General features: G+C 69.1%; 49 protein-coding genes and 1 tRNA gene (1 of these 50 running past the window's edge). 29 read left to right on the forward strand and 21 right to left on the reverse strand.

Translation table 11 applies throughout. From position 1 onward, the window contains the following. Nucleotides 1-417: 417 nt before the first annotated feature. The 4 genes from rocD to Pth03_RS17865 form a co-directional block, all read right to left on the reverse strand. Nucleotides 418-1,647 (reverse strand): ornithine--oxo-acid transaminase, encoded by a 1,230-nt coding sequence (rocD, locus tag Pth03_RS17850; protein WP_203945431.1) that lies wholly within the window; start codon nt 1,645-1,647, stop codon nt 418-420. Then, on the reverse strand, nt 1,644-2,480 hold the full coding sequence (gene ddaH / locus Pth03_RS17855) for a dimethylargininase (RefSeq protein WP_239119124.1): 837 nt from the start codon (nt 2,478-2,480) through the stop codon (nt 1,644-1,646). Before ddaH ends, rocD begins: the two co-directional genes overlap by 4 nt. A 107-nt stretch (nt 2,481-2,587) precedes the next feature. Next, nucleotides 2,588-3,037: an Lrp/AsnC family transcriptional regulator gene (locus tag Pth03_RS17860; RefSeq protein WP_203945432.1), complete on the reverse strand. Its 450-nt coding sequence runs from the start codon at nt 3,035-3,037 to the stop codon at nt 2,588-2,590. 36 nt (nt 3,038-3,073) lie between these two features. Beyond that, the gene (locus tag Pth03_RS17865) at nt 3,074-3,766 is read right to left on the reverse strand and encodes a TetR/AcrR family transcriptional regulator (protein ID WP_203945433.1); all 693 of its coding nucleotides are present in this window, start codon (nt 3,764-3,766) and stop codon (nt 3,074-3,076) included. 65 nt (nt 3,767-3,831) lie between these two features. On the opposite strand from Pth03_RS17865, the gene Pth03_RS17870 reads away from it, so the two are divergent. From Pth03_RS17870 to Pth03_RS17885, 4 genes are all read left to right on the forward strand, one after another. After that, the gene (locus Pth03_RS17870) at nt 3,832-4,575 is read left to right on the forward strand and encodes an ABC transporter ATP-binding protein (protein ID WP_203945434.1); all 744 of its coding nucleotides are present in this window, start codon (nt 3,832-3,834) and stop codon (nt 4,573-4,575) included. Beyond that, on the forward strand, nt 4,572-5,300 hold the full coding sequence (locus Pth03_RS17875) for an ABC transporter permease (protein WP_203945435.1): 729 nt from the start codon (nt 4,572-4,574) through the stop codon (nt 5,298-5,300). The genes Pth03_RS17870 and Pth03_RS17875 overlap by 4 nt, the downstream gene beginning before the upstream one ends. A 79-nt stretch (nt 5,301-5,379) precedes the next feature. After that, a complete protein-coding gene (locus Pth03_RS17880) occupies nt 5,380-6,321 on the forward strand; it encodes a LysR family transcriptional regulator (RefSeq protein ID WP_239119125.1) in 942 nt (313 codons plus the stop codon). Between the two features lie 170 nt (nt 6,322-6,491). Next, the gene (locus Pth03_RS17885; RefSeq protein ID WP_203945437.1) at nt 6,492-6,977 is read left to right on the forward strand and encodes an ATP-binding protein; all 486 of its coding nucleotides are present in this window, start codon (nt 6,492-6,494) and stop codon (nt 6,975-6,977) included. Between the two features lie 258 nt (nt 6,978-7,235). Here the strand turns inward: Pth03_RS17885 and Pth03_RS42130 are convergent, their stop codons facing one another. Together Pth03_RS42130 and Pth03_RS42135 are read right to left on the reverse strand one after the other, a co-directional pair. After that, on the reverse strand, nt 7,236-7,946 hold the full coding sequence (locus tag Pth03_RS42130; protein ID WP_203945438.1) for a DUF5941 domain-containing protein: 711 nt from the start codon (nt 7,944-7,946) through the stop codon (nt 7,236-7,238). Beyond that, on the reverse strand, nt 7,943-9,577 hold the full coding sequence (locus tag Pth03_RS42135; RefSeq protein WP_203945439.1) for a CDP-alcohol phosphatidyltransferase family protein: 1,635 nt from the start codon (nt 9,575-9,577) through the stop codon (nt 7,943-7,945). The genes Pth03_RS42130 and Pth03_RS42135 overlap by 4 nt, the downstream gene beginning before the upstream one ends. A gap of 261 nt (nt 9,578-9,838) precedes the next feature. On the opposite strand from Pth03_RS42135, the gene recO reads away from it, so the two are divergent. Together recO and Pth03_RS17905 are read left to right on the forward strand one after the other, a co-directional pair. Continuing rightward, a complete protein-coding gene (recO, locus tag Pth03_RS17900; RefSeq protein ID WP_203945440.1) occupies nt 9,839-10,612 on the forward strand; it encodes a DNA repair protein RecO in 774 nt (257 codons plus the stop codon). Between the two features lie 35 nt (nt 10,613-10,647). Further along, nucleotides 10,648-11,418 carry an isoprenyl transferase gene (locus Pth03_RS17905; protein ID WP_203945441.1) on the forward strand — a complete coding sequence of 257 codons (771 nt, stop codon included), beginning with the start codon at nt 10,648-10,650 and terminating at the stop codon, nt 11,416-11,418. A gap of 16 nt (nt 11,419-11,434) precedes the next feature. On the opposite strand, the gene Pth03_RS17910 is transcribed toward Pth03_RS17905, so the two are convergent. The 3 genes from Pth03_RS17910 to Pth03_RS17920 form a co-directional block, all read right to left on the reverse strand. After that, nucleotides 11,435-11,983, reverse strand: a complete 549-nt coding sequence (locus Pth03_RS17910) for a CGNR zinc finger domain-containing protein (RefSeq protein ID WP_239119126.1) — start codon at nt 11,981-11,983, stop codon at nt 11,435-11,437. A gap of 85 nt (nt 11,984-12,068) precedes the next feature. Continuing rightward, nucleotides 12,069-12,458 carry a Fur family transcriptional regulator gene (locus tag Pth03_RS17915; RefSeq protein ID WP_203945442.1) on the reverse strand — a complete coding sequence of 130 codons (390 nt, stop codon included), beginning with the start codon at nt 12,456-12,458 and terminating at the stop codon, nt 12,069-12,071. Nucleotides 12,459-12,549: 91 nt separating this feature from the next. After that, entirely contained in the window at nt 12,550-12,984 is a 435-nt protein-coding gene (locus tag Pth03_RS17920) for a DUF6703 family protein (RefSeq protein ID WP_239119127.1), read from the reverse strand. A gap of 45 nt (nt 12,985-13,029) precedes the next feature. On the opposite strand from Pth03_RS17920, the gene Pth03_RS17925 reads away from it, so the two are divergent. From Pth03_RS17925 to Pth03_RS17935, 3 genes are all read left to right on the forward strand, one after another. Beyond that, nucleotides 13,030-13,317 (forward strand): antibiotic biosynthesis monooxygenase family protein, encoded by a 288-nt coding sequence (locus Pth03_RS17925; protein ID WP_203945443.1) that lies wholly within the window; start codon nt 13,030-13,032, stop codon nt 13,315-13,317. Between the two features lie 173 nt (nt 13,318-13,490). Then, entirely contained in the window at nt 13,491-14,873 is a 1,383-nt protein-coding gene (locus Pth03_RS17930; protein ID WP_203945444.1) for a glycine--tRNA ligase, read from the forward strand. A gap of 221 nt (nt 14,874-15,094) precedes the next feature. Then, nucleotides 15,095-15,676 carry an ATP-dependent Clp protease proteolytic subunit gene (locus tag Pth03_RS17935; protein WP_203945445.1) on the forward strand — a complete coding sequence of 194 codons (582 nt, stop codon included), beginning with the start codon at nt 15,095-15,097 and terminating at the stop codon, nt 15,674-15,676. A 27-nt stretch (nt 15,677-15,703) separates the two neighbouring features. Here Pth03_RS17935 and Pth03_RS17940 read toward each other — a convergent pair whose 3' ends face one another. Then, complete coding sequence (locus Pth03_RS17940; RefSeq protein ID WP_203945446.1) at nt 15,704-17,179, reverse strand: alpha/beta hydrolase; 1,476 nt, start codon at nt 17,177-17,179, stop codon at nt 15,704-15,706. Between the two features lie 363 nt (nt 17,180-17,542). On the opposite strand from Pth03_RS17940, the gene ppdK reads away from it, so the two are divergent. Then, entirely contained in the window at nt 17,543-20,179 is a 2,637-nt protein-coding gene (gene ppdK, locus Pth03_RS17945) for a pyruvate, phosphate dikinase (RefSeq protein ID WP_203945447.1), read from the forward strand. 211 nt (nt 20,180-20,390) lie between these two features. Continuing rightward, nucleotides 20,391-22,184, forward strand: coding sequence for a M14 family metallopeptidase (locus tag Pth03_RS17950; RefSeq protein WP_239119128.1), 1,794 nt, complete (start codon nt 20,391-20,393; stop codon nt 22,182-22,184). A gap of 60 nt (nt 22,185-22,244) precedes the next feature. Here Pth03_RS17950 and Pth03_RS17955 read toward each other — a convergent pair whose 3' ends face one another. Next, nucleotides 22,245-23,099 (reverse strand): hypothetical protein, encoded by an 855-nt coding sequence (locus Pth03_RS17955; protein WP_203945449.1) that lies wholly within the window; start codon nt 23,097-23,099, stop codon nt 22,245-22,247. Between the two features lie 33 nt (nt 23,100-23,132). Continuing rightward, on the reverse strand, nt 23,133-23,738 hold the full coding sequence (locus Pth03_RS17960; protein WP_275413132.1) for a S8 family serine peptidase: 606 nt from the start codon (nt 23,736-23,738) through the stop codon (nt 23,133-23,135). A gap of 316 nt (nt 23,739-24,054) precedes the next feature. Between Pth03_RS17960 and Pth03_RS17965 the strand changes: the two genes are divergently transcribed. Both Pth03_RS17965 and Pth03_RS17970 read left to right on the forward strand, forming a co-directional pair. Next, nucleotides 24,055-25,329: a deoxyguanosinetriphosphate triphosphohydrolase gene (locus tag Pth03_RS17965; RefSeq protein WP_203945451.1), complete on the forward strand. Its 1,275-nt coding sequence runs from the start codon at nt 24,055-24,057 to the stop codon at nt 25,327-25,329. A 77-nt stretch (nt 25,330-25,406) separates the two neighbouring features. Continuing rightward, the gene (locus tag Pth03_RS17970) at nt 25,407-26,642 is read left to right on the forward strand and encodes an NAD(P)/FAD-dependent oxidoreductase (protein WP_203945452.1); all 1,236 of its coding nucleotides are present in this window, start codon (nt 25,407-25,409) and stop codon (nt 26,640-26,642) included. 3 nt (nt 26,643-26,645) lie between these two features. On the opposite strand, the gene Pth03_RS17975 is transcribed toward Pth03_RS17970, so the two are convergent. Continuing rightward, entirely contained in the window at nt 26,646-27,428 is a 783-nt protein-coding gene (locus tag Pth03_RS17975) for a M23 family metallopeptidase (protein WP_239119163.1), read from the reverse strand. 144 nt (nt 27,429-27,572) lie between these two features. Between Pth03_RS17975 and dnaG the strand changes: the two genes are divergently transcribed. The 3 genes from dnaG to Pth03_RS17990 all read left to right on the forward strand — a co-directional run bounded on the left by dnaG (nt 27,573) and on the right by Pth03_RS17990 (nt 31,391). After that, nucleotides 27,573-29,441 carry a DNA primase gene (gene dnaG / locus Pth03_RS17980; protein WP_203945454.1) on the forward strand — a complete coding sequence of 623 codons (1,869 nt, stop codon included), beginning with the start codon at nt 27,573-27,575 and terminating at the stop codon, nt 29,439-29,441. A 175-nt stretch (nt 29,442-29,616) separates the two neighbouring features. Further along, nucleotides 29,617-30,723 (forward strand): RNA polymerase sigma factor RpoD, encoded by a 1,107-nt coding sequence (rpoD, locus tag Pth03_RS17985; RefSeq protein WP_239119129.1) that lies wholly within the window; start codon nt 29,617-29,619, stop codon nt 30,721-30,723. Between the two features lie 149 nt (nt 30,724-30,872). Beyond that, on the forward strand, nt 30,873-31,391 hold the full coding sequence (locus Pth03_RS17990; protein ID WP_239119130.1) for a hypothetical protein: 519 nt from the start codon (nt 30,873-30,875) through the stop codon (nt 31,389-31,391). An 84-nt stretch (nt 31,392-31,475) separates the two neighbouring features. Here Pth03_RS17990 and Pth03_RS41555 read toward each other — a convergent pair whose 3' ends face one another. Further along, nucleotides 31,476-31,769, reverse strand: a complete 294-nt coding sequence (locus Pth03_RS41555; RefSeq protein ID WP_239119131.1) for a YtxH domain-containing protein — start codon at nt 31,767-31,769, stop codon at nt 31,476-31,478. A 155-nt stretch (nt 31,770-31,924) separates the two neighbouring features. Here Pth03_RS41555 and Pth03_RS18000 point away from each other — a divergent pair. The 3 genes from Pth03_RS18000 (at nt 31,925) to Pth03_RS18010 (ending at nt 34,259) form a co-directional block, all read left to right on the forward strand. After that, nucleotides 31,925-31,997: transfer RNA gene (locus Pth03_RS18000), tRNA-Asn, on the forward strand. 335 nt (nt 31,998-32,332) lie between these two features. Beyond that, a complete protein-coding gene (locus Pth03_RS18005) occupies nt 32,333-33,439 on the forward strand; it encodes a nitric oxide synthase oxygenase (RefSeq protein ID WP_203945455.1) in 1,107 nt (368 codons plus the stop codon). A 49-nt stretch (nt 33,440-33,488) separates the two neighbouring features. Further along, nucleotides 33,489-34,259, forward strand: a complete 771-nt coding sequence (locus Pth03_RS18010) for an enoyl-CoA hydratase-related protein (RefSeq protein WP_203945456.1) — start codon at nt 33,489-33,491, stop codon at nt 34,257-34,259. A gap of 10 nt (nt 34,260-34,269) precedes the next feature. Here Pth03_RS18010 and galK read toward each other — a convergent pair whose 3' ends face one another. From galK to Pth03_RS18030, 4 genes are all read right to left on the reverse strand, one after another. Beyond that, nucleotides 34,270-35,391, reverse strand: a complete 1,122-nt coding sequence (gene galK / locus Pth03_RS18015; RefSeq protein WP_203945457.1) for a galactokinase — start codon at nt 35,389-35,391, stop codon at nt 34,270-34,272. Between the two features lie 80 nt (nt 35,392-35,471). Further along, entirely contained in the window at nt 35,472-35,681 is a 210-nt protein-coding gene (locus tag Pth03_RS18020) for a hypothetical protein (RefSeq protein ID WP_203945458.1), read from the reverse strand. Nucleotides 35,682-35,968: 287 nt separating this feature from the next. Continuing rightward, nucleotides 35,969-37,762, reverse strand: coding sequence for an alpha/beta hydrolase (locus Pth03_RS18025; protein ID WP_203945459.1), 1,794 nt, complete (start codon nt 37,760-37,762; stop codon nt 35,969-35,971). Nucleotides 37,763-37,840: 78 nt separating this feature from the next. Beyond that, complete coding sequence (locus tag Pth03_RS18030) at nt 37,841-38,728, reverse strand: helix-turn-helix transcriptional regulator (RefSeq protein ID WP_203945460.1); 888 nt, start codon at nt 38,726-38,728, stop codon at nt 37,841-37,843. A gap of 467 nt (nt 38,729-39,195) precedes the next feature. Here Pth03_RS18030 and Pth03_RS18035 point away from each other — a divergent pair, with 467 nt between their 5' ends. After that, a complete protein-coding gene (locus Pth03_RS18035) occupies nt 39,196-40,386 on the forward strand; it encodes a bifunctional glycosyltransferase family 2/GtrA family protein (protein WP_239119164.1) in 1,191 nt (396 codons plus the stop codon). A 42-nt stretch (nt 40,387-40,428) separates the two neighbouring features. Further along, nucleotides 40,429-42,123, forward strand: coding sequence for a hypothetical protein (locus Pth03_RS18040; protein WP_203945462.1), 1,695 nt, complete (start codon nt 40,429-40,431; stop codon nt 42,121-42,123). A 5-nt stretch (nt 42,124-42,128) separates the two neighbouring features. Here Pth03_RS18040 and Pth03_RS18045 read toward each other — a convergent pair whose 3' ends face one another. Beyond that, nucleotides 42,129-42,602, reverse strand: a complete 474-nt coding sequence (locus Pth03_RS18045; protein WP_203945463.1) for a GNAT family N-acetyltransferase — start codon at nt 42,600-42,602, stop codon at nt 42,129-42,131. A gap of 225 nt (nt 42,603-42,827) precedes the next feature. Between Pth03_RS18045 and Pth03_RS18050 the strand changes: the two genes are divergently transcribed. The 8 genes from Pth03_RS18050 (at nt 42,828) to Pth03_RS18085 (ending at nt 55,485) form a co-directional block, all read left to right on the forward strand. Beyond that, nucleotides 42,828-43,559, forward strand: a complete 732-nt coding sequence (locus Pth03_RS18050) for a DUF7873 family protein (protein ID WP_203945464.1) — start codon at nt 42,828-42,830, stop codon at nt 43,557-43,559. A 438-nt stretch (nt 43,560-43,997) separates the two neighbouring features. Beyond that, nucleotides 43,998-44,579 (forward strand): MFS transporter, encoded by a 582-nt coding sequence (locus Pth03_RS18055; protein ID WP_203945465.1) that lies wholly within the window; start codon nt 43,998-44,000, stop codon nt 44,577-44,579. Between the two features lie 84 nt (nt 44,580-44,663). Then, nucleotides 44,664-45,245 (forward strand): copper resistance CopC family protein, encoded by a 582-nt coding sequence (locus Pth03_RS18060; protein WP_203945466.1) that lies wholly within the window; start codon nt 44,664-44,666, stop codon nt 45,243-45,245. A 549-nt stretch (nt 45,246-45,794) separates the two neighbouring features. Next, complete coding sequence (locus tag Pth03_RS18065) at nt 45,795-47,912, forward strand: ThuA domain-containing protein (RefSeq protein ID WP_203945467.1); 2,118 nt, start codon at nt 45,795-45,797, stop codon at nt 47,910-47,912. A gap of 107 nt (nt 47,913-48,019) precedes the next feature. After that, nucleotides 48,020-51,292 carry a galactose-binding domain-containing protein gene (locus Pth03_RS18070; RefSeq protein ID WP_203945468.1) on the forward strand — a complete coding sequence of 1,091 codons (3,273 nt, stop codon included), beginning with the start codon at nt 48,020-48,022 and terminating at the stop codon, nt 51,290-51,292. 643 nt (nt 51,293-51,935) lie between these two features. After that, nucleotides 51,936-52,979, forward strand: a complete 1,044-nt coding sequence (locus tag Pth03_RS18075; RefSeq protein ID WP_203945469.1) for a sugar ABC transporter substrate-binding protein — start codon at nt 51,936-51,938, stop codon at nt 52,977-52,979. After that, nucleotides 52,979-54,475, forward strand: coding sequence for a sugar ABC transporter ATP-binding protein (locus tag Pth03_RS18080; RefSeq protein WP_203945470.1), 1,497 nt, complete (start codon nt 52,979-52,981; stop codon nt 54,473-54,475). The genes Pth03_RS18075 and Pth03_RS18080 overlap by 1 nt, the downstream gene beginning before the upstream one ends. Beyond that, on the forward strand, nt 54,472-55,485 hold the full coding sequence (locus tag Pth03_RS18085) for an ABC transporter permease (protein WP_203945471.1): 1,014 nt from the start codon (nt 54,472-54,474) through the stop codon (nt 55,483-55,485). Before Pth03_RS18080 ends, Pth03_RS18085 begins: the two co-directional genes overlap by 4 nt. 90 nt (nt 55,486-55,575) lie before the next feature. Here Pth03_RS18085 and Pth03_RS18090 read toward each other — a convergent pair whose 3' ends face one another. Together Pth03_RS18090 and Pth03_RS18095 are read right to left on the reverse strand one after the other, a co-directional pair. Further along, a complete protein-coding gene (locus Pth03_RS18090) occupies nt 55,576-57,399 on the reverse strand; it encodes a discoidin domain-containing protein (RefSeq protein WP_203945472.1) in 1,824 nt (607 codons plus the stop codon). 118 nt (nt 57,400-57,517) lie between these two features. Then, on the reverse strand, nt 57,518-57,671 hold the 3' end of the coding sequence (locus tag Pth03_RS18095; RefSeq protein ID WP_203945473.1) for a substrate-binding domain-containing protein. Its footprint extends 824 nt past the window's final position; only the last 154 of its 978 coding nucleotides appear in the window; its start codon lies beyond the right edge, outside the window; its stop codon occupies nt 57,518-57,520.

Consider the following 57,671-nt stretch of genomic DNA (forward strand, 5'->3'; position numbering starts at 1 on the left):
CTACGTACGCCGCCGGGAAGGCAAAGATCGCTGGGCCTTCGCCTACACCGGCCCCCGCTACCGAACCCGACCCCGCCGAACGACGCCGACGGCGCCACCCCGGACCACGGCCTCGGCGGCGAGCGGAGACCCACCGTGAGGAAGGGGCTTTCTCTGACGCAGGCCGAAGGGTTGAAGACGGCACCCGTGCGGCCGGGAACATCGGGAGTTGGTCGAGGAGCTGGTGTGTCGTGCCGTCATTCGTCCTCAGATGGGGTTCCGGCCCGTCAGGGGCACACCTGACGGGCCGGAACGTGTGTGGGGGCACCTGCCGCGGGCTCGCGGACGGTTCACGGTCCGCGTGAAGATCCCCGCAAACCACGACGGTCCGGGCCGGTCCGCACGTACGGCGCGGCGCCGAGGCCGGCCGATGATCGGCTAACGGGCCGCCAGGTCGGCCAGGGCGGCGGAAAGCTGGTCGACGGCCCAGTTCAGGTCGGCCTCGGAGACGACGATGGGCGGCGCGAGCCTGATCGTCGAACCGTGGGTGTCCTTGGCGAGCACTCCCCGGCGCATGAGCGCCTCGCTGACCTCGCGTCCGGTGGCGATGGACGGGTCGATGTCGACTCCGGCCCACAGGCCGCGGCCGCGTACGGCGATCACGGGGGAGCGTCCGTCGGCGCCGGGCGCGATCAGCTCGCGCAGCCGGGTGTGCAGGAGCGTGCCGAGCTCGCGCGCCCTGGCCTGATATTCGCCGGTGTTCAGCAGCGAGATGACGGCGTTGCCGACGGCGCACGCGAGGGGGTTGCCGCCGAACGTCGACCCGTGCTGGCCGGGCTTGAGCACGCCGAGGATGTCGGCGTCGGCCGCCACGGCGGAGACGGGGACGACGCCGCCGCCCAGGGCCTTGCCCAGGACGTACATGTCCGGGACGACGCCTTCGTGGTCGCAGGCGAAGGTGTTCCCGGTGCGGCCGAGGCCCGACTGGATCTCGTCGGCGATGAACAGCACGTTGTTGTCCGTGCAGATCTCCCTGACCGCGGTCAGATAGCCGTCCGGGGGCACGAGCACGCCCGCCTCGCCCTGGATCGGCTCGACGAGCACGGCCACGGTGTTCTCGTCGACGGCGTCCCTGATCGCGTCGGCCGAGCCGTACTTCACGATCCGGAACCCGGGGGTGAACGGGCCGAAGCCGCCGCGCGCGTCGGGGTCGGTGGAGAAGCCGACGATCGTCGTCGTACGGCCGTGGAAGTTGTCCTCCATGACGATGATGTTGGCCTGGTCGGCGGGCACGCCCTTGACCTCGTAGCCCCACTTGCGGGCGACCTTGATCGCGGTCTCGACGGCTTCGGCGCCGGTGTTCATCGGCAGGACCATGTCCTTGCCGCACAGGTCGGCCAGGCCCGCGACGAAGGTGGCGAACTGGTCGTGGAGGAAGGCCCGGCTGGTCAGCGTCAGGCGGTCGAGCTGCTCGCGGGCGGCGGCGATGATCGTCGGATTGCCGTGGCCGAAGTTCAGCGAGGAGTACCCGGCCAGGCAGTCGAGGTAGCGCTTGCCTTCGACGTCGGTCACCCAGGCGCCCTCGGCCGACCGGATGACGACGGGCAGCGGGTGGTAGTTGTGCGCGCTGCGGCTCTCACCGAGCCGGATGAGGTCGTCGGTGTTCATGCGCGGATCTCCAGGGTGCAGCACTTCGGGCCGCCGCCGGCCTTGCGCAGCTCGCTGAGGTCGACGGGGACGACGTCGTAACCGCGGCGCTCGAGCTCGAGCGTCAGGCCGGTCGCCTCGGCGTTGACGACGACGTGCCGTCCGTCGCTGACCGCGTTGAGGCCGAGCACCTCGGCGTCGGCGGCGGTGGCGACGACCGCGTCGGGGAACAGCCGCTGGAGCACGCGCAGGCTGCCCGGGGAGAACGCCTCGGGGTAGTAGGCCACGTTGGTCCCGCCGAGAGGGAACAGGGCCGTGTCGAGGTGGTAGAACCTCGGGTCGACCAGGCGGAGCGTGACCACGGGGCGGCCGAGGAACTCCTGGGCCTCCATGTGGGCGGCCACGTCGGTCCGGAAGCCGGTTCCGGCGAGGATCATCTCGTCGAGCGTGAGGTAGTCGCCCTCGCCCTCGTTGACGAAGGTGGGCTCCAAGGTCTCGAATCCGCGGTCGGCGAACCATTTCAGGTAGGCGGGGCCTTCGGCGGTCCGCTCCGCGTGGGTGAACCTGGCGCCGTAGACGCGGCCGTCGACCACCAGCGCCCCGTTGGCCGCGAACACCATGTCGGGCAGCCCCTCGACCGGGTCGATCAGGCTCACCGTGTGGCCGAGGCTCTCGTAGGCCTCCCGGAGGGCCTCCCACTGCCGTACGGCCGTCGCCGTGTCGGCGCCCTTCGCCGGGTCCATCCAGGGGTTGATGGCGTACGAGACCGCGAAGAACTCGGGCCGGCACATCAGGTAGTGGCGTGCCGTACCGGTCGTTTCGCCGCTCGTGGTCACGACCAAGGGTGTGGTCATTCAGGACTCCATGTCGGAAAACCGGTTATCGGTTCTTCAGCGTAGGAATCCGACTAGCCCTGGCCAATCAGGCCGCGTTGCGCCTTGGTGTGGATCGGTTGCGTCGTTCAGCCCGTTTGTGGCGATCCGTTAACAAGCCGGGAGAGCACGATGGAGCTCTTGGTCCGCACGACGAACGGCTCGGCGGCGATGCGCTCGATGATGCGTTCCACATCGCGCACGTCGGTCGCCCGGATGTGCAGCAGGGCGTCCGCCTCTCCGGTCACCGTGCAGGCCGAGACGACCTCCGGATGCCGGGCGACGGCCGCGCCGATCTCCGCGGGGGAGGTCTTCCCCCGGCAGAACAGCTCGACGTACGCCTCCGTGGTCCAGCCGAGCGCCGACGGCTCCACCCGGGCGCTGAAGCCGGTGATCGCGCCGGTGGCGACGAGCCGGTCGACCCGTCGTTTGACCGCCGGAGCGGACAACCCAACTTGATTGCCTATTTCGGCATATGTCGCACGGGCGTCCTCAACGAGGGCCCGGATGATGGCGCGATCCAGCTCGTCCAACTTCACGTGGACCTGTATACCGGGCGCGCCCCGCCGGCACGCTCAGGCCCGCGTGCGTCTTGGCGAGGCGACGCCTTCGCCGCGTTCCTCGCCGGTTTCGGCCGGTAGCCGAGCGTAGTCGCCCACGCCGTTCTCCAGCAGGTCGAAGGCCAGTTCGGCGTCCAGGCGGAGGTCCTCCACGATCCTGCGAGGTTCCTCTCCGGCCATCAGCCGCATCAGGAAGCGCCTGGTCAAGGTTCGGAGGACGGCGTTGACCTCGGCCGCGACCAGCCATGGGGTGAGGTCGTCGGGATCGGCGTCGGTCGCCTCGGCCAGCGCCTGGGCGAACCGCTCCTCCCTGTGGGCGTCCAGCACCGTCACGCGCGCCACCAGGGCCTGGCTCTCCCGTACCCGGAGCGCGAACTCGGCGGCCCCCTCGTGGATGCCGTACCGCCAGTCACCGGTGTCGAGGGAGTCGAAGAAGTCTCGCCGCAGCGCCTGAACCGCCGTCTCGCCGGGGCGGCGCCCCTTGATGACGGTCCCCGGCAGGCTCTCGACCTCCTCGCTCCGGTCGAGGAACAGGTCTTCCTTGGTCGGGAAGTAGTTGAAGACCGTGTTGACGGACACGTCGGCCGTGCGCGCCACCTCGGCGACGGTGACGTTGTCGAATCCGCGTTGCAGGAACAACCCCATCGCGACGTCGGCGATCCGCTGGCGGGTCTCCCGCTTCTTCCGCTCCCGCAGTCCCTCTTCCATGGCTCAGATTCTAGTATGCGTTCCAAATTTTAAGTGACTCCAAAATTGGTGTTACTCTATCGAGCATGATTCACGTCAGAGGGCTCACCCGCTCCTTCGGGGCCGTGGAGGCCGTCCGCGGGGTCGACGTCGACGTCTCCGAAGGGGAGATCGTCGGATTCGTCGGCCCCAACGGGGCGGGCAAGACGACCACCCTTCGCATGCTCACGACCTTGCTGCGTCCCACGGCCGGCACCGCCGTCGTCGCCGGCCACGATTTGTTCACCGACCCCGCCGGAGTGCGGCGGCGCATCGGCTACGTGTCCCAGAACGGCACCGTCGGCCCGTTCTCCGAGGTGGGGGAGGAGCTCAGGCTCCAAGCCCGCATGTACGGCATGAGCCGGGCCGAGGCCCGGGAGCGGGTGTCGCGCCTGCTGTCCGAGCTCGACCTGGAGGAGGCCGGCACGAAGCTCTACGCCCACTTGTCGGGCGGCCAGAAACGGCGGGTGGACATCGCGATGGGCCTGCTCCACAGCCCGGCCCTGCTCTTCCTCGACGAGCCGACCACGGGGCTCGACCCGCAGAGCCGCGCCAACCTCTGGGACCACGTCCGGCGGCTGCGGGAGGAGGCGGGGATGACGGTCTTCCTGACGACGCACTACCTGGAGGAGGCCGACGCGCTGTGCGACCGCGTCCTCATCATCGACCACGGCCGGATCGTCGGCTCGGGCACACCGGCCGAGCTCAAGGCCGCCCACGGAGCGAGCACGCTGGACGAGGTCTTCCTCACGGTGACGGGCCGGGAGCTCCGCGAGGGGGCGGCCGCATGACCGCCCTGGCCGCCCTCACGGGCTACTACCTGCGCTCCGCCTTCAAGAGCAAGTTCGCCGTCGTCTTCGGCGCGGTCCAGCCGCTCTTCTACCTCGTCCTGTTCGGACCGCTGCTGGCCCGCAGCGGGGTCGGCTCCTGGGACACCTTCGTTCCCGGCGTGCTGGTCCAGCTCGGGCTGATGAGCTCGGGCCTGGTCGGCTTCGGCATCGTCTTCGACCAGCGGTTCGGCGTGCTCGAACGGCTCAGGGTCACGCCGGTGGCGCGGTTCACGCTGCTGCTCGGCCGGGTGCTCAAGGATGCCGTCATGCTGCTCGTCCAGGCGGGCGCGGTCGTCGTGATCGGCTATGGATTCGGGCTGCGCGCGCCACTGGCAGGCGTCCTGCTCGGCCTCCTGCTGATCACCGTGCTGTCGGTCGGCCTGGCGTCGTTGTCGTATGCGGCGGCGCTGACGATCAAGCCGGAGCTGTTCCCCGCCCTCGTCTCGACGGCCGTGATCCCGCTGATGCTGCTGTCGGGCGCGCTGCTGCCGATGTCGCTCGCGCCCACGTGGCTCGACGTGGTGTCCCGGTTCACTCCGTTCCGGTATGCCGTCGAGGCGCTCCGCTCGCTGTTCGCCGGGTCCTATGCCTCGTCCGTGGTGCTGTGGGGAAGCCTGGTGACGCTGGGGTTCGTCGCCGTGGGCTGCGTCGTCGGCACCCGTGTCTTCCAGCGGGAAAACACCTGATCAAAGGCCGGGAGGGTTCCGGCAATCTCGCCCGGGCGACCTGGGGGTTCGGGAGTCGTAAAGGACTCGGGCGGTCACAATGGGTTGCGTGGCGGACGTCAATTTCACCCTCGTCCAGCTGCGTTACTTCGTAACGGCGGCCGAGCTCGGCAGCATGACCGCTGCCAGCAGGGAGCTCATGGTGGCGCAGTCGGCGATCTCGGCCGCCATCGCCCAGGTGGAGCGGGAGCTCGGGGTGCAGCTCCTGATCCGCCACCACGCCAGAGGGCTGTCCCTGACCCGCTCGGGGGAGCGGTTCCTCGTCGAGGCCCGCGAGTTCCTCTCCCACGCCGCGTCCTTGGCCGCCTCCGCCCGGGGGCTGGCGGGTTCGCTGACCGGCGAACTCGCCATCGGCTGCGTCTCGACCCTCGCCCCCTTCTACCTGTCACGGCTGCTGCGGGAGTTCGCGCGGCGGCATCCCGGCGTGCGGGTCACGGTGGCGGAGGGCGAAATCGCCACCTTGGAGAGCGCCCTGCTGGACGGCCGGTGCGAGGTGGCCCTCGTCTACGCCATCGATCTGGCCCTCGACCTCGACATCCGGCCGCTCGCCCAGGCCAAGCCGTACGTGCTGCTCCCGGAGGGCCATCCGCTCGCACGAACCGAGGCGGTCTCGCTGGCCGACCTCGCGTCCGAGCCCTTGATCCTTTTCGACCTGCCGCGCAGCCGCGACTACTTCCGGGCGCTGCACACGGCCGAGCCCCGGGTGCGGTTCCGCACCTCCAGCTACGAGACCGCGCGCTCGCTGGTGGCGGGCGGCCATGGATATTCGATACTCAACCAGCGGGCGCTGACCGACAGGACCTACGACGGCGGCACGGTCGTCAGCGTCCCGATCAGTGACGACGTGCCGTCACTCGACGTCGTCCTGGCCTCGGTGCGAGGGGTGCGCCCGACCGCGCGGGCGAGCGCGTTCGCCGACACGTGCGAGGCGTTCTTCGCCGAGTTGCCGGAGACGCGAAATGACGCAGAAAACGATGTGTGAAACCGCCGCCCCTGGGCAGCACACAGCCTTTTTCGCGAGCTGAGACGAAAAATCGCCGAGAGGCGACATTTGCACGTGCACGCGCGCTTGCATGCGCAAGGTACAGGGCAAGATACACCGCGACAGGGTTAATCACATGATGTAGCGGGTGACGACCTGAGGGACTGGCGATGACCGCAGATCTGGCAGGCCCTGGAGCCGCTACGGCGCCTCCATGGCTGACCTCGATGTTCGGACGGGACGACGTCGCCGGCCTGCCCGCCCCGGAGTCGGCCACGTGCGCGCTCCACGGGCGGATGACCTCGGCCTCGGCGGCCCGTGAATTCACCGCCAAGACACTGGACGGGTGGGGCTTGCCCTGCCTGATCGACGATGCCGAGCTCGTGGTCTCTGAGCTGGTCACCAATGCCCTTCGCCACGCGGACGCCGGCGGAGGCGCGGCGCCCATCAGGCTCCAGCTGGTCAACCACCGCTTCCACGTCGGCTGTGCCGTACGGGATCCGAGCGGGAACGTTCCCGCCCCGTCCGCGGTGGGCGACCTGTCGGAGACCGGGCGGGGACTCCGCCTGGTGGAGGCGCTGACCGCCACCTGGGGGTGGATCCTGGTCGGCGAAGGCAAGGTCGTCTGGGCGTTGTTCGAGACGCCGGCTTGCTGACGGATAACTCTCAGGAAAGATTTGGCGGCCGTTCAGATAAACGCCTGTGGATAATCGCCGCGGCTCAAGGGAAGACGTCCGGTGAATCGGCGAAACGATCGGAAAAATCCATCCGGTTTCTTTCCCACACCCGCGCTCCCCATCTGTGCGCGATTTCGGCCGCGCGGATGAAATGCCCGGCCGCCTGCGGCGGCACCGCTGGTCTGGTGGATCACCGGCCGTCGCAGGTATGCCGCGCGGGTCCGTCGGGTCCGGCGGTCAGTTGCCGTCGGCGTCGCCGGTCGTCTGCTCGGCCGCGTCCTCGGGAGACTGCTCGAGGTCCTGGTCGGACTGCGCCTGGGCCGACGCCTTGTCCAGGCTGACCCAGCTGTGGATGCTCTCCACCGCGAACAGCACCAGCAGGTACGCCGTGAGGACGGCGACCACCGGGGTCAGCATGCCCGCGGCCGCGCCGACGCCGAGGATCAGCAGGCGGACCTCCCAGCCCAGGCCGGCGAGGAACAGCCACGCCGGGGGCCAGATGCCCTGCCGGGTCCGGTAGACCGTGTCGTAGGTGTGGTAGCCGATCACGTAGAGCAGCACGAAGAGCAGCCACTTGGGCGTGCCCTCGGCCAGGCCGAGGACGATGATCGTGAGGAACTCGGCCCCGCGCAGCAGCGGAGGGGTCAGCCAGTCGAGCCGGCCCAGATGGTCGCGTCCCGCGGTGGGCACCACCAGGGCGACGAGCACCAGCACGGGCACCAGGAGGATCGGGCCGTCGTCGAGGGTCCCGATCACCGTCAGGGCGAGGACGGCCAGCAGGGCCACGAGGGTCGCGGGCACGGGCGGCAGGCCGCGGCCGAGGCGGCCCTTCAGTGTGGCGGCGAGAGGGCCGTCGTCCCGGTAGGCGAGCAGTCTCTCGGTCTGAACGCGGCGCCGCTCCTCGTCGGGATCGGTGACGGCGGCGGGGACACGCGGCTGGGTGATCATGCGATTGACCTCAGGATACGTCCGGTGAGGGTGTAGGTGGCCGCGACGCCGCCCCAGATCACCAGCGTGATGAAGGTGACGCGCGGGTCGAAGAACGCGGCGGTGATCGCGATGGCTGCGAAGCGCTCGCCGATGGGGAACACGATCATCTTGCGGGCCCAGTACACGGGACGGAACCTCCCGGCGTTGGTCCAGAACTTGAGCAGCCCGTGCACGCTGGACTTCTTCGTCGACTTGCGCCGGTCGAGCGCCTCGCGCAGCTCGGAGTCGCCGGAGACCGTCAGAGCCAGGGTCGGCAGCGGGGCGGGAGGCTTGCGCCGGTTCGCCGCGCCGAAGGAGAAGTCGAGCAGGTGCTTGACCGACTGGAGGGAGATGGCGACCAGCGCCAGCGTCCACACGCCCTCGCCGTCGCCGAACTTGCCGGACACCGTCGCACCGACGGCCAGGCCGACGAAGACGGCGTATTCCTTGAACCGGTCGAAGGTGGCGTCCAGCCAGGCACCGAGGACGCCGAACTTGCGCGCGTACCGGGCGACCTGCCCGTCCACGCAGTCGAAGACGAACGCGAAGTAGATCAGTACGGCGCCCGCGATCGCACCCCAGCGGTCGCCCGTGGCGAACGCCCCCGCCGACAGCAGGCCGAGGAAGATGGAGATCAGGGTCACCTGGTTGGGCGTCAACCCCCGCCGGGCCGCCCAGCGGGCGATGAACCGGGAGTAGGTGCTGACGAAGAACGTGGTGAAGAAGCCGTCGGCGCCCTTCACGGCGTTGTTGAGCCGCGCGCGGTCCTCGTCGTATCCGCCCATCTCCGCCTGGGCCTCCGCGGCCTCCTGCTGCGTGCGGATGCGGCGGAAGAACAGGTCGCGGCGGCCGCGCACGCCCACGGACACGCCCCGCCGTACGAGGCCGAGGGCGATCAGCTCGGTCACGTCGTCTTCGGGGCCGAACAGGTGCGCCATGTCGGCGAGCTCGCGCGCGACCTCGGCGAGGACCTCGGCGTGCCGCTGGTGGAGGTGGATCGGACCGAGCAGGGCGGCGTTGGGCCGGGTGACCGCGTGATAGGCGGTGCCCACTGAGATGATCCGGCCGTACCCCGCGCGGGTGCGCTGCGGCAGGCCCTCGATGACCTGCGTGCCGATCTCGGGCCTGGCCTCCTCGATCGGCGGTGGCACCGGCGCGCCCTCGGGGCGCACCTCCCGCGCGATCAGCGCGATGGCAGCCCGCTTGGCCTTGGTCAGCTGGTAGATCAGCTCGTCGTGCACCAGCGAGTCGGCGGGCATGATGAGGATGTTGTCGGTGGCGCCGGCGACCGCGTCGGCCAGTGCCCGGAGGTCCCCGGCCAGGTCCTCACTCTCCACGACGTGCCCGGAGTGCTGTCCGAGGTGTAGCCGGTAGGCGGGGGCGTCGGCGGGTCTGGCGATCGTCGTCGGCCGCGGGTCCAGGGAACCCAGCTGGCTCACCAGCCTGCCGTACACCGTGGGGGCGCCGGCGGTTTCCGACCCGGGGGCCGAGCCACGGGGAGATGCGGGTAGCGACGCCAGCGTGATGTCCGTGGGAAGGACGGGCTGGCCGCCTGACAGGGGAGAACCGATCGGGCCGGGCGGGGAGCCCAGCAGGACCACGCGGGTCATAGCACCCTTTCACATGGCGGGGGGATCAGGCGTGAGGCGGCTCGACCGGCGCGGGCGACCGCCGAAGGCCACAGCTTAGTGACCTTTCGGTTAAGCCGTAGCGTCCCAGGTTTACCGCATGTACACCTGATGTCCAGCTCGGCGCGGCAATGGCGGAAAGGATCGTCGCCGGATCATTACTGAAATTTCACTATTTGTGACTATGTGGGGGGCCGTGTCCGGGGGCGCCGGGCGGTGCGGAGCCGGGCCTACGATTGCCGTGTGAGCCTCTACCGGGACGAGGGCGTCGTCTTGCGCACCCAGAAGCTGGGTGAGGCCGATCGCATCATCACGGTCCTCACCAAGCGGACCGGCAAGGTCCGCGGCGTTGCCAAGGGCGTGCGCAAGACCATGTCCAGGTTCGGCGCGCGGCTGGAGCCGTTCACCCACGTCGACCTCCAGCTCCATGAGGGCAGGTCGCTCGACGTGATCACCCAGGTCGAGACCCTCCGCCCGTACGGCGAGGCGCTGGTGAGCGATTATCCCCGCTACACCGCGGGGACGGCGATGCTGGAGACGGCCGACCGGCTGACCGTGGGGGAGAAGGAGCCGGCCCTGCGTCAGTTCCTGCTGCTCGTCGGAGGGCTGCGCACGCTCGCCGAGGGCACGCACGAGGCCCGGCTGGTGCTCGACGCCTACTTCCTGCGGTCCCTGGCGGTCGCGGGCTACGCCCCGGCGCTGGCGGAATGCGCCCGATGCGGGGCCGAGGCCGTACGGGCCTTCTCCATCGTGTCGGGCGGGGTGGTGTGCGGCGCGTGCCGGCCCGCGGGCGCCGCCGTCCCCGCGGCGGAGACGATCGCGCTGATGATCGCCCTGCTGCGCGGCGACTGGGAGGCGGCCGACGCGTCGGAGCCGCGAAACCGCACCGAGTGCAGCGGGCTCGTCGCGGCCTACCTCCAGTGGCACCTCGAGCACGGCATCAGATCGCTGCGCCATGTCGAACGAGAGGTCGAGCGCGAGACCGAACGAGAGGCAGGCGCCGCCCGGCACCCGTGACCGGCCGGGTTGGATGACGCAATACGCTCAAGGGCATGGTCCGTCCTCCTTCTCCGCACCCCTCAGGTGCCGTACCGCCCGCCATTCCCCGCGATCTGGTACCCCGCCACGTCGCCATCGTCATGGACGGCAACGGCCGCTGGGCCAAAGCCCGCGGCCTGCCCAGGACCGAGGGCCACAAGATGGGCGAGGCGTCGCTCTTCGACGTGATCGAGGGTGCGATCGAACTCGGCATCCCCTACCTGTCGACGTACGCGTTCTCCACGGAGAACTGGAAGCGGTCGCCGGACGAGGTTCGCTTCCTCATGGGCTTCAACCGCGACGTCATCCGCCGCCGCCGCGACCAGCTCGACGAGATGGGCGTCCGGGTGCGCTGGGCCGGCCGCCCCGGCCGCCTCTGGAAGAGCGTGATCAAGGAGCTCGAGGACGCCGAGCGCAGGACCGTGAACAACTCCACGCTCACCCTGCAGTTCTGCGTCAACTACGGCGGCCGGGCCGAGATCGTCGACGCGGCCCTCAAGCTCGCGCAGGACATCGCCGCGGGCAAGGTCAAGCCCTCCAAGGTGTCGGAGAAGACGTTCGCCCGCTACCTCGACGAGCCGGAGATCCCCGAGGTCGACATGTTCCTGCGCTCGTCGGGGGAGCAGCGCACGTCCAACTTCATGTTGTGGCAGTCGGCCTACGCCGAGATGGTCTTCCTCAACCAGCTGTGGCCCGACTTCGACCGGCGCGACCTGTGGCAGGCGTGCGAGATCTACGCCAAGCGCGACCGGCGGTACGGCGGGGCCGTGCCCAACCAGGTCTGAGACCGGACGTGATCGCCTAGGCCTTCCTGCGCGCCCGGTAGGCCGCCACATGGATGCGGTTGCCGCAGGTACGGCTGTCGCAGTAGACACGGGAGCGGTTGCGGGACTCGTCGACGAACACGTTGTCGCAGTCGGGCGCCGCACAGGTGCGCAGCCGCTCCCACTCGCCCTCGACCAGCACGTGGGCCAGCGCCACCCCGCAGTCGGCGGCCAGGTGCTCGGCGAGCGACGCGCCCGGCGCGAAGTAGTGCACGTGCAGCGGAAAGCCGTCGTGCCCGGTCAGGTTCGGGGTGATCCTCGTACGACCGAGCAGCGTGTTGAGCCGGGAGACCGCCTCGTCCCGGCCGGAGGCGGTGAAGACCGCGTGGAACGACCCGCGCAGCTCCCGCACCGCGGAGAGGTCGTGCGGGGTCAGGGCGGCGACGCCGCTGACCTGGCGGCGCCGTACGAAGGCGTTGAGGGCCTCCAGGTCGGCCAGGTCGTCCGGGCCGCCGGTCTCCGGCGAGGTGTTGATCAGGTCGACCACGGTCGCCAGTGAGAAGACCATGTCATGGCTGAACGGCACGGCACCTCCCTTTTGCCACGGGGGCGGCAGCGTATCCCGCGCGAAGGCCACACGGGGTGACCATGACGGTACATCCGTGTAACGGTCAGTTCGCCGGCGCGCCGGTGGAGCAGGACTGGCAGGTGCCGAACACCTCGACGGTGTGGGTGATCTCGGTGAACCCGTGCTCGGCCCCCACCACCTCCGCCCAGCGCTCGACGTCGGGTCCCGCGACCTCGACGGTGCGGCCGCAGCGGCGGCAGACGAGATGGTGGTGGTGCCCCTGGCTCGCGCACGCCCGGTAGACCGACTCCCCTTCGTCGTTGCGCAGGACGTCGACACGTCCGTCGTCGGACAACGACTGGAGCGCGCGGTAGACCGTGGTCAGGCCGATCTTGGCGCCGTCGGCGCGCATCTTCGTGAACACGTCCTGGGCGCTCCGGAACCCCGTGCTCTGACGGAGGATCTCGTGAACGGCGTCGCGGCTCTTACTCATCAGGAACTCCTGTGTATGGCATGCACTTCGAATCTACCGACCCTGCGGCCGGGCGTGCACCACATGATCCAAGCCGTGGCGGGAGTCCCGTTCAGATGAGGCCGAAGCGTTCGGCGGCGAAGAGTACCAGGAAGATCAGGGCCACGACGCGGAGGAGCCGGCCGCGGATCGCCAGCGACGGCCAGGACATGTAGGCCAGCCAGCTCACGAAGGCCAGGACGGGAAGGATGGCGACGCCGCCCGGCCAGCCCTGCACGACCAGGCCGGTCAGCATCAGAGCGACCAGGACCACGGGCATGAGCCAGCGCGGCAGCTGGAAGAGGAACACCAGCGGCGCGCCGCTCCTGCGCTCGACGGCCCGCCGCAGGCCGGTCGCCCCCGGCGTGAAGAAATGCTCCCCGGCGGGCAGCGGGCGCTTCACCGGGCGGGCGGCCCCGGCGCCCTGAGCGGACCGGCGCGCCAGGGGATGAGCCGGCACCTTGCGGCCCGGACCGCGGCCCGGAGTCGGATCGTTTTCGCTTCCCACGAGCCGAGCCTAACCATCCGGAGGCGGGGTGGCATCCTTGGCGGCATGCTCGCCCTGATCCGCTATTCGGTCCCCGACTCCCAGACCGAGGAGTTCACCGCGCACGCCCGCGAGATCCTCGACGTACTGGCCGCCCAGCCCGGCTACGTCAGCGGGCGGCTCGGCAGGGCGGCCGACGAACCCGCCCTGTGGGCGCTGGTCAGCGAATGGGAGGGCGCCGGCTTCTACCGCCGGGCCCTGTCGGCCGCCCGCATGGCCATGTATCCGCTCATGACCCTCATGATCAACGAGCCCAGCGCCTTCGAGGTCGTGCAGGAGACGACCCGCCCATGAGCGACTGTCCGTAACGGCTGAGCGAGGCGCCGGGAGGTTCCCCTAAGCTTGATGGCGGATCAGGGCAGGTGCCGGGCTCTCCGGCGGCCTCCGGTGCGCACGCGCGGCCGGTGCGCCCGATCCGTCCCGAACCCGATCTCAGGGCCGACACCCAGCCGGATGGAGCTCCACTGATGGCACGTCGCACCGACGTCTTGGAAACGATCGTCAGCCTCGCCAAACGGCGTGGGCTGGTCTTCCCGTCGAGCGAGATCTACGGGGGTCTGAAGGCGTCGTGGGACTACGGTCCCCTGGGTGTCGAGCTCAAGAACAACGTCAAGCGCGAATGGTGGAAGTCCGTCGTGCAGGGCCGCGACGACGTCGTCGGCCTCGACTCCTCGGTGATCCTCGCCCGCGAGGTGTGGGAGGCCAGCGGCCACGTCAAGGAGTTCACCGACCCGCTGACCGAGTGCCAGTCCTGCCACAAGCGTTACCGCGCCGACCACCTGATCGAGGCGTACCAGGAAAAGCACGGCGGCAAGGAGCCGGAGAACGGCCTGGCCGACATCACCTGCGCCAACTGCGGCACCAAGGGCGCCTTCACCGAGCCCCGGCAGTTCAGCGGCCTCCTGAAGACCTACCTCGGCGCGGTCGAGGACGAGTCGGGCCTGGCCTACCTGCGGCCGGAGACCGCGCAGGGCATCTTCATCAACTACCTCAACGTGCAGCAGTCGGCGCGCAAGAAGATCCCGTTCGGCATCGGCCAGATCGGCAAGTCGTTCCGCAACGAGATCACGCCGGGCAACTTCATCTTCCGCACCCGCGAGTTCGAGCAGATGGAGATGGAGTTCTTCGTCAAGCCGGGCACCGACGAGGAATGGCACCAGTACTGGATCGACGAGCGCCTGCGCTGGTACGTCGACCTCGGCATCAGCAAGGACAACCTCCGCCTCTTCGAGCACACCAAGCTCGCCCACTACTCCAAGCGCACGGTCGACATCGAGTACCGGTTCAACTTCACCGGCACCGAGTGGGGTGAGCTGGAGGGCATCGCCAACCGCACCGACTTCGACCTGTCGACGCACGGCACGGCCTCCGGCACGGACCTGTCCTTCTTCGACCAGGAGTCCGGCGACCGCTACGTGCCGTACGTCATCGAGCCGGCGGCCGGTGTGGACCGGGCCACCCTCACCTTCCTGCTCGACGCCTACACGGTCGACGAGGCGCCGAACGCGAAGGGTGTCATGGAGCAGCGCACGGTCATGCGCCTCGACCACCGGCTCGCCCCGGTCAAGGTCGCGGTGCTGCCGCTGTCGCGCAACGCCGACCTGTCGCCGAAGGCCCGCGACCTGGCCGCGCAGCTGCGCCGCCGCTGGAACGTCGACTTCGACGACGCCGGCGCCATCGGCCGCCGCTACCGCCGCCAGGACGAGATCGGCACGCCGTTCGCGATCACGGTCGACTTCGACACCCTGGAGGACCAGGCCGTGACGATCCGCGAGCGGGACACCATGGCCCAGGAGCGGGTGGCGCTCGACCAGGTGGAGTCGTACCTGCGGCAGCACCTGAACGACTGACGCACGCCGGCACGAGATCGGCGCTGAGAAGGCGCCTTCCCGATTATCGGGAGGGCGCCTTCTCGCATGTTCGGCCGGGTATGAAAAGCGGATTTGCTCACAGCGTATGCGCTCTCAGTGAAATGTGCCCAGGGCGAAATGTCGGAGGGTTTCGCCGGGCCGCGGCGTTACCGTTTTCGGGAAGGAATGCACGATCATTTCCCGGACGTCGAGGAGGCAACATGCAACACGCACGCGCGGGTGAGGGGGGTCCGCAGCGGCACGAGCAGCTGGGGGACCGCCTGCGGAGCAAGCGGATCGTCGTGCTCGGGCAGGAGGTCGACGACGAGATCGCCAACCGCATCTGCTCGGAGCTGCTTCTCCTTTCTGCTGAGGATTCGCAGCGCGACATCAGCCTGTACATCAATTCTCCCGGCGGTTCGGTGTCGGCGGGAATGGCCATCTACGACGTCATGCAATATGTGCCCAACGACGTCGTCACGGTCACCATGGGATTGGCCGCGTCGATGGGCCAGTTCCTGTTGTGCGCCGGAACCCCGGGCAAGCGGTACGCCCTTCCGCACGCCAGGATCGTGATGCACCAGCCGCTCGGCGGCATCGGCGGCACCGCCTCCGACATCCGGATCCAGGCGGAGCAGATGCGTTACACGAAGAAGCTGCTCGCCGAGCGCATCGCCTTCCACACCGGCCAGCCACTGGAGCGGATCGAGGCCGACTCCGACCGTGACCGGTGGTTCACTGCGGAGGAGGCCAAGGAATACGGCTTCGTCGACCACGTCGTGGCCGGCGTCCGCGCGCTCTGATCCCGCTCGCCCGGCCTCGCCTGCCCATCAGCAGGTGAGGCCGTTGGCGGGCACCCTGCCCTCGGTGAAGTAGGAGTTGACGGCGGTGTCGATGCAGGGGCTCTGGCCGTACGCGCCGTGACCCTCGCCGTTCAGGGTGAGCAGCACGGCGGTGCGCAGCTGCCGGGCGAGGCTGGGCGCCCACTGGTACGGCGTGGCCGGGTCGTGGGTGACGCCGACGACCACGATGGGCTGGGACCCCGAGGCGTCGATGTGCCTGTTCGTGTTCTCCCCGGGCGCGTGCCAGACGCTGCACATGCCGGCGCTCGCGGCGGTCGCGGCGAAGATCGGGGTGGTGGGCACCAGCTGGTTGGCCAGCCCCACGGCCTGGGCGACGGTCGGGCGGTCGGTGGTGTCGGCACACAGGATGGCGGGCAGCGACGACTGCAGGGTCGTGTAGGTGCCGTTCGGCTGGCGGCCCGCGTACTGGTCGGCCAGCGCGAGCAGGCCGCTCTCGTCGCCCTTCCTGGCGTCGCTGAGGGCGTCGGTCAGCAGCGGCCAGGTCAGCTTGCTGTACAGCGCCTGCGTGATTCCCGTGCGGGCCACCGTGGAGGTGACCTCCCGGTTGCCGACCTTCGCCGGATGGGCCTGGAGGTCGTTGAGGAGGGTCAGCACGGCGTTCTTGGCCGTCGCGGTGTCGGAGCCCAGGGGGCAACTCGTCTTGGTCTTCGTGCAGTCGGCCAGGTAGTCCTCCCAGGCCCGCTGGAAGCCGAGCGCCTGGGTCTTGGACATGTCGAGCATGCCCACGGACGGGTCCAGCGCCGAGTCGAGCACCATCCGGCCCACTTTTTGGGGATAGAGCGTGGCGTAGACCGCGCCCAGGTGGGTGCCGTAGGAGAAGCCGAAGTAGTTGAACTTGCTCTCACCGAGAGCCGCGCGCAGCGACTCCATGTCGCGCGCCGCGTTGACCGTGCCGATATACGGGAGGATCCAGCCCGACCGCCGCTGGCAGGCGTTGGCGAACTCGATGTCGAGGGCGCTCTCCTTCTCCACGTCAAGGCTGGGCTCCTCGGCGAGCCATTGATCCATCCGCCGGTCGTCCAGGCACCTCACGCCGCTGCTGCGGTCGACGCCGCGCGGGTCGAAGCTGACCAGGTCGTAGCTGCGGCCGAGGACGGCGAATGCGGAGGCCGCGTTGAGCAGCGTGGAGACGCCTGAGCCGCCCGGGCCGCCGAAGTTGAACACCAGCGAGCCGATCCGGTGGGCGGTGTCGCTCGCCTTCCGCCTGATGAGGGCGATGCCGATCTTCCTGCCCTCCGGCTTGGAGTAGTCGAGCGGCACGTTCATGGTGGCGCACTGGAACCCGGTGGAGGCGGAGACTCCTTCGCACGGCCCCCAGGCGATCGTCTCCCGCGGGACGCCCGCCGTGGCGACCTCTCTGGATCCGCACGCGGCCGCGCTCAGCCCGAGCGGGCCGAACCCGACGATCGCCGCCAGCGTGACACGCCAGAGCCTTCGCGACACGTGTACCCTCCGTAATCGGTTGTATCGGGAGGGTTGCTCTTTTATACCGTGCGATTCCGAAGTCGGGTGGCAGGCTCACCGCAATGCGGCACCTTCTTGTGGCTTCGCGGGAAATGGTCTACACCAATTAACACCATCGAAACACGCGATGAATCCGGCGACATGTCGGGAATTGGTTTATACCACCGCCGAGATTCTCGGAAAAACGATCGTTTTTTACCGTGCTATGTAGTGGATTAGACCTATCCATGTGCTCTGATCAGGTCATATGCATTGTTGCCGGGGGTGTGATGTTTCGTCCTCTTGTTCGTCGGTAGAGTCCGGGCATCCGCGCGTTTTGCTTGAAGTCGCAAAGGAGCTCACGTGCCCAAGTACGTTTACGACTTCACCGAGGGCAACAAAGATCTCAAGGGGTTGCTCGGTGGCAAGGGTGCCAATCTGGCGGAAATGACCAATCTCGGGTTGCCTGTACCGCCGGGCTTCACGATCACCACCGAGGCGTGCCGCCACTACCTGAGCCATGGCGACATGCCGGACGGCCTCGGCGAAGAGGTGGCCGCCCATCTCGCGGCCCTGGAGTCGGGGATGGGCAAGCGGCTGGGCGACCCCGACGACCCGCTGCTGGTCAGCGTCAGGTCGGGAGCCAAGTTCTCCATGCCCGGCATGATGGAGACGGTCCTCAACATCGGGATCAACGACCGGTCGGTCCTGGGGCTGGCCAAGCAGTCGGGCAACGAGCGGTTCGCGTGGGACTCCTACCGCCGCCTGATCCAGATGTTCGGCAAGACCGTGCTGGGCGTCGACGGCGAACTGTTCGAGCGGGCCATCGACGAGCTCAAGGGCGAGCGTGAGGACACCGATCTCGACACCCCCGACCTCCAGCGTCTCGTCGAGACGTACAAGGGCATCGTGCGCGAGCGGACCGGCAGGGAGTTCCCCGCGGACCCGCGCGAGCAGATGGACCTGGCCATCAGGGCGGTCTTCGGGTCGTGGAACGCGCCCCGCGCCGTGCTCTACCGGCGCCAGGAGCGCATCCCCGCCGACCTCGGCACCGCCGTCAACGTGGTCGCGATGGTCTTCGGCAATCTCGGCGCCGACTCCGGCACCGGAGTGGCGTTCACCCGCGACCCCGGAACGGGCCAGCGCGGCGTGTACGGCGACTACCTCCAGAACGCCCAGGGCGAGGACGTCGTGGCCGGCATCCGCAACACCGTGCCCCTCCAGGAGCTGGAGGCCGTCGATCCCGTCTCCTACCGCAGGCTCCTGGAGATCATGGCGACTCTGGAGGGCCACTACCGCGACCTGTGCGACATCGAGTTCACGGTCGAGCGCGGCAAACTGTGGATGCTGCAGACCCGGGTCGGCAAGCGGACCGCGGCGGCGGCGTTCCGCATCGCGGTGCAGCTCGTCGACGAGGGCCTGATCGACATGGACGAGGCCGTCACCCGGGTGACCGGCGACCAGCTCGCGCAGCTCATGTTCCCCCGCTTCGCCACGCCGGAGGGCGACGGGAGGCTCACCACCGGCATGAACGCCTCCCCGGGCGCCGCCGTCGGCAAGGCCGTGTTCACGTCCGCCAGGGCCGTCGAGCTCGCCGGCAGGGGAGAGGACGTCATCCTCGTGCGGCGGGAGACCAACCCGGACGACCTGTCCGGCATGATCGCCGCGAAGGGCGTGCTCACCTCGCGCGGAGGCAAGACCTCGCACGCCGCCGTGGTCGCTCGCGGCATGGGCAAGACCTGCGTGTGCGGCGCGGAGGAGCTCGACGTCGACGTCGACGCCCGCCGGTTCACCACGCGGGACGGCACGGTCGTCGAGGAAGGAGACGTGATCTCCATCGACGGCGGAAACGGCGCCGTCTATCTGGGGGAGGTCCCCGTCGTCGCCTCGCCCGTGGTCGAGTACTTCGAGGGCGGGCACCCGGACGACGAGCTGGTCGCCGCCGTCCACCGCGTCATGACCCACGCCGACTCCGTGCGCGTGCTCGGCGTGCGGGCCAACGCCGACACCCCGGAGGACGCCGCACGGGCCCGGAGGTTCGGCGCCCAGGGGGTCGGGCTGTGCCGCACGGAGCACATGTTCCTCGGCGACCGCCGCAAGCTCGTGGAGGACCTCATCCTGGCCACCACCCCGCAGGAGCGGCAGGCCGCGCTCGACGCGCTCGAACCGCTTCAGACGGCCGACTTCACCGGGCTGTTCGCCGCCATGGACGGCCTGCCGGTCACCATCCGGCTGATCGACCCGCCGCTGCACGAGTTCCTGCCCGACATCACCGACCTGTCCGTACGGCTGGCCTTAGCGGCCGACCAGGCGCCGGAGAAGGACCGGCGGCTGCTTGAGGCCGTCAGGCGGCTGCACGAGCAGAACCCGATGCTCGGTCTGCGCGGTGTACGGCTCGGCCTGGCCGTACCGGGCCTGTTCGCCATGCAGGTGCGGGCGATCGCCGCGGCGGCGCGGCGGAGCGCGAACCCGAAGGCGGAGATCATGATTCCGCTGGTCAGCGCGGTGCAGGAGCTCGAGCTCGTCCGCGACGAGGCGGCGAAGATCCTCGCAGAGACGGGCGTGGACGCGCTCATCGGCACGATGATCGAGGTGCCGCGGGCGGCCCTGACCGCGGGGCAGATCGCCGAGGCGGCCGAGTTCTTCTCCTTCGGCACCAACGACCTGACCCAGATGACCTGGGGATTCTCGCGAGACGACGTCGAGAGCGCGTTCTTCGGCAGATATCTCGATCTCGGGATCTTCGGGGTCTCTCCGTTCGAGTCCATCGACCCCGACGGCGTCGGACGGCTGATGCGGATCGCCGCGGAGGAGGGCAGGCGCACCAGGCCCGGGCTCAAGCTCGGCATCTGCGGGGAGCACGGCGGTGACCCGGAGTCGGTGCGGTTCTGCCATGAGATCGGCCTCGACTACGTCTCGTGCTCGCCCTTCCGCGTGCCGGTGGCGCGCCTGGAGGCGGGCAGGGCCGCGCTGGCCTCCACGGGCAGCGACACCCGCTGAATGTGAAGTTCCACAGATCCGCCGGATTCACTGTGGAAGCCGCAGGTCGGGAAAGGAGTCGTTGACGGATTCAGTGCCGTGAATCCGGCGGCTATTGATCGAATAGGCCTCTTTGATCACCCTACGTACCTACCTTCAGGGAGGGCGTGGAGTGAGAAGAGGCCTATTACTACCTTTATTAGGCGTCCTGACGGTTCTCGCGGCCGTCCTGGTGGCCGGCCCCCCGGCGGCATCCCCGGCGTCCTCGGCCGCCGAGCCGCCCGCGTCGAAGCAGTACCAGGTCGACGGCCCGTCCAACGTCGCGCAGCGCAGCGCGGTCGCGCGCACGGGCGCGGCGATCGACGAGGTCCACGGCCGAAACCTGGTGGTCACCGCCAACCTTCAGGAGGTGGCGGCCATCCGCCGGCTCGGCTTCATCGTGACCGAGCTTCCCGCCGACACCGGGGACGACGGGCAGGTCCGCACACTGGACTTCCCGCCGGCCGACTCCGGCTATCACAACTACGCCGAGCTGACGGCCGTGGTGAACCAGCTCGTGGCCGATCACCCGACGATCGCGAGCAAGTTCACCTACGGCACGTCGTACGAGGGAAGGGCCCTCATCGGCGTCAAGATCAGTGACAACGTGGGGACGGACGAGAACGAGCCGGAAGTGCTGTTCACCCACCACCAGCACGCCCGTGAGCATCTCACCGTCGAGATGGCCATCTACCTGATGAACCTGCTCACCGACTCCTACGGCAGCGACAGCCAGATCACCAACCTGGTGAACACCCGGGAGATCTGGATCCTGCCCGACCTCAACCCGGACGGCGGCGAGTACGACGTCGCGACCGGGTCGTACCGGTCCTGGCGGAAGAACCGCCAGCCCAACTCCGGCTCCTCCAGCGTCGGCACCGACCTCAACCGCAACTGGGCCTACAACTGGGGCTGCTGCGGAGGCTCGTCGGGCAGCGCCTCCAGCGAGACCTACCGCGGCTCGGCCGGCGAATCGGCTCCCGAGGTGAGGGCCACCGCGAACTGGGTGCGCAGCCGGGTCGTCGGCGGCGTCCAGCAGATCAAGACCAACATCGACTTCCACACTTACGGCGAGCTCGTGTTGTGGCCGTACGGGTACACGACCGCCGACACCGGGCCGGGCCTGACGGCCGACGATCAGAACGCCTTCGCCACGCTGGGCCGGAGCATGGCGGCGACCAACGGCTACACCCCCGAGCAGGCGAGCGATCTCTACATCACCGACGGCTCCATCGACGACTGGCTGTGGGCCACCCAGAAGATCTTCAGCTACACGTTCGAGATGTATCCCGTCGCGAGCAACCCGGGCTTCTACCCGGGCGACGAGCAGATCGCGACGCAGACCGCGCGGAACAAGGCGGCCGTCCTCATGCTGCTGGAGTACTCGGACTGCGTCTACCGGGTGATCGGCAAGGAGTCGACGTACTGCGGCGGAGGCGGGCCGGCGCCCACGACCGTCTACTCCGACACCTTCGAGACCGCGACCGGTTGGACGGTCAACCCCGCGAGCACCGACACCGCCACCTCCGGAGCGTGGCAGCGTGCCAACCCCGCCGACACCAACTCCAGCGGCCCCAAGCAGCTGGGCACGACGGCGAGCGGCAGCTTCGACCTGGTGACCGGGGCGTCGGCGGGCACGTCCGCGGGCGACTTCGACGTCGACGGCGGGACGACCTCGATCCAGTCGCCCGTCATCACATTGCCGGCGTCGGGCACGCTCACCCTGTCGTTCGCCTGGTACCTCGGCCACGGGTCCAACTCCTCCAGCGCCGACTACCTGCGGGTGCGGGTCGTCGGCAACACGACGAGCACCGTCTTCCAGCAGGCGGGCGCCGCGACCGACCGCGACGCCGCGTGGAGCACGGCCAGTGTCACCATCAGCGGCTTCGCCGGTCAGAACGTGCGGATCCTCATCGACGCCGCGGACGCGTCGGGGGCCAGCCTCGTCGAGGCGGGCGTCGACGACGTGAAGATCACCCAGTCCTAGATCGTCCGGGCCTGATCACCTGACCCCGATCACCTGACCCTGATAACACGGGTCTGGAGGTCAGGCCCACTCCCATCGGATGCCGCGGGCGCCCGGCAGGGCGCCCGCGTCCACCAGATGCACGGTCCCGAACGCGTCGACGTGCAACTCGCCCAGGTCTTGAGAAGCGCTGTCACCAGACGCGCTGTCCCCCGGCACGCTCCACGGGTCGGGGGACCAGGTGTGGAAGCAGCGCACCGGCAGCACCGGGCCCTCGAATTTGACCTGCACGACGTGCTGCTGCACGGGCGCGACCAGGTGGCGGACGTGCCGGTCCGCGTCGTGTGCCGGCCCGGAGAAACCCGTCGAATACTCCACGATCCGGGTCTCCCCGGCGATCAGCGGCCGGTCGAAGATGAGTTCGTCCAGCGTGAAGGCCCCGGTCTCGCCGGGGCTGCTGCGCCCCGGCCGGCAGTAGTCGGTGCGCAGCAGCCGTACACCGGGAGGGTGCGCGACGACGCACCGGTCGGCGCCGGGCGCGACGGCGCGCACCACCAGCCGGGCGCGGGCCAGCCTGCGCCTGCCGTCGGCTCCCACGACCACCTGCTCGTGATGGCTGAGCACCGTCGTCAGCCCCGGTGCCGGGTCCGTACGGCGTCCGCGCGGGCGGGGCGGCCCGAGCAGCCCGATCAGCGAATACGCGGGGAGGGTCAAGATGACCTCCAACTCGCGAAGCGCCACCAGGGACGCGGCCCGTTCCGGCCGGGAGCGCCCCCGCTGCCAGTAGCTCAGGCTCGACAGGCTGATGTGCACGCCGCGCTCGAGCAGCCGGGCGTGGATGCGGTCCAGGCTCAGCCCGCGAGTGCGGATGGCCACCCGCAGGGCGTGCTCGAAGGGCCCGGAGCGGAGCACCTCCGCGAGCTCGCGATCGGCCACAGAAGCCCCTCCTTCGAGGCGTGAGGGATCCGGTCAGGAGCGGATGATGCTCACGTCGTCGACGGCGGCTTCGATGAGGCTGGCGGTGCCCGCGTCGGAGGCGTCGACGACGATGCGCACGGTCTGCCCGGCCAGCCCGGCCACCAGCCGCACCCCCTTGGCGACGCCGTACCTCGCCCCGCCGACGGTGCCGGCGACGTGGGTGCCGTGGCCGTTGCAGTCGGTCGCGTTGGCGTCGTTGTCGACGAAGTCGTAACCGCTGGACGCGCGGCCTCCGAAGTCGCTGTGCGAGGTCAGGATGCCGGTGTCGATGATGTAGGCGCGCACGTTCGACGCCGCGGTCGCGTACGTGTAGGTGGTGCTGAGCGGCAGGGCGCTCTGGTCGATGCGGTCCAGACCCCAGGTCGCGTTCGTCTGGGTGTCGTCGATCCCGATCGTCTGGTCCTGCTCGACGTAGGCCACGTTCGGGTCGGCCGCGAGCCGGCGCGCGTCGGTCTCCTTCATGTTGACGGTGAAGCCCCTGACCACCCGGCTGTAGACGTGCCTGAGCGATCCCTTGTGCCGGGACGACAGGTCCCGGGCCGACGCCGCGGCGATGCCCGCGGATGTCAGCCGCAGAAGCAAAGTCACCGTTTTCATGCGGGGGTTCCTCCAGGCGGGGGTAAACGGTTGGCATTGCAGCTCATGTTGCTTGACGTTGTGAGAGTCATCAATGTCGAAAAACATGTAAATCCATTCGCGTTCATTGATCGCGAATTTCACCCGTTGATTTGGCGGAAGTGAAGGAGGACGGCCCGGTGTCGCGATGTCCGGAGATGTTCCGCCCCGTTTCGGGGGGCGTTGGTCGTGAAGAGGGCCTGTGAGGGTACGGTTCTGTCCCCGCCTCCAGGGCCGGCACGCGCACCGGCGGCCCGTGGGGGAAGGGGAAAGACACGACCGGGGGGCAGGAGGACCGATGGCTCGCTATGACGAGCACGACCAGGCGCGATGGGCGCCGGAGCCGCCGGGGAACCCCGAGCGGGGCGCCTTCGAGCGGGATCGGGCGCGGGTGTTGCACAGCGCGTCGCTGCGGAGGCTGGCGGCCAAGACCCAAGTGGTGACTCCTACCGATTACGCCACAATGCACAGCCCTCGCACGCGTCTCACCCATTCACTGGAATGCGCGCAGATCGGTCGCGAGATGGGAAAGCTGCTCGGCTGCGATCCCGATCTCGTGGAAACGGCATGCCTGGCGCACGATCTCGGCCATCCGCCATTCGGCCATAACGGGGAAATGGCTTTGGACCATTTGGCCGTACGATGCGGAGGCTTCCAGGGCAACGCGCAGAATCTGCGTCTGCTGACCCGCCTCGAGGCCAAGGCCGTGACCGAGGACGGGCGCAGCGCCGGGCTCAACCTGACCCGCGCGGCGCTCGACGCGGTGTGCAAGTATCCCTGGACCAGCTACTCGTCCCAGATCCCCGGCGTGCCGCACGCCCGCGAGGGCAGGCCGTACTGCGTGTATCCGGACGACTTGGCCGTCTTCCAGTGGCTCAGGCAGGGCGCCCCCGACTATTCGCTCGCCTTCGAGGCGCAGATCATGGACTGGGCCGACGATGTCGCCTACTCCGTCCACGACCTGGAGGACGCGCTGACCTCGGGCCACGTCGCCGCCGAGGCGCTGCGCGACCCGGGCGAACGGCTGGCCGTGTGCGACCTGGCCCGCAGGTGGTACGCCCCCGACGCCGACGAGAACGAGCTGGCCGAGATCTTCACCCGGCTGGTCGCCGACCCGCTGTGGCCGGGCAGGTTCGACGCGGGCCTGGCCGACCTCGCCGGGCTCAAGCGCCTCACCAGCGACCTCATCGGGCGTTTCTGCAGGTCCGCGCAGGACGCCACCCGGGAGGCGTACGGCAGCGCCGCGGCGGAATCGGCGGGCAGGCACGGGATGGACCTGGTCGTGCCGCGGGTCACCCGGCTGGAGTGCGCGCTGCTGAAGGGCGTCACGGCCCACTACGTGATGTCGCGGGACGACCACCACGCCACTCAGGCCCGGCAGCGTGACGTCATCGAGGAACTCGGCTCGCTGATCATGCTGGGTGCCCCGGCGACGCTGGAACCGGCGCTGCGCCCAGAGTTCGAGAGCGCGACCGGCGACGCCGGGCGGCTGCGCGCGGTCGTCGACCAGATCGCCTCGCTCACCGACTCCTCCGCGCTGGCCTGGCACCGTCGCCTCTCTGCGCGCGCCTGAGTCGCGTGACGGATGCCTCCCGGGCATGCGATCGCTTGAATGGGTAGACGAACGCATGCGATCGAGGAGGAGGACTCATGCCCACATTCGTGATCATCGGCGGGGGGCTGGCGGGGGGCAAGGCGGCCCAGACGCTCCGCGAGGAGGGCTTCACCGGGGAGGTCGTGCTCATCGCGGCCGAGCGGGAACGGCCCTACGAGCGGCCTCCGCTGTCGAAGGGTTACCTCCTGGGCAAGACCGAGCTCGGTGAGGTCTACGTCCACGACGCCGGGTGGTACGCCGCGCACGACGTCACCCTGCGGACCGGTGTCACCGCCACCGGCGTCGACCTGAAGGAGCGGACCGTCGCCCTGGACACGGGGGAGCGGCAGCCGTACGACAAGCTGCTCGTCGCGACCGGCGCCGCTCCGCGCCCGCTGGACGTGCCGGGCGCCCGCCTCGGCGGCGTCCACTACCTGCGCACGATCGCCGACAGCCAGGCGCTGCGCGAGACCTTCTCCCAAGGGGGGAACGTCGTGGTCGTCGGGGCGGGCTGGATCGGCTTGGAGACCGCCGCGGCCGCCCGCACGGCCGGCTGCGCGGTCACGGTGGTGGCGCCGGGCCCGGCGCCGCTCCACCGGGCGGTCGGCCCCGAGGTCGGGGAGATCTTCGCGGCCCTGCATCGGGCGCACGGCGTCGAGTTCCGCCTGGGCGACTCCGTGCGCGAACTGCGCGGCACGTCACGGGTCTCCGAGGTGGTGACGTCCGGCGGTGAGGCGCTGCCCGCGGACGCCGTCGTGGTGGGCATCGGCGCCGCGCCCAACGTGGAGATCGCCAGGGCCGCCGGGCTGGAGGTGGCCGACGGCATCGTGGTGGACGCCTCGCTGCGCACCTCGGACCCCCACGTGTACGCCGCGGGCGACGTGGCGGAGGCCGCCAATCCCCTCCTCGGCCGCGGGATCAGGGTCGAGCACTGGGCCAACGCGCTGAACGGCGGCCCGGCCGCCGCCCGGGCCATGCTCGGCCAGGACGTCGTCTACGACCGCGTGCCGTACTTCTTCACCGACCAGTACGACCTCGGCATGGAGTTCTCCGGGGACGTCACCGGCCACGACCGGGTCGTCTACCGCGGCGACCCGGCGATCCACGCGGGCGCCGCCCTCGAATTCCTGGCCTTCTGGGTGAAGGACGGCCGCGTGATCGCCGGCATGAACGTCAACGTGTGGGACGTCACCGGCGACATCCAGGCCCTCGTGCGGGCCGGGCACACGGGCCGGGCGGTCGACCTCGACAGGCTCGCCGACCCGAAGGTCCCGCTCACCGAACTCCTGTGACGGTCAGGCGGTCGTGCCCGGCGTGTCGGCGCTCTTGTCGACCGGTTTGGGCACGCACAGCACGGTGCACTTCGGCAGCTTCCCGGCCCGCTGGAGCACGGCGAGGGTGGCCGGCTTGGGCGACAGCGTGCGGTTCCCGTCGTACCACGCGTCGAGGAACGTCCACGGCTCGACCATGCCCCGCCTGATCCACCAGTACTTGGGCGGCGCGGGCCAGGAGATGGCGAAATAGAGGTTGCTCGCGGTGTTGCGCGCGTTGCCTGAGTTGCCGACGGACCCGAGCGGCTGCCCGGCCTTGACGCTGACGCCGGGCTTCAGGCCCGGCATGATCTTGTCGAGGTGGCCGCCCAGGTACACCACGCCGTCCTGACCGGCGATCGTGAGGAAGCGGCCCTCCCGGTCGGGGCCGCGGTCGGTGGCCGGCCTCCACCTGTCCTGCCTGTTGACCTCGCGGATCCTGCCGTCGACGGGCGAGACGAACAGGCATCCCTTGCCCGCCCAGATCGTGCTCTTGGGCAGCCCGGCCAGCAACTTGTGCGCGTACGTCGTCCTGCAGCCCTTGATCGGGAAGACGTAGTCGTACGGCGAGACCCGGGGCGGGAGCATGCGGACGGGACGGCCGCCCGCGGGCTTCGCGGGACGGGGCGGCTTCGCGGCGGGTGTGCCCGACACCGTCGCGGACGTCTCGGGCGCGGGCTTCCCCGCGCTCGTCGCCGACCCCGGCCCGCTGCATGCGACGGCCAGGCATCCGGCCCCCGCGATGACGGCCAATTTCGCCGCGCGCATGATCTCCACCTGGTTGACCTTACTGAACCTCTCCTTTGTAACGGACCGCCGCATTCGTCATGACCAGTTCGGAAAAGTCCGGTCGCTGTACCCGTTGCACCCTGTCCACCCGTCCGGCCTCTGTCAGGGCCTAAACTCGCCAGAGTGGCAGGGCGGATCAGTGACGACGACATCGCACTCGTGCGGGAGCGATCCCCTATCGCGGACGTGGTCGGCGAGCACATCCAGTTGCGCAACGCCGGCGGCGGCAACCTGAAGGGGCTGTGCCCCTTCCACGACGAGAAGTCGCCCTCCTTCAACGTCACGCCCGCCCGGGGCTACTACTACTGCTTCGGATGCGCCGAGGGCGGCGACGTGATCACGTTCGTCCGCAAGATCGACAACCTCACGTTCAGCGAGGCGGTGGAACGGCTCGCGCAGCGGGCGGGCATCCAGCTCCGCTACGAGCAGGGCGGCTACGTGCCCAGCCGGGAACACGGCGAACGGTCCCGGCTCATCGAGGCGCACAAGGCGGCCGCCGAGTTCTACGCCGCCCGCCTCACCGCGCCCGACGCCTCGCCCGGCAGGCGATTCCTGTCCGAGCGCGGGTTCGAGCGCGTGGACGCCGAACGGTTCGGCGTCGGCTACGCCCCCGCCGACTGGGACAGCCTGTCGCGCCACCTGATGGCCCGGGGGTTCACCGCGCAGGAGCTGATCAAGGGCGGCCTGTCGCGCGAGGGGCGCCGGGGGCCGATCGACCAGTTCCGCGGCCGTCTCATATGGCCGATCAGGGACATCACCGGCGACGTCGTCGGGTTCGGGGCGCGCAAACTGCTCGAATCCGACGACGGGCCGAAATACCTGAACACGCGCGACAGCCCGATCTATCACAAGAGCTCCGTGCTGTACGGCATCGACCTGGCCAGGCGAGAGATCTCCAAGCGGTCACAGGCGGTCATCGTCGAGGGATACACCGACGTCATGGCCTGCCACCTCGCGGGCGTGCCCACGGCGGTCGCCACCTGCGGCACGTCGTTCGGCGAGGAGCACATCAAGGTCCTGCGGCGGCTGCTGCTCGACCAGGCCGAGTTCCGCGGCGAAGTGATCTTCACCTTCGACGGCGACTCCGCCGGGCAGAAGGCGGCTCTGCGCGCCTTCCAGGACGAGCAGAAGTTCGTCACCCAGACCTACGTCGCCGTCCAGCCGGACGGCCTCGACCCGTGCGACCTGCGCGTCAAGCAGGGCGACGCCGCCGTGCGCGACCTCGTGGCCAGCCGCGAGCCCCTCTTCGCGTTCGCCATCCGCAGCGTGTTGTCCCGCTACGACCTCAACACCAACGAGGGCCGCCTGAGCGCGCTCGACGCCGCCGCCCCCGTCGTGGCCTCCATCAAGGACCCCGGGCTGCGCAAGACCTACGTCGTCGACCTCGACCGCTGGCTCGGGTTCATGGACGAGGGTTTCGTCATCCAGCGCATCCAGCAGGTCATCGGGCGGCAGCAACAGCAGGCCGCCGCCCCGGCGCACGCCCCCAGGCGTGACCCCGTCGACCCGGCCGTGCGACTGGAGGTCGAGGCGCTCAAGCTGGCCGTGCAGCGGCCCGCCCTGCTCGGTCCCGAGTTCGACGCCCTCGGACCCGACACGTTCACCCAGCCCGAGCACGTCGCCCTCCAGGGCGTCGTCGCAGCCGTCGGCGGCACCGTGACCGGAGGGCCGGGCGGCAGGGAGTGGGTCGACCGGTTGCTCCAGCAGGCCGGCACCGCGGGAGAGGCGAGCGCCGATCTGCGGTCGCTGGTGACCCGTTTCGCCGTCGAGGAGTTGCGCGCCGACACCGCCGTCGAGGAACGCTACGCCGCGCTCGTCCTGGCCCGGTTGCACGCGACCGCGGTGAGCCGGGCCGTGACCCAGGTCAAGGCGCGGTTGCAGCGGATCAACCCCGTCGAGGAGCCGCAGGAATACAAGCGGCTCTTCGGTGAACTGGTCGCACTCGAACAGCAGCATCGCGTGTTGAGAGAACGTGCGACCGGAGCTGAATAAATCTTCCTTTCCACATCTCATGGCGGCCAAACGCGGGATTTGATCTCAATCCGATATTGGATTCTGTCTTACCTCTGGTGACAAAAATAGGCCTGCCATTTTCTGGTGCCTATACCGCAGACTGTGTTCCGTGGGTGCATCGGTGCTGCCAAGCAGGCCGCCATCGGTAGACCAGGTGGCGGACCTCGTCGCGAAGGGAAGGGAACGCGGGAGCGTCACGATCGATGATGTGGCCGCCGCGCTCGACCGGTCCGAGCTGCCTGCCGACGCGCTGGAACGCGTCGTGCGCATGCTCGCTGAGAACGGGGTTGAGGTCCTCGAGCCGCAAGGAGACGAGGAGCCCAGCAAGCCCGACGAGGAGGATGTCAGCAAACGCGCGCCAACGAGCGACCTGGTCCGGATCTACCTCCGGGAGATCGGCCGGGTCCCGCTGCTGACGGCCGAGGAGGAGGTGGAACTCGCCAAGGCCATCGAGGCAGGACTTTTCGCCGAGGACAAACTCTGCGAGAACGTCACGCTGAGGATCGCCCGCCCGGAGTTCGAAGACCTGGTCTGGGAGGGCGTACGCGCCAAGCAGCGGCTCATCGAGGCCAACCTCAGACTGGTCGTCTCGATCGCCAAACGATACGTGGGTCGCGGAATGCTCTTCCTCGACCTCATCCAGGAAGGCAACCTCGGTCTCATCCGCGCGGTCGAGAAATTCGACTACACCAAGGGCTATAAGTTCTCCACGTATGCGACGTGGTGGATTCGCCAGGCGATCACCCGGGCGATTGCGGATCAAGCCCGCACCATTCGAATTCCCGTGCACATGGTCGAAACGATCAACAAATTGGTGCGCGTGCAGCGTCAGCTTCACCAGGACCTCGGCCGGGAGCCGGCCCCCGAGGAGATCGCGGCGGAGATGGGCCTGCCCATTGACCGCGTGGTCGAGATCCAGCGGATCGCGCAGGAGCCCGTCTCGCTCCAGTCACCGATCGGTGAGGAGGACTCCGACCTCGGCGACTTCATCGAGGACGCCGACGCCGTGGTGCCGATCGAGGCCGCGGCGTTCATCATGCTCCAGGACCAGCTCGACGACATCCTGGCGACGTTGTCGGAACGCGAACAGCGGATCATCCAGCTCAGGTTCGGCCTGGCCGACGGACACCCGCGGACGCTGGAGGAGGTCGGCCGCGAGTTCGGCGTGACGCGTGAGCGCATCCGCCAGATCGAGTCCAAGACGCTGGCCAAGCTGCGCCACCCGACCCGTGCCCAGATGCTGCGGGACTACCTGGACTGACCCTTCCGCGCGACCTGGCCGGCCCCGGAATGCCGGGGCCGGCCGGTTTTCCGGGCGGCTTTAGGGGCGGCGTTTGGGGCGGCTTTGGGGCGCGGTCCGGTGCCGGATAGCCTGCCGGTAACAATGGTCATGCTCAGTGGCGGTGCTCCTTGGCTGGTTCGAAGCTCTCCCTCTTCAACCTCTCCGGAGGCCGGTTGGGGACCCGGCGGCTTCCCGCCCCGGTCCGTACGGCCCTCGCGTTGGAACCGGGGGAGCGGGTGATCAGCCACGCACGAGGCCCCGAAGGCGAATACGTCGTGGCCACCACCCACGCGCTCTACCTCCCGGACGCGACACGGCTGCCGTGGCACCTCACGGACAAGGCGGTCTGGGACGAGGAGGGCGTCACCGTCACGATGACCGACGGCGCCTCTCATCGCGTTCTGCTGCCCGACCCCGGCCTGCTGCCTGAAACGGTCCGTGAGCGCGTCACCGCCTCGATCGTGGCCAGCAGGAGGGTGCAGCTCGATGCGCGCGGGGGTGTGCGGCTGGTCGCCCGGCGGGTGCCCGGATACGACAGCCCCCGCTGGGAGTTCATCTTCGATCCCGGCCTCGACTCCTCCGATCCGGGGCTGCGCGCCCTGGCCGAGCAGGCCCTCGAAGAGGTACGGCGCAGCCTGGGCGTCTGAACGGCCTGGCCGTACGGGGGCTGCACGCGGGACAAGCCGAGGCCCCCGGCGGTGTGCCAGGGGCCCGATGTGCGGCGATCTCGGTCAGGTGATCCGGTCGGAGTCGGTGCTGGGCCAGCCGGTGCCCGCTCCCACCTTCTCGTCCTCCCACACCTCCTGACGCCGCAGGAAACCGATCTTGTCGCACGCGAGGTCTTTGGCCTTGCCCGCCACCTTGGAAGCCTGGGCGCCGACCAGCCCCGCCGCCTCCTGGACGGTCGGGCTGTCCGCCACCCGCTGCGCGGCACGCTTGATCTGCTCATAGCGCTCACGCCCGGCTCGGGTTCCGAGGACGTAACCGATGGCCAGCCCGGCGGCGAACATCGCCTTGTAACGCATCTTCCACCTCCGCGCTCGTGCTCTTCGCCCCTTCTACCCCAGGGGCCTGCATCTATCCAAGACGAATGGACGTGACAGAGTCCCCCAGGAGTGCGCTAATCTAGTTCCGCACCGCAAGACGGACCGCAAGGTCGGATCGGGCGGTGACACGACTATCCCGTGTAGCTCAATCGGCAGAGCAGCCGGCTGTTAACCGGCAGGTTATAGGTTCGAGTCCTATCGCGGGAGCGCTGACCCCGGTCATCGGGCGACTTAGGTCGCCGGAGCCGGGGTTTCGTGTTGTCCGGGAACTTTCCCGTGACCTGGAGCCTCCGTACGGCTGGCACCCGCTTTCCCCCCAAGCGCGCCTCAGGTATCGAAATAGGGGGACAAATCACGGGACTTCGCTGAAAATGTGAGACGCCGCGCCTTTCCTGAGAGGCCGCGGTTGCCGCGGACCACAAACACGCAGTGGGGTGAGGGCCACTGCGGCAGAGGGCGTCACCGCCACCCCGGAAACGGCAGTGGAGCCCGCGAGCGTGAAGTGTGTGGCGGTCGTGCTGACGTGGTTCAGATCCAAAAAGGTGACGGAAGCCGTACTCGAACCAGGACGCGAGGAGGGCGTCGACAAGGGGGAGGCCGAGGATTTCATCCGGCTCTACCATGCGGAGAACCCGGCCGCGGGGCCGGCGAAGCCCCGGCTGCGCGAGGTTTTCGCGGAGATCTCTCAGACGGGCACCTATACCCATACGCCGGGCGAGCTGGCCTTCGGCGCCCAGGTGGCGTGGCGAAACAGCAGCCGCTGCATCGGCCGGCTCTACTGGAAGTCCCTGCGCGTACGTGATCGTCGGCACGTGGACACGGCCGACGGCGTCGCGGAGGAATGCATCGAACACCTCCGGGTGGCGACCAACAAGGGCAAGATCCGGCCGACGATCACCGTGTTCGCTCCGGACCGGCCAGGCCAGCCGGCCCCGGTGATCTGGAACGACCAGCTCATCCGGTACGCGGGCTACAGGCGGCCCGACGGTCGGGTGATCGGTGATCCGGCGAACGTCGAGCTGACGGCGTCGGCGCGACGGCTCGGCTGGAGAGGCAAGGGAACGAGGTTCGACGTCCTGCCGCTCGTCGTCGAGGCCAAGGGCGTGCCCACCATGCGCAGGCTGCCCAGGGAGGTCGTCCTGGAGGTCTTCCTCCGGCACCCCACCCTGCCGTGGTTCGCCGAACTCGGGCTGAGGTGGCATGCCGTACCGGTCATCTCGAACATGTGCCTGGAGATCGGCGGTATCCGGTATCCGTGCGCACCTTTCAACGGGTGGTACATGGGGACCGAGATCGGGGCCCGCAACCTCGCCGACGCCGACCGGTACGACCAGCTTCCGGTGGTCGCGCGGGGGATGGGCCTGGACATGTCCCACGATCGCACGCTCTGGCGTGATCAGGCCCTGGTGGAGCTGAACGTCGCCGTGCTCCATTCGTTCGCCGAGGACAATGTCACGATCACCGACCATCACACCGAGGCCAGGCGGTTCATGACCCACCTGGAGAAGGAGGAGCGCAACGGCAGGGTGTGCCCCGCCGACTGGTCGTGGATCGTGCCGCCGCTGTCCGGCGCGACCACCCCCGTGTTCCACCGCTACTACGACGACGTGGAGATGACGCCCGCCTTCACGCGGCGCAGAAGGGAGTAGTCGGTAAGGGCCCTACCGGTGTAGAACAAGATTCTGTAGGGAGGGTGACATGGTGGTGCTGTCCGAAGACGACGGTGGTGTGCGGATTCTCACGTTCAACCGCCCAGAGCGGCTGAACGCGCTGACCGACGAGATGGGACGGCGCTACTTCGACCTTCTTGAGGAGGCCGAGCGGGATCCGGCGGTCAGGGTCGTCGTGGTCACCGGCGCGGGCAAGGGTTTCTGCGCCGGGGCGGACTTCGAGGCGCTGGCCGCCATCCAGGCCGGCGAACACACCCGGGAGCCGGACCCTCGCCCCGCCACCTTCCCCCTGACGCTCCGCAAACCCGTGATCGCCGCGGTGAACGGCGCATGCGCGGGGCTCGGTATTGTCCAGGCTCTCGTGTGCGATCTCGTGTTCACCGCCGACGACGCCAAATGGACGACGGCCTTCGTCCGCCGCGGCCTGATCGCCGAATACGCCCTGGCCTGGATCCTGCCCAAGCTGGCCGGGCAGGCCAGGGCGATGGACCTGCTGCTGTCCGGGCGGGTCTTCACCGGCTCAGAGGCGCATCAGATGGGGCTGGCATGCCGTGCCGTACCAGGGGAGCGGCTCAGGGAGGAGACCCTGGCGTACGCGCGGGAGCTGGCCACGTGGTGCTCGCCCGCATCCATGGCCGTGATCAAGCGGCAGCTGTGGAGTGACTGGTCGGTGCCCCTCGACCAGGCGAGGGACACCGCCGACCAGCTCATGCGGGAATCGTTCAAACGTCCCGACTTCGTCGAGGGCGTCGCCAGCTTCGTCGAGCGCCGCCCCCCGGCGTTCCCGCCGCTTTCCTAGCGGCGGCCTCTCAGGCCAGGCGGCGCGCCCCGGCGGCCGGTGTCGCCGTGAAGAAGGTGGGATCGGCCCAGCCGCGCTCCCGGTAGGCCAGCCGGACCTGCTCCTGGACCTTGTCGGCCTTGTCTTCCGCGACCAAGGCGATGGCCGAGCCGCCGAAGCCGCCGCCGGTCATCCTGGCGCCCCTCGCCCCGCCCTTGACGGCAGCCTCGACCGCGATGTCCAGCTCCGGGCAGGAGACCTCGAACTGGTCGCGCAGCGAAAGATGAGAAGCGATGAGCAGGGCGCCGATCTCCTGTACGGCTCCCGCCCGCAGCAGCCCGATCAGCGCTTCGACCCGGTGGTTCTCCGTCACCACGTGCTGCGTTCGCTTCCGCTCGTCGCCCGTCAGCTGCTGGAGGGCGGCCGCGAGGTCGGTGACGTCCCGCAGCGCGGCCACGCCCAGCCGCTTGGCCGCGTTTTCGCAGTCCTGGCGGCGGCGGGCGTACTGCCCGTCGGCCAGCTCGTGATGAACGCCCGTGTTGATGATCAGCAGACGCATGCCGTACGCGGAGGGATCGAACGGCACCGCCCGGCTGCCGAGCGACCGGCAGTCGAGGAACAGGGCATGGCCCTCCCTGCCCAGGGCTGACGCGGCCTGGTCCATGATTCCGCAGGGCATGCCGACGAAGTCGTTCTCGGCCCGCTGTGAGATCTTGGCGAGCTCGAGCCCGCCGAGGCCGAGGCCGTACAGGTCGTTGAGGGCGATCGCCACGGCCACCTCGAGCGCCGCGCTGGACGACAGGCCCGCGCCCTGAGGGACGTCACCGTCGATCACGATGTCGGCGCCCCTGACGGGCAGTCCGTCGCCGCGCATGGCCCAGAAGACGCCTGCCGGGTAACGAGCCCAGCCCTCGGCCCGGTCGATCTCCTCGATAACCTGCTGCCGCCCGGGCGCCTGGAGGGACACCAGGCGGATGGTGTCGTCCTCGCGCGGGCGCACCGCCGCCGTGACCCCCCACGGGACGGCGAAGGGCAGGACGAAGCCGTCGTTGTAGTCGGTGTGCTCGCCGATCAGATTGACCCGGCCGGGGGCGTGCCACACCCCTGCGGGCTCGCCACCAAGGTTCTCCCGGAAAGCATCAACAACCCGCACAATCACACACTCCTGAACATTTCGGCCCCTGGGTAGGGTAATCGACTCGCGATCGGGGCCGATCCACCCGGAGGGGCGGGTTAAGGCTCAGGTGTGGTGTCGGGCAGGACGCAGGGTGAGGTGGCGGCTAGGTAGAGATCGTCCCCCTCCGCCCATACCAACGCCAGGATGAACCCGTCCGGCCGCGACTCGCCCGCGATGTTCGGCCGCCCGATCTCCATTCCCCCCGTGCCGACGATGACGTGCCCCTGCCTCTCCCACCGGGCCATGACCTGCCGGGCGACGTCCATGTGCTGATTGCTAGGGATGTCTCGCAGCCAATATGCCCGGCTGATCACCACCTGGTCAGAGGACTCTCCGGGGCCTGGGTCCAGGCATCGCGTAGGAGCTGAGAACATATCGCTGAGCTCTAGGCGGGGACGGGGCGTCAGGGCCGAATTGGTGTCCGTGAGGAGTTCCTCTATGCGAGCAAGCGCTTGCGACTGAGTCATCGTAGGGGCCATAACACTCCTTGAGCTGGTGCAGCCGACCAGGAAGAAGATCGTCAGGGCGGCGAGTGTGCCCTGGGTTCGGAACATCATTGTTCGTTCAGCTTCCGGATGGAGCCAGGAGCGAGTTCGGGCAGCAAAAACATTGGACGCACCAGTGATGCTGGTTTGATTAGCTGGCCATACCGGCCATCGACGATTGACGCCATATTTAGTAGCGAGGCTGAATGAGGCCTCCAGTAGCTGGAGTGAGCCTCGTTGATCACGTCTCGGCTTACAGGGAAACGCTGGGCGCCGAAGCCGGCGTCGCCGGGATCGGCCGTGAACCTGCCCAGGTAGGCGACCACGTCGTTTCCCGCCTCGCCGACCCAGACGTGGCCGGGTTGCAGGCCGAGGTCGGCTGCGTGTTCCACCCCCACGCCGGGGCTGCCGACGAAGATCAGGTCGTCGGCGAATCGTCCAGGCCGAAGGACCGCCGCCTTGCCGGTGACCAGTGAGCCATAGCTGTGCCCGAGCAGCACGTTGCGTGCCGACTCCATCGGCTGGTGGGTGGCCCGGAGGCCGTCGGCGAAGGCCGCAAGAGCGCCGGCGCCCCGGTCGGCCGCGCCTTCCATGGCCACCGAGCGGCTCGGCAGGACGAGTCCCGAGTCCAGCTGCGGCGCCTCGTATCCCAGCCAGGAGATCGAGGCGATCTGCTTGCCTCCTGCGGTTGCCTGGCTCTGTTGCCAGAGCAGCCAGGCGCGTTCGATGTCCTCATCGAACGATGCCAGCTTGGTGCCCAATCCCGGGACGTAGGTGACGGTGGTGTCCGCGGTGTCGGGGTTGCCCCACGAGAAGACGGCCCGGCCGATGCCGTCGAGGCTGAAGGAGAGAAGGAAGGCGGGCGGATATCCCGGTGTGCCCCCGAGAGCCAGGTTCCTCTCCAGCATCTCGATCTTCTTGATCCCTCCGAGCACGGAGTCGAGCCGCATGAGGAGCATGGGCTGGCCCGTCACCGCGAGAGTGCGGGTCACTGTGGAGACCTCCGCCCGCAACCGGTCCTTCTCCCGGGCGAGGATCAGCCGGTTGGCCTGATCTCTGATGGGGACGGGAATGCCGTTGAGAGCGCCGACGGCCTCGGGAACGGCCACCGTCAGCCGGTCGCGCAGGCCTCGGGGCAGGTTGCGCCACCAGGTCTGCACCCGGGCGGCCAACCCCGGGTCGTCGCCCCGCTCCTGAAGGGCCAGAATCGCCGTGACCGCCGCGGGATCGCCCTCGGCGATCTGCCGTAGCAGCGTCGCGGCTTTGCCTGGATCCGCGGCAAAGGCCTCGAACAGGCCGAATCCGATCACTCCGGACGGGATCACACCGTTGTTCCACGGCGTCAAGGGATCCGGCTCTGCCCGTTCGATCCAGGCCAGGCGCCCGCGCAGGTCGCGCGCGTGCCGCCGGGCCCAGTCGGCGCACCCGGCGAGGTCCCATCCGGGCGCGGTCGGCAGTCCGAGCACGTTGAGCTCGGCGTGGAGCCGTACCGAGAGATCGCAGAGGCGGTCGGCCGCCCTGTCCAGCGAGCCGATCAGGCTGCGCATGGCCACGACGTCCACCCCGCGGAAACTTCCGGGCGTCGCGGTCATGCTCGTCACCGATGTCCGTACGGCCGGCATTCCCGGCGGGATCAGGCCGTGCCGTACGACGAGGCGGTGAATCTCCTGGAGGGCGGTCTCCAGGGACGCCTGCAGCGTCGAGCGGTGCCTGGAAAGGTCGTCCGCGAAACGGGGCGCGCCGCCGCCGACCCAGGCATGGGCGGCCATGAGGTGGACGGCGGGATCGAGATCGGCGCGGTGGTCGGCGACGAGCGCGGACGCGCGGCGGAACGCCTCCTGCACCACAGCGGTCTCAGACATGACGGCCAGCATGGCAGTCAGGTGGCGGACCCCACAGAGAATCGGCAGTTCACGGTGCTATGCGGTGGTACGTGTGGGTTAATCGCCCCGATGCTCGTCGGCCAGTTGCTCGTCGTACTGGCTGCTGTGTTCATGGATTCCGTCGTCTTTGGCGATCATGCTGGCGAGCAGCGCGAGCGCCTGGGCCGTGCCGCTGCCCGGGTCGGCGTGCTTGATGACGAGAAGCTGGCCGGTCCCGCCGCTGATCGAGAGTTTCTCGAAGCGGAGCTCCAGAGGGCCGACCTGAGGGTGATCGATGACGCTGGTGCCACAGCGGCGGGCTCTGACGTCGTGGCGGGCCCACAGGCGGCGGAACGGCTCGCTGCGGACGGACAGTTCGCCGACGAGGTCGGTGAGCCGCGGGTCGTCGACGTCCGGCCCGGCGATTTCACGCAGGCTGCCCACGGTCGCGGAGGTGATCTTCTCCCAGTCGGGGTAGTAGCTGCGCACCCCGGGGTCGAGGAAGAGGGCCCGCAAGATGTTGACGCCCGGCCGGTAGATGGGGGACAAGGCGGTGGCCAGCGGGTTGGCCGCGAGCACGTCGAGGAAGCGGCTCTGGACGTATGCCGGGGTGTCCGACCACGTCGCCAGAAGTCGCTTGATACCGGGCTGTACCCGTTCCGCGTGACCGGGGAAGCGGCGGCGCGGCGGCTTCGGCCGGGCCAGTTGATAGAGGTGCGCGGTGGCGTCCTTGTCCAGCTGCAGCGCACGGGCCAGGGCTTCGAGGACGTTCTCGGAGGGATGCGGGTCGTGGCCCTGCTCGAGGCGCAGGTAGTAGTCGACGCTGATGCCTGCGAGCATGGCGAGTTCTTCACGCCGCAGGCCGATGGTCCGGCGACTCCCAAGGTCGGGCAGACCGACGTCTTCGGGACGCATCAGCTCGCGTCGCGCGCGGAGATACTCCCCGATGTTGCTGCCGGTATCCATGGCAACGACGATACGTACGCTCAGGCGTTCTGACCTGGCCCTGCCGCACCCAGGATTGCCGGGGGCCACCCAGCACGGCAACCACTTGGTGGTGATCATGAAGAAGTTCGTGATCATGCAATTGGCGGGCGTCCGGGTGGTCGTGGCTCGTGAAGGCCGTGCCGTGCGGGTCAAGTGCATGATCACGAATCGTGTTCATGCAGGTCGGATGGCACGTCGACGAACTTCTGCATGATCACGATTTTGGTTTGCGCAGGTCAGGTGGCATGAGCCCGAACTTCTGCATGATCACGCCAAAGGGGGTGGGGGAATGGGGGATATTTCGGATTTTGGGAGAATGGCGTAATAAGTGAATTCAATAGTGCTGTGCCGGGGGATTTCCTGTTGTTGGGAATGCTTCATCAATAATCCACTCGGGGCCGTTAAAGACGGATAGGGGCTCGGGTACGACGTGCGGCATGAGTCAGATGACCGCAGCCAGGAGTGCGTCTCCGGTAGTCGAGGTCGTGGTTCCCGTATACAACGAGCAGCGTGTGCTGGCCGACAGCATTCGCCGTCTCCACGACTACTTGGAAACGACATTTCCGTACGGATTTCTCATAACGATTGCCGATAATGACAGCACGGACGGGACGTGGCCGCTCGCTTTGGGCCTCTCGACCGATCTGCCTAACGTCCGGGCGGTGCGCCTCGAGAAGAGGGGGAAAGGCCGGGCACTCCGCACGGTGTGGGCGCAGAGCAACGCCGATGTGGTCGCCTACATGGATGTCGACCTTTCTACCGACTTGAACGCCTTCCTGCCGCTGATCGCGCCTTTGCTGTCCGGACACAGCGATCTGGCGATCGGCACCCGGCTCTCCAGGGGCTCCAACGTCGTGCGCGGTGCCAAGCGGGAAATCATCTCGCGAAGCTACAACTTGCTGCTTCGATCGACCATGGGGGTGCGCTTCTCCGACGCCCAGTGTGGCTTCAAGGCGGTGCGGACCGACGTCGCCCAGGCATTGCTCCCCGTCGTTGAAAACGAGGAGTGGTTCTTCGATACCGAACTGCTGCTTATGGCCGAGCAGCTGGGACTGCGCATCCACGAGGTGCCCGTCGACTGGGTCGACGACCCAGACAGCCGGGTGGACATTCGCAGGGCGGTCTCGGACGACCTTCGAGGGATGGCCAGGGTGGCCCGCAAGATCCTTTCGGGTGCGGCTCACATCCCGGTTCCGGTCTCGGTCCAGCACGCGCGACTGCCCGCCGGAATGGCATGGCAGCTGGCCAGCTTCGCGATCATCGGTGTGATCAGCACGCTGGTCCATCTTGCGCTCTACCTCTTCTTCCGGGCTCTCATGCCGCCGCTCGCCGCCAACGCGGTCGCCGTCCTGATCACGGCGGTCGCCAATATCGCCGCGAACCGGCGCTTCACCTTCCGGGTGACCGGGTGGGCGAGAGCCGTACGGCATCACTTGGAAGGCGGCGTCGCGTTCCTCATCAGTCTGGTCGTGAGCACGGGCGGCCTGGCGCTGCTCCACCTGGTCGTGCCCGCGCCGTCCACCCACGCCGAGCTCATCGCGGTGGTCGTCGCGAACGGCCTGGCCACCCTCGTGCGATTCCTGCTGCTGCGCACCTGGGTGTTCAACCCGCGCAGGGCGAAGCAAGCGGCGGCCTGATTCCACCGTGAACCCCGTCAGGTTCCGTCGAAAGGAAGTGCGATGCCCGCCATCGTTGCGTCACGTCCAGGCACCGGCGCCGGCCGCCGCCCGCGCCGCCGCAGGGCGGCCGAACTGGCCGTGCTCGGGGCGGCGTCCGTCGCGCTCGCCGTGATCATGACGTGGCCCGCCATGGCCGACCCGTGGCGCACGATTCCGGGAGACTTCTGCGATCCGCTCTTCTCCGCCTGGGAGATCGCGTGGTACGGCCACGCCCTGCTGAGCGGTCATCCGTTCGACGCGAACGGTTACTGGCCGTTGCCGCGCACCGGGGTGTTCAGCGACACACTGCTCGGGCTCGCCCCGCTAGGGGCCGGCGTGGCCGACATGGGCGACGCGCTGGTGCGCTACAACGTGGCCTACGTCCTGGCCGCCGCGTTCAACTTCGCCGGGGCGTACGTGCTGGCCCGTCAGCTCGGCTGCGGCCGGATCGGCGCGCTCGTCGCGGGCGCCGCGTTCGCCTACACCCCGTGGCGTCTGTCCCATTCGGTCCATCTCAACATCCTGATCACCGGTGCCATCCCGCTGTCGATCGCGCTCCTGCTCAGGGGGCACGGGATCGGCCGGGCCGGGTGGTTCGCCGACCGGGCCAGGCCCTGGCTCGCGGCCGCGGCCTGGGGCCTGGCGGCCTGGCAGATCAGCCTGGGCTTCGCCGTCGGGCTGCCCCTGTTGTACGTGCTGATGTTGGTGGCGGGCGTCTGCATCCTCGCGTGGCTGCGCGCCGGCCGGCCGCGCCTGCCGCGTGCGTTGCTCATGGCCGACGTGGCAGGCGGGGCGGTGCTCGCGGCGGTCACCCTGGCCCTGGGCAGCGTCTTCATGCAGGTGGCGAAGGAGAATCCGGAGGTCGCCGATGCGCGCAGCGAAGGTTTCCTCCGCTTCCTCTCGCCTCCATTGCGGGGCTTCCTCACGGCGCCCGAACAGTCCCTGCCGTGGGGGTCGCTGACCTCGGGGGCGCGCACCGGCTTCGCCTGGCCGATCGAGATGTGCCTGTTCCCCGGCCTGGTCGTGGTGCTGGCGGCCCTGGCCGGGCTGGCGGTGAGCGTCTGGAGCCCGCGCGTGCGTTTGGCGCTGCTGGTGGCCGCCGCCGTGACGTCCGTGTGGGCGCTCGGCACCACGTTCCTCGGAGGGGCGGTGACGTGGTTGCCCGCCCGGCACCTGCTGCCCGGCTTCGAGGCGCTGCGCACGCCGGGCAGGTTCATCATGTACACGGTGCTCATCTTGGGGCTGCTGGCGGCCGGAGCCGTGACCTACCTGGCCCGCAGGGCGGGCAGGTTTCGCCACGTGCTGCTGGTGGTGCCGCTGCTCGTGTGCGCAGAAGGGCTGCCCGCGGTCGCGCATCCCGAGGTGCCGCCCCCGCCCTCCGCGCTGGCGCGGGCCGCCGGTCCCGTGCTCGTTCTGCCCGACGAGGTGGGGCAGGACGAGATGTCGTTGATCTGGTCGGCCGGCCGGTTCTATCCGACGGTGAACGGCGCGGGATCGTTCATCCCGAAGATGATCACTGAGGTGATCAAGGTCACGAAGGCGTTCCCCGATCCGTACGCGATCGCGTATCTGCGGCACATGGGCGTCAAGGAGGTCGTCGTGCCGCGCCAGCGCGCCCGGGGCACCGCGTTCGAGCTCGCCGTGGAGCGCCCGGTCGACGGCCTCGGCATCGAACGCGTCGACATGGGGGACAGCGTGCTGTACCGGCTCGGCTGACCCGTCTACGGCAGCGGTTTCTCGAACGAGAGCGGCCCGATCGTCTCCGGGTCGGCGCCGGTGTCGAACAGAGGGAGGTACCCCGTCGCGATATACAGGGCGGTCGCCTCCGGCTGCCGCGGACCGGTGGTCAGGACGACACGCCGATATCCCTGCCGGGCCGCCTCGCGTTCGAGTTCCCGCACGACGAGGCGGCCGAGTCCCCGCCGCCGGTGCCCGGGGTGGGTCCAGATGCGCTTCAGCTCCGCCGTCGACTCGTCGTGCCGGCGGAACGCGCCGCCCGCCGTGGTCTCGCCGTTCTCCACCAGGACCAGGAACCCCCCGTACGGCGGGGCGAAGTCGGAGTCGGGGAAGCTGGTCATCTCGTTGTTGGGCCCGTAGCGGCGGCGATATTCGGCAGTGAGGTCGTCGAGGAGGGGGCGCAGCGCCGCATCCGTCGGCATGACCCGGCGGAACCCGGATGTGTGGTCGGTCGTCATCTGCCCTCTTCCGTTCGCCTGAGGGCGGCTCCCGCCGCGCCCACGTCCCCAACGCCCGGGCAGGCGGCGTGCCTTCCTGCGTCCGCTGCCGGGCGTGTCGCCAGAAGATCCGTAGTGCCCGGAATATGCGTTGACGCATGATCCAGTGGTCGGTTGTACTGGCTGCTCGAAATGCCGGACTGATCCGCCGGGCAGCATCCGCACGCCGGCGGAAGGGACATCCCCGTGACCAAGCTCAACCAGATCCTCGCCGTGGAGAAGGGCGTCAAGGCCGACGCCCAGCGCAAGCTGACCGACGCCTACCACACCATCCAGAAGGGCCCGCTCCTGTCGGGCATCTCGCGGTCGTACCAGCCGATCGACGACGAGGGTGAGCAGCTGCCGTCCGAGTCGACCCGGGTGCAGGTGCAGGCCGAGGGCGTCCTGCGGGACGTGGCGGTCGCGCTGACCCGGCTGTTCGACGTGACCGCGACGAAGGACTGGGCGAACTGCACGGCGACGGCGAGCGTCACGGTCGACGGCCAGGTCATCCTGGCCGACGTGCCGGTCACCTACCTGCTGTTCCTGGAGAAGCAGCTGGTCGACCTGCACACGTTCATCGGCAAGCTGCCGACCCTCGACCCGTCCGAGACGTGGGCGCTCGACGAGAACACCGACACCTGGCGCACAGAGCCGGTGAAGACGACCCGCACCAAGAAGGTGCCGCGCAACCACGTGCTCGCCGAGGCCACCGACAAGCACCCGGCGCAGGTGCAGGTCTACAACGAGGACGTCGTGGTCGGCTACTGGACCAAGGTCGCCTTCTCGGGCGCGTTGCCGCAGCGGAGAGTCAACGAGCTCCTCGGCCGTGTGCAGAAGCTGCAGGACGCCGTGAAGTACGCCCGTGAGGAGGCCAACGGCGTAGAGATCACCGACCGCCGGATCGGGGACGCCGTTTTCGGCTACCTGCTCGGGTAGCCCCCAGACCCCCGTCCCTCCGGGGACGGGTGCGCGAGGAGCGCAAGCTGAAGATGAAGCTCAGCCTGAACGACGGTGACAGTGGAGGTTCGATTCCTCTCCCGGGCACACGCGCCCGGGTAGCCCAAATGGCAGAGGCAGCCGTACGCAGACTCAGACTCTCGCTCCAGATTCAGCATCGCCGTCCGGCGCCGGATCGACCGAGGGTGGACGTTGATCGTTGAGATGCCGGTTCGAGTCCGGTGCGCGGCTCTTTCGTGCCGCGCTAGCTCAATGGAAGAGCGCACGTCGTAAGGACTGATCCACTCTCTTAAACGCCGCCGGCGCCGCCATATGGCGGCATCCACAGACCCCCGGGACTTGGGTAGCTCCCGGGGGTCGCCGCTTTTCCCCCGGAAAGCCGGGCCGGCCGCCCTCTGTGAAAGAATTTCGGGCATCATGCGCGCCCATCTGCCCTTACGGCTCGTGCGGTCGGCAGCCTTCACCGTCGTCTGCGTGCTGCTCGCCGTGGCGGCGCACGTGTTCTCCGGCGGAGCCCGCCCGGCGCCGCAGGCGCTCGCCGCGGGCGGCCTGATCGTCATAGCCGCCGCGACCGCCCTGGCGGGAAGGGAGCGCCCTCCGGCCGCCGTCATGGGGCTGCTCGTCGCCGCCCAGGTGATGCTGCACCAGCTGTTCGCCGTGTCCGGGCAGGCGCATCCGGCCACGGTGATCCACCGGCACGGCAGCGGGCTGAGCGAGGGCCTGGGCATGGCGCTGGCCCATCTGACCGCGGCGACGATCACCGGCTGGTGGCTCGCCCAGGGGGAGGCCGCGCTCTGGTCGGTCCTGCGCCGAGCGGGCGACCAGGCCGCGCACCGGCTGTCGGCCGTCTTCCGCCCCGCTGCGATCACGGGCCGCCCCGCCTCATCGAGGACGACGCCCGCGCCGCCGGCCTGGCCGTACGAGGGGGCCGGACGTGGCGAGGCGCTGAGGCATGCGGTCATCCGGCGCGGGCCTCCCGTGGTCTCCTCCGCCCGCTGACCGTCGGAACTCCGGAGGTGGCGGGCGCATGCCCGCACCGGGCGCCGCTCGCGGCGGCCACAGTCTCTGTTTGGAGTTGGTCTCATGAAGTTCTCCGCCGTCAAGGCGTTGCTCGTCGTCTGCCTGGGAGGCGCGCTGGTGGGAGCCTTCGCCGCTCCCGCGCTCGCCCACGACAGCCTGGAGGGCAGCACGCCCGCCAAGAACTCCGTCGTCTCGTCGCTCGACCAGATCGAGTTGCGGTTCAGCGCGCACGTGTCGTTTCCCGTGGTGATCCTCCACGATGCTGCCGGGCGCAGGTTCGAGTCCGGAGCGGCGCGCGTGGACGGCCAGAAGGTGTACGAGAAGGTCGCCGGGCCGCTGCCCTCTGGGAACTACGTCATCGCGTGGCGGATCGTCTCCTCCGACGGTCACCCCGTCGAAGGGGAGATCCCGTTCACCGTGCAGGCGGCCTCCGGAGGCGCCCCGGCGGCGTCTCCTGCGGCAACTCCTGTGGCATCGCCCGCCGCCGCCACCGCCCCGGCCGCGAACTCGGGCTCCGGCGGCGACCTGGGCTCAGGGGTGTCCGTGCTGGTGTGGGGCGGCGTCGCGCTCGTCGTGATCGCGGTGATCGCGGCCCTGTTCGGGCGGCGCGGGAAGAAGGCGTCCGGCGGGCACGACGCGGCCTGACGCGAGGGGCCGGAGGGGCCGGTGAGCCGCCGTACGACCGGTGATCGGCGACCGGCCGGAGCGCCGGGCTCACCGGGCCCCTCCACAGTCCAGGGCGGATGCGGGCCGGCAGGGCCGTCGGCCCGGCCTCCGCCGCACCAGCACCCGATCTGAACTGTCAGGCGCAGTTAACATTGGATGTTTTCGTGCGTCAATAGACCTCTTAGCTGCCTCCGTGTGCGCAGGATCGGTCCAGCAAGTTTTCAGAAACCGGTCCAACGCGCCTATCAGCGGAGATTTTTGTCGCGGTCGGGCCGGAACCTCTACGGTCTCAATCTCCCAACACATCCGATGTATGTGGATCGAGGGTCCGGCGTCCAGGGGTATCTGGGCGCTCCCCGAGAGGAATATTGACGCTTTCGTCGCCGTGTGCCAGCCTTTCGTCGACGGCGACAAAAGTCCCTCTTTCACCAGGTGCGGCGGCGCGCTCCTCTTCATTCTGAAGGAGAACCGCATGCGCCCACGTGTCCTCGGTCCCGGCCCCTCCCACGCAGGTTGAGGAGGCCGGTCATGCGGACGATCATCCGAGGTCTTCTCGCGCTCGTCGTCGCGGCGGCGGCCCTCACGGCCGTGCCGGCGACGACCCTGGCCGCCCCGCTGACCAAGATCCTCGTCTTCTCCAAGACGGCGGGATTCCGGCACTCCTCCATCCCGAACGGCATCGCCGCCGTCCAGCAGCTCGGCGCCGCGAACGGGTTCGCGGTGGTCGCCACCGAGGACGCCGGGGCCTTCACCACCGCCAACCTGGCGCAGTATCAGGCGGTGGTGTGGCTGTCGACGACCGGCGACGTGCTCAACGACGCCCAGCAGGCCGCTTTCCAGTCCTACATCGCGTCCGGCGGGGGCTACGTCGGCGTGCACGCCGCGGCCGACACCGAGTACGACTGGCCGTGGTACGGCGGGCTGGTCGGTGCCTGGTTCGCCTCGCACCCGGCCACCCAGCAGGCCACGATCCGGGTCGAGGACCGGGCCAACGCGTCCACCGCGCACCTGCCGCAGACCTGGACGCGCACCGACGAGTGGTACAACTACCGCACCAACCCCCGGACCGGTGTGAAGGTGCTGGCCGGCCTGGACGAGTCGTCCTACTCCGGCGGTGCCATGGGTGGCGATCACCCCATCACCTGGTGCCACGACTACATGGGCGGCCGGGCCTGGTACACCGGCCTCGGCCATACCGAGGAGTCCTACGCCGACCCCAACTTCACCAGGATGCTGCTCGGCGGCATCCAGATCGCCTCCCGCGCCAAGCCGGCCGACTGCCGTCCCGAGACCGGCTACACCCCGCTGTTCGACGGCAGTCAGGCGAGCTTCAACCGCTGGCGCATGGCCGGCCCCGGCGGCTTCACCCTGGCCGACGGCACGCTGACCTCGTTCGGCGGCATGGGCCTGCTCTGGTATCCGGTGAACACCTTCTCCAACTACTCGCTCAAGCTCGACTGGATGATGCCGGGCGACGACAACGGCGGCGTGTTCATCGGCTTCCCCGACCCGCAGGGTGACCCATGGAAGCCTGTCGACCAGGGGCACGAGATCCAGATCGACGCCTCCGACGCCGACCCCACGCGTACGACCGGCAGCGTCTACAGCTTCAAGGCGCCCGACACCGCCCTGCGCGCGGCCAACCTCAGCCCGCCGGGCTCGTGGAACACCTACGAGATCGCCGTGCACGGCCAGCATGTCGAGATCTTCCTCAACGGCATCAAGATCAACGACTACACGAGCACGCGCGCCATCGCGAACGGCTACATCGGCGTGCAGAACGACGGCGACGGAGCCGACATCAGCTACCGCAACATCCGGATCAAGGGGGACGGCGGCCCGCCACCCGCCGCCGACCTCGCCCAGGGCCGTCCGACGGCGACCTCCAGCGTGCAGAGCGGCAGCACGCTGACCGGAGCGCTCGCCGTGGACGGCAACGCCGCCACGCGTTGGGGCAGCGCGTTTTCCGATCCGCAGTGGATCACGGTGGATCTGGGCGCGTCGTACACGCTGAACCGGGTGCGGTTGAATTGGGAGGCCGCGTACGGCCGGGCGTACCAGATTCAGACGTCTCCGGACAATGCGATGTGGACGACCGTGTACTCGACCACGTCCGGTGACGGCGGCGTCGACGACGTGACTGTCAGCGGCACCGGCAGATACGTCCGCATCTACGGCACCCAGCGCGGCCTCACGCAGTACGGATACTCGCTGTGGGACCTCAACGTCTACGGGACGCCCGCCGGCACGAACCCCGCCCTGCTGTCCCAGGGCCGCCCGACGGCCACCTCCAGCGTCGAGACCGGCAACGTGCTGGTCGGGGCGAACGCCGTCGACGGGAACACGGCGACCCGGTGGGGGAGCGCGTATTCGGATCCGCAGTGGATCTCGGTCGACCTCGGCTCGTCGCGCTCGATCAGCCGCGTGGTGCTGAACTGGGAGGCCGCGTACGGCAAGGCGTACCAGGTGCAGACGTCTCCGGACAACGCGACGTGGACGACCGTGTACTCGACCACGACGGGTGACGGGGGCATCGACGACCTCGCCGTCTCCGGCACCGGCAGATACGTCCGCGTCTACGGCACCCAGCGGGGGCTGACGCCGTACGGCTACTCGCTCTGGGAGTTCCAGGTCTACGGCACCTGAACCACGGCGCCACGACGCACGCCCCAGGGGGCTCCAGGTCTGCCGCGGACCTGGAGCCCTCCCGGAACCACGACGCACTCCCGCCTCCGCACCCCTCAGGAGACCTCGTGTTCGGTTTCGCGCGCCTTCGGACCGCCGTAGGCGCCCTCATCCTCACGCTCGCCGCCACCGCACTCGCGGGGGCGACCGCCCCGGCGGCGCTTGCCGCCCCACCGCCGACGAGCGGCTTCGAGAAGGTCAAACTGGACGGCGGGCTGTCCATGGGCGAGCCCATCGAGCTGTCGGTCCTCCCGGACGGCAAGGTCCTCTACATCAACCGGGGCAGCACCTCGGGCGGCGGCCAGGTCCGCCTGTACAACCCCGCGACCAAGTCCACGACGGTCGCCCTGACCCTCCAGCTCGACGCCCGGTTCGAGGACGGGCTGATCGGCATCACGATCCACCCGCGGTTCGCGACCAACCACTGGGTGTACCTCTTCTACTCGCCGCAGGCGACGCCGCTGGTCAACCGGATCTCCCGGTTCACCTTCAACACCACGGCGAACGTGCTCGACCCGGCCAGCGAGGACATGATCATCGAGTGGCCGACCGAGCGCGACCTGTGCTGCCACTCGGCCGGGTCGATGACGTGGGACTCATCCGAAAACCTCTATTTCGCGGTGGGCGACAACACCAACTCGGGCGGCGACTCGGCGGGCATGGCCCCCGTCGACGAGCGCACGAGCCGCAACCCGCAGTACGACGCGCAGCGCACGTCGGGCAACACCAACGACCTGCGCGGCAAGATCAACCGCATTCATCCGGAGAACAACGGCACCTACACGATCCCGGCCGGCAACCTCTTCCCTCCGGGCACCGCGCGGACCCGTCCCGAGATCTACGTCATGGGCCTGCGCAACCCGTACCGGATCTGGGTCGACAAGAAGGCGAACGACACCCTCTACTGGGGCGAGGTCGGGCCGGACGCCGGGGCGACCATCCCCAACCGGGGCCCCGCCGCCTACGACGAGTTCAACCGGGCGACCGGGCCCGGCAACTTCGGCTGGCCGTACTGCGGCGGCCCCAACGTCGCCTACAACGACTGGGACTTCGCGGCCAACGCGCCGCGCGGCTGGTTCCCCTGCGGCGGCTCGACCGGGCCGGTGAACGACTCGCCGCGTAACACCGGCCTCCAGCAGCTCCCGCCCGCCAAGCCCGCCCTCGTGTGGGAGCAGCACGGCGGCAGCAAGGAGTGGCCGGCTCTGGACAACCCCGGCGGATGCGGCTCGCCCAACCACACCGAGGTCTACCACTACGACCCGAACCTGGTGTCCGACGTGAAGTGGCCCGCCTATTACGACAACAAGTGGCTCATCTCCGAGTACTGCCGCAACTGGATCAAGGAGGTCCAGTTCGACAACGGCAACCCGGCCACGGGCAACCCGGCCGTCATCGAGCCCGTGCTCGCGGGGATGAACCTCGTCCACCCGATCGACATGGAGTTCGGCCCCGACGGCTCGCTCTACCTGCTCGAATACGGCAGCGGCTACTTCTCGGGCGCGGCCGACGCCGGCCTCTACAAAATCAACTACGTCCAGGGCGGGCGCTCGCCGGTCGCCGTCGCGGCGGTCAGCAGGGACAACGGCCTCGCGCCGCTCGCGGTGACGTTCTCCGGCGCCGGGTCATCCGACCCCGACGGCGACACGATCACCTACGCCTGGGACTTCGACGACAACGGCACCGTGGACTCGACCGCCGCGGGCCCCTCGTACACGTACACGACGGCCGGGGACAAACGCGCGCGTCTGACCGTACGGGATCCGGCGGGCCACACCGGCACGACCGTCGTCCCGGTCGTGGTGGGCAACGAGCGTCCGTCGGTCACGCTGGGCGGCATCCCGGCGGGAGGCATGTTCGGCTGGGGTGAGGACCTGACCTCGACCGCGAGTGCGACCGACCCGCAGGACGGTTCCGTGGCCTGCGGCGGCGTTGTCATCCGGGCGGCGCTCGGGCACCAGGAGCACGCCCACGAGGAGGGTCAGGGCACCGGCTGCGGCTTCACGGTCAACACCGGGCCCATCCATGCCGGCCTGGACGCGGTGCAGTTCTTCGTGCTGCGCGCCTCCTACACCGACCGCGGCGCGCCCGGCACGGTCGCGCTGACGGGGGAGAAGGAGATCACGGTCTGGCCGAAGCAGTGGCAGGCCGAGCACTACGTGCAGCTGAGCGGCCCCCGGGTCGTCGACCAGGCCGCTGCGGAGGGCGGCAGACGGCTCGGCGACATCCAGAGCGGCGAATGGGTCAGGCACCACGCGGTCAGCCTCAAGGGCATCAGCGGGGTGAAGGTCCGCGTGTCCTCCGCGAACGCCGGCGGCACGCTGTCGTTCCGGTACGACTCGGTGGCCGGTCCCGAGGTGGCGCGCGTCGCCGTCCCCGGCACCGGCGGCTGGGACAACTACGTCGAGCTGACCGCGCCGGTGACCCGTCCGGACGACGGCACGCACGACCTCTACCTGGTGTTCACCGGCACCGGGACGAATGCGCTGTTCGACCTGGACAGCTACACCTTCACCGGGGCCGGGGTGAGCACGCCGCCGGCCACTTCGAGCGACCTGGCGCAGGGCCGCGCGACGGCGACGTCCAGCGTGGAGCCGGACAACGGGCGTGTGGGCTCCCTGGCCGTGGACGGCAACGCCGCCACCCGGTGGAGCAGTGCGTATTCCGATCCGCAGTGGATCTCGGTGGATTTGGGCGCGTCGTACACGCTGAACCGGGTGCGGTTGAACTGGGAGGCGGCGTACGGCCGGGCCTACCAGATCCAGATATCTCCGGACAATGCGACGTGGGCGACCGTGTACTCCACCGCGTCCGGTGACGGCGGCGTCGACGACCTGGTGGTGTCCGGCACCGGTCGTTACGTCCGGATGTACGGCACGCAACGCGGGCTCCCGCAGTACGGCTATTCACTGTGGGACTTCAACGTGTTCGGCACTCCGGCCTCCGGGGGCGGCACGCTGCTCTCGCGTGGCCGTACGACGGCGACGTCGAGCGTGGAGACGGGCAACGTGCTGGTGGGGGCGAACGCGGTGGACGGGAACGCGGCGACCCGGTGGGGGAGCGCGTATTCCGATCCGCAGTGGATCTCCGTGGATCTGGGTGCGTCGCGTTCGATCAGCCGGGTGCGGTTGAACTGGGAGGCCGCGTACGGCCGGGCCTACCAGATCCAGACGTCCGCGGACAACGCGACGTGGACGACCGTGTACTCGACCACGACCGGTGACGGCGGGATCGACGACGTCACGGTCGGCGGCACCGGCAGATACGTCCGCGTGTACGGCACCCAGCGCGGGCTCCCGCAGTACGGCTACTCCCTGTGGGAGCTGGACGTGTACGGCACCTGAGTCTCACGCCCGACGGAGGCGGGGCCGGGGAGTGTTCGATCCCGGCCCCGCCCCTGACGCTGGAAGATCCGATGTTCGGCCCTGACGCGCCGACTAACAGCAGCTCGCGCGGCCTAGTTATCCGATGTATTCCTGCTGGAAACCTCTTGACTTGCACGCAACCAGCGGACATTCTTGGCGAAACATCGGATGTATTGGAGGGCGTTGTGAAGCTGGTGTGGCCCCGTGGCATCGCGCTGGCGTGCCCGGACATGCCCACCGGTCGCTCGCAGCGGAATTTCCGAGCCTGGACCGGTTCCATGGCATCCGATGAGCGGGTGAGATACCTGGACGACGCTCCTTTTGGGGAGGATAGCCCAAAGATGTCTGCTGAGATCAGGGGCATGACGGGCGTTCGTCCGATGGATCGCTCCCACAAGAGCGGTGCCCACGACCGGACGGCGGCGCAGGCGTGAAGCTCGTCTTTCCGGAGTCGCGTGGCATTCGTTTCCCAACGTCACGGGCTGCGCCCGCTTCCCCAGCCGGGTCGGCCTCCGGACACTCCCCTCACAACCCCCGCACGGAGGGCCCGGACGGCTGAGCTCGGGCGGGGACACCTCGTGCCCCCGCTCTCCACCCCCCGATGTATGAAAGGCCAAATGGCATGAGACATTTCGTCACCGCCGTGGGCGCGGCCGCGCTCGCGCTCGCGCTAGCCGCGTGCGGATCGACCAGCGAGACGCCCGCTTCGGGAGGCGGCTCCACCGCGGCCGCCGGCGGCAAGGTCGGCATCGACTTCCCCCGCGCCGACTCCGACTTCTGGAACAGCTACAACAAGTACGTCCCGGAGATGGGCAAGGAGCTCGGCGTCGACCTGATGCCGCCGACCAACTCCCAGAACGACATCGCCAAGCTGGTGGCCAACACCCAGGCGCTGGTCAGCCAGGGCGCGAAGGCCATTGTCATGGCCCCGCAGGACACGGGCGCGATCGCGTCGACCCTGCAGTCGCTCGACCAGAAGAAGATCCCCGTCGTCTCGGTGGACACCCGCCCGGACACCGGCAAGGTCTACATGGTCGTCCGCGCCGACAACCGCGCGTACGGCCAGAAGGCGTGCGAGTTCCTCGGCGAGAAGCTCGGCGGCAAGGGCAAGGTCGTCGAGCTGATGGGCGCGCTGTCGTCGGTCAACGGACGTGACCGCGCCGAGGCGTTCCGCGAGTGCATGAAGACCAAGTTCCCCGGGATCACGGTCTTCGAGGAGCCCACCGAGTGGGACGGCACCAAGGCCGCGTCCATGCTGCAGACCCGCCTTGAGCAGAACCCGGACATCAAGGGCATCTACATGCACGCGGGCGGTGTGCACCTGGCTCCGACCCTGCAGGTGCTCAAGGCGAAGAACCTGCTGGTTCCGCCGACCGACCCCAAGCACATCTTCGTGGTGTCCAACGACGGCATCCCGCAGGAGTTCGCCGCGATCCGCGACGGCCAGATCGACGCGACCGTCTCGCAGCCGGCCGACCTCTACGCGAAGTACGCGCTCTTCTACGCCAAGGCCGCGGTCGAGGGCAAGACCTTCCAGCCCGGCCCGACCGACCACGACAGCAACATCATCCAGCTCCCCAACGGCCTGGAGGACCAGCTTCCGGCCCCGCTGGTGACCAAGGACAACGTGGACGACCCCAGCCTCTGGGGCAACCAGGTCAAGTAATGACGGAAACACAAACGGCGGCGGTCGAAGCGCGCGGGATCACCAAGCGCTTCGGCCCCACCGTCGCCCTCAACGACGCCGGGATCGTCATCACTCCCGGCGAGACCCACGCACTGGTCGGGCGCAACGGCGCCGGCAAGTCGACCCTGGTCTCCATCCTGACCGGGCTCCAGCGGCCGGACCTCGGAGAGGTGCTCTTCGCGGGCGAGCCGGCGCCCCCGCTCACCGATCGAGACGCCTGGCGGCGCCGCGTGGCGTGCGTCTACCAGAAGTCGACGATCATCCCCGCCCTGACGGTCGCCGAGAACCTGTTCATCAACCGGCAGACCGAGAAGGGGCCGATCAACTGGCGGGCCCTGCGCTCGCGGGCGCGCGACCTGCTGGAGCAGTACGGCGTGGACGTCGACGCCGACCTGCTCGCCGGCGACCTGAGCGTCGAGGAGCGCCAGCTCGTGGAGATCGCCCGGGCGCTGTCGTTCGGCGCGCGGTTCATCATCCTCGACGAGCCCACGGCGCAGCTGGACGGCCCGGCCATCAGCCGGCTGTTCGACCGCATGCGCGACCTGCGCGAGCAGGGCGTGACGATGATGTTCATCTCGCACCACCTCGAAGAGGTCTACGAGGTCTGCCAGAGCGTCACGGTCTTCCGCGACGCCCGGCACATCCTGACCAGCACGGTCGCCGATCTCCCGCACAACGAGCTGGTCAAGGCGATGACCGGCGAGGAGAACGCCGCCTACGAGAGCAGGGCGCGCGAGCGGGACGACGAGGCCCGGGTCGTGCTGTCGGCCTCGGGGCTGCGGCTGAAGGACCGGTACGAGGACGTCGACCTGGCGGTGCGCTCGGGTGAGATCGTCGGGCTGGCCGGCTCGGGCAGCAGCGGCAAGGTCGGCCTGGCCGAGACGCTGGTCGGCCTGCGCAGGGCCGACGGCGGCGACGTCACCGTCAACGGCTCGGCCGTACGGCCCGGAGACGTGACGGCCGCGCTCAAGGCGGGCCTCGGGTTCGTCCCGCAGGACCGCCACCATCAGGGCTTCGTGCCGCTGCTGTCGATCGCGGAGAACGCGACCATGCCGATCGCCCACAAGCTGGGCAGGTTCGGCGCGATCTCCGCGGCCCTCCGCCGGGCTCGGGCTCAGACGATGATCGAGGAACTCGACATCAAGACCACGGGACCGGAGCAGCCGGTCGGCGACCTGTCGGGCGGCAACGCCCAGAAGGTCGTGCTCGCCCGGGCGTTGTCCGACAACCCCGCAGCACTCGTGGTGATCAACCCGACCGCCGGAGTCGACGTCAAGGCCAAGCAGTCGCTGCTCGGCGCCGTCGAGGACGCGACGGCCCGGGGAACCGGCGTCCTGCTGGTCTCCGACGAGCTGGACGACCTGCGGATCTGCGACCGGGTGCTGGTCATGTTCCACGGCAGGGTGGTCAAGGACGTGCCACGGGGCTGGAGTGACAACGACCTCGTAGCGGCAATGGAAGGTATCGACTCATGACCGAATCGGCCGTGCCCGACTCGCTGGCCGTCAGGTCACGCGGGGCGGGTCTGAAGCTCGGCAGGTTCAGGGACCTCACGCTGGTCCCGGTGATCGTCTTGTTGCTGATCGTCGGCGCCTTCGCCGATCCGGTCTTCATGACCACGGGCAACCTGATGAACGTGCTCCAGCAGCAGTCGGCGCTCGCGCTGGTCGTGCTCGCCGAGGCGCTGATCCTCATCGCGGGCAAGTTCGACCTGTCGCTGGAGTCGACGGTGGGCCTGGCCCCGGCACTCGCGGTGATGCTGGTCATCCCGACGTCGGCGGGCGGCTTCGGCCTCGATCTGCCCGTCGCGCTGGCGATCCCGCTGTGCCTGCTCATCGGCGCCGCGGTCGGTGCGTTCAACGGCTTCCTCATCCTGCGCTTCCAGTTGTCGGCGTTCATCGTCACGCTGGCGATGCTGATCGTCGTCCGCGGTCTCCAGACCGGCATCACCGGAGGCAAGAGCCTGTTCGCCCTGCCCCCGTCGTTCCTGTACCTCGGCAGCGCCACCTGGCTGGGCATCCCGGCGGCCATCTGGATCACTGGTGTGCTGTTCGCCGCCGGCATCGTCGTGCTTCGCTTCTTCCGCGTCGGCCGGGCGCTTTACGCCATCGGCGGCAACACCGACGCGGCGCGGGCGGCGGGCATCCGGGTCGAGCGGGTGCTCTGGGTGGTCTTCATCATCGCCGGCGCGCTCGGCGCGGTGGCGGGAATGCTGGAGACCGGCCGGCTCGGCGGCATCAGCGCCAACCAGGGCGACGGCTGGATCTTCATGGTCTTCGCCGCCGCCGTCATCGGCGGTGTCAGCATGGACGGCGGCAAGGGCACCATCCTCGGCGCCCTCACCGGTGTGCTGGTCATCGGCCTGGTCGAGAACATCCTGACCCTCAAGGGCGTTCCCGGCGAGTGGAAGAACCTCGTGTACGGGGCCATCATCCTGGTCGCTCTCATGATCAGCCGTCTGGCCGGAGGCAAGGCGCAAGATTGAACGACGGCCGTACGGCTCCGGAGGACGTACGGCCGTTTCGCGGAAGAACAGGGCACCGGTGCGCGGCACCGGTGCCCTGTTCCGCGTCCGTCAGGAGGCGTAGCCCTCCAGCTCGAAGATGCGAGCAGCCCTGTCGGAGTCGTTGGTCGGCGTGATCACGTTGACGCGCAGATATCGGGCGTCGACCGGGGTGAACGTGTGCGTGGTGACATCGGAGGTGTTGCCGCGGACCGACGCCACCGTGGTCCAGGTCGTCCCGTTGACGCTGGTCTGCAGGTCGAAGTCGCGGGTATTCCAGGCCGCCTTCTCCCCGCCTGCACCCGAGTGGCGCACGACCAGCCGTCCCACCTTGGTGGTGCTCTGCAGGTCGACCCGCAGCCACTTGCTCGCGCCGAGCGAGCACCACTTGTCGGAGGTGCCGGCCGTCCAGCTGCCGTTGACCGCCTTGGCCGGGCCCTCGGCCGCCGCGCACTGGCTGTCGGCGGTGGCCGGCTTGTTCAGCGCGAGGTTGGTCGTGGACGGCTGCGACGGCACGTAGAGCCGGATGTCGGTCAGGCTCGCGCTGCCCTCGTACACGTTGGTGTAGAGGTCGCCGATGACGAAGTAGTCGGGATACTGCGAGCCCGCCGGCCACTGGTCCGGCCACGTCGTGCTGCCGTGCGCGTCGTTCTGCACGAGGCTCGCGTTGTAGCGGCCGTCGTACTCGCCCGGCTTGACGTTGTAGTGCCAGATCGGGTCGTTGCCGACGATGAAGTTCCGGTGGAAGCGCAACGTCTTCTGGCCCGCCCTGGCGAAGTTGCCGCTGGCCTCCAGCGTGTAGCCGGTCGCGTTGCGCTCGATGGCGAACGTGTAGAACTGGTTCGGCATCAGCTCGGGCTGCAGTTCGGCGGCCGACGACAGCTGCTGCTCGGCGACGCCGCCCGAGCAGCTCGTCATGAACCACTGGGAGTTGCCCGCCAGGCCGCCGGGACCGGGACGCCAGTTGGGCAGCCCGCTGATCCACATGTTGACCGTGTTGAAGCTGCTGTCGCGGTAGTTGTAATAGGTGTTGTCCGCCGAGTTGCAGACCCGGCCGCCGGTGCCGGTGCCCACCCGGTCGGGGTGCTGGGAGAAGGCGTCCATCAGCACCTTGCGGTGATAGTGCCAGAAGTGGTTGTTGCGCGGCGCCGGGTCGGCGAAGTCGACGATCGACAGGAAGTGGTAGCCGTTGTAGCCGTAGGTCCCTTCCCTGACGTTCTGCCATTGGCAGTAGGGCACAGACGCGTCGCCCGTCCAGCCGGGGGACCGCGATCCCTCACCCCAGGGGTGCTGGGTCTTGCAGCCCTGGGTGGAGTACCCGTTGATCCTGCCGCCGTAGTTGATGGTGCCGTTGCGCTTGCCGCCGAAGTCGAGGGTCTTCAGCTTGTACTCGATGCGGTAGGAGTCGGGAAGCTTGTTGGTGGGCCGGAAGATGGCGCCGCCGGTCGACTCGGGCACGTTGAGCACCGCGACGTGCTCGTTGCCCAGCGCCTGCGTGGTGATCGACGGCGGTGACTCCAGCACGCCGTCCTTGTTGAAATCGCGGGCCGACAGGGACGCGGTCAGCCAGCCGTTCTGGCCGAGGGTGAACTCCTTGCGGTAGGTGGCGAAGGAGTTGAAGGCGGTGTTCCACGCCGGGCCGTAGTCGTTTTGGTACCACAGGCCAGAGTCGTCCATGATCGTGTCGAACGGCTTGCTGTAAGTCTCCTTGACCCACGGGGCGCCCGCGCCGGTGAGCGGGGCGGAGAAGTCCTCGGAGTAGAGCAGGGTCCACCCCGGCCGGGTGGGGTCGTCGGCCGCGGCGGGGCTCGCGGGGAACACGGACAGGCTGATGACGGTCGAGGCGATCGCGGCGAGAGCCGTACCGCGCGCGACCCTCCTGGCTTTCCTTCGCATGGGAGATGCCCTTCGATGCTGTGGATGCCGATCGTGAGGGTGTGGCGCTGTAAGGGGTCGTGGGTGGCGTCGCCGCCCGCCACCTGACCGTGTGTTCGTCTGGGTGCTCGGCTAGGTCCTAGAAACCTCCGTCGGGGTCGGCGTACTGGGCCGCGTTGTCCTTCGTGATCATGGGGGAGGGCACCACGGTGTCCTTCTCGACCTGGGCGCCGCCGAGGATCTCCACCGCCCGGTCCAGGCCCATGGCGCCGATGACGTCGGCGTCGTTGAGG

It is taken from the genome of Planotetraspora thailandica (genome assembly GCF_016863335.1).
Taxonomy (GTDB): domain Bacteria; phylum Actinomycetota; class Actinomycetes; order Streptosporangiales; family Streptosporangiaceae; genus Planotetraspora; species Planotetraspora thailandica.

Coding starts and splice junctions, on each gene's coding strand:
- Pth03_RS17935 (WP_203945445.1), top strand. CDS start 15,095: ATGCAACACGCACGCGCGGGTGAGGGGGGTCCGCAGCGGCACGAGCAG.
- Pth03_RS18040 (WP_203945462.1), top strand. CDS start 40,429: ATGCCCGCCATCGTTGCGTCACGTCCAGGCACCGGCGCCGGCCGCCGC.
- Pth03_RS17915 (WP_203945442.1), bottom strand. CDS start 12,458: ATGAGTAAGAGCCGCGACGCCGTTCACGAGATCCTCCGTCAGAGCACG.
- Pth03_RS18085 (WP_203945471.1), top strand. CDS start 54,472: ATGACCGAATCGGCCGTGCCCGACTCGCTGGCCGTCAGGTCACGCGGG.
- Pth03_RS17865 (WP_203945433.1), bottom strand. CDS start 3,766: ATGGAAGAGGGACTGCGGGAGCGGAAGAAGCGGGAGACCCGCCAGCGG.
- Pth03_RS18045 (WP_203945463.1), bottom strand. CDS start 42,602: ATGACGACCGACCACACATCCGGGTTCCGCCGGGTCATGCCGACGGAT.
- Pth03_RS18090 (WP_203945472.1), bottom strand. CDS start 57,399: ATGCGAAGGAAAGCCAGGAGGGTCGCGCGCGGTACGGCTCTCGCCGCG.
- Pth03_RS41555 (WP_239119131.1), bottom strand. CDS start 31,769: ATGCGTTACAAGGCGATGTTCGCCGCCGGGCTGGCCATCGGTTACGTC.
- Pth03_RS18060 (WP_203945466.1), top strand. CDS start 44,664: ATGAAGTTCTCCGCCGTCAAGGCGTTGCTCGTCGTCTGCCTGGGAGGC.
- Pth03_RS17885 (WP_203945437.1), top strand. CDS start 6,492: ATGACCGCAGATCTGGCAGGCCCTGGAGCCGCTACGGCGCCTCCATGG.
- Pth03_RS18025 (WP_203945459.1), bottom strand. CDS start 37,762: ATGTCTGAGACCGCTGTGGTGCAGGAGGCGTTCCGCCGCGCGTCCGCG.
- Pth03_RS17930 (WP_203945444.1), top strand. CDS start 13,491: ATGGCACGTCGCACCGACGTCTTGGAAACGATCGTCAGCCTCGCCAAA.
- Pth03_RS17880 (WP_239119125.1), top strand. CDS start 5,380: ATGGGTTGCGTGGCGGACGTCAATTTCACCCTCGTCCAGCTGCGTTAC.
- Pth03_RS17870 (WP_203945434.1), top strand. CDS start 3,832: ATGATTCACGTCAGAGGGCTCACCCGCTCCTTCGGGGCCGTGGAGGCC.
- Pth03_RS18055 (WP_203945465.1), top strand. CDS start 43,998: ATGCGCGCCCATCTGCCCTTACGGCTCGTGCGGTCGGCAGCCTTCACC.
- Pth03_RS17960 (WP_275413132.1), bottom strand. CDS start 23,738: ATGAAAACGGTGACTTTGCTTCTGCGGCTGACATCCGCGGGCATCGCC.
- Pth03_RS18075 (WP_203945469.1), top strand. CDS start 51,936: ATGAGACATTTCGTCACCGCCGTGGGCGCGGCCGCGCTCGCGCTCGCG.
- ddaH (WP_239119124.1), bottom strand. CDS start 2,480: ATGACCACACCCTTGGTCGTGACCACGAGCGGCGAAACGACCGGTACG.
- Pth03_RS17925 (WP_203945443.1), top strand. CDS start 13,030: ATGCTCGCCCTGATCCGCTATTCGGTCCCCGACTCCCAGACCGAGGAG.
- Pth03_RS18080 (WP_203945470.1), top strand. CDS start 52,979: ATGACGGAAACACAAACGGCGGCGGTCGAAGCGCGCGGGATCACCAAG.
- Pth03_RS17965 (WP_203945451.1), top strand. CDS start 24,055: ATGGCTCGCTATGACGAGCACGACCAGGCGCGATGGGCGCCGGAGCCG.
- rocD (WP_203945431.1), bottom strand. CDS start 1,647: ATGAACACCGACGACCTCATCCGGCTCGGTGAGAGCCGCAGCGCGCAC.
- Pth03_RS18030 (WP_203945460.1), bottom strand. CDS start 38,728: ATGGATACCGGCAGCAACATCGGGGAGTATCTCCGCGCGCGACGCGAG.
- Pth03_RS18065 (WP_203945467.1), top strand. CDS start 45,795: ATGCGGACGATCATCCGAGGTCTTCTCGCGCTCGTCGTCGCGGCGGCG.
- Pth03_RS17905 (WP_203945441.1), top strand. CDS start 10,648: ATGGTCCGTCCTCCTTCTCCGCACCCCTCAGGTGCCGTACCGCCCGCC.
- Pth03_RS17875 (WP_203945435.1), top strand. CDS start 4,572: ATGACCGCCCTGGCCGCCCTCACGGGCTACTACCTGCGCTCCGCCTTC.
- Pth03_RS17975 (WP_239119163.1), bottom strand. CDS start 27,428: ATGCGCGCGGCGAAATTGGCCGTCATCGCGGGGGCCGGATGCCTGGCC.
- Pth03_RS18020 (WP_203945458.1), bottom strand. CDS start 35,681: ATGGACGTCGCCCGGCAGGTCATGGCCCGGTGGGAGAGGCAGGGGCAC.
- Pth03_RS17970 (WP_203945452.1), top strand. CDS start 25,407: ATGCCCACATTCGTGATCATCGGCGGGGGGCTGGCGGGGGGCAAGGCG.
- Pth03_RS42130 (WP_203945438.1), bottom strand. CDS start 7,946: ATGATCACCCAGCCGCGTGTCCCCGCCGCCGTCACCGATCCCGACGAG.
- Pth03_RS42135 (WP_203945439.1), bottom strand. CDS start 9,577: ATGACCCGCGTGGTCCTGCTGGGCTCCCCGCCCGGCCCGATCGGTTCT.
- Pth03_RS18010 (WP_203945456.1), top strand. CDS start 33,489: ATGGTGGTGCTGTCCGAAGACGACGGTGGTGTGCGGATTCTCACGTTC.
- Pth03_RS18035 (WP_239119164.1), top strand. CDS start 39,196: ATGACCGCAGCCAGGAGTGCGTCTCCGGTAGTCGAGGTCGTGGTTCCC.